This window comes from Candidatus Magnetominusculus xianensis, from assembly GCA_001541255.1.
Taxonomy (GTDB): Bacteria; Nitrospirota; Thermodesulfovibrionia; order Thermodesulfovibrionales; family Magnetobacteriaceae; genus Magnetominusculus; species Magnetominusculus xianensis.
Map to the genome: position 1 here is coordinate 1 of LNQR01000028.1, position 57,671 is coordinate 57,671.

Sequence of the window (57,671 nt, forward strand, 5' to 3'; positions counted from 1 at the left end):
ATAATAATTTTATTATTCAATTATTTTAAAATACCCCAGCTGCCTAGCCGCTACGCCCACCCCTCAAAAGAAAGGGGGGTGCTATTATGATACAGTCTGGAAAGCGGGAATCCATAAGAGGAAATTTATGTTGTACTTTTCTAATGCGTTTGCCCTGCCCCAGCGCTCAACTCCTGGCACGAAAGCGCAGTATTAATGTTATAATCACAGTTAACGATGTTTGAGATTACAAGGACAGAGCAATTTTCACCTTCGACTTTCCTGTGGGAGGTTAGGGCGCCGGAGATTGCGCGGGCAGCTAGGCCGGGTCAGTTTGTCATTGTCCACTGCGATGAAATGTCAGAGCGCATTCCCTTAACCATTGCAGATTTTGACGCAGTCTCAGGTACTGTTACAATAGTCATTCAGGCAGCAGGGAAAAGCACGCTTGATATGATGGCATATAAGGCCGGTGACCGAATACTGGACATCGCCGGGCCGCTTGGTGAGGCATCAGTGATTGAGAACTTCGGGACTACGGTCTTAGTTGGTGGCGGACTGGGCGTTGCACCGGTTTATCCAATACTACGTGCTTTAAAATTAAAGTGTTGCCGCACAATATCTATAATTGGCTTTAGGTCTATGTCCCTAATGTTCTGGGAAGGACGCTTTCGTGAGTACTCCGATGAGACAATTATAGTTACCGACGACGGCTCATACGGGCAGCAGGGTTTAGTTACGCAACCGTTAAAACGCATTATTATGGAGAGGCAAATTGACCGCGTCATTGCAATTGGCCCGCTTGTTATGATGAAGGCGTGTGCCGAAGTTACGCGTCCCCTCAACATAAAAACAATTATCTCGGCAAATCCCATAATGGTTGATGGCACTGGTATGTGTGGAAGCTGCCGGGTGAGCATTGGAGGTGAGGTGAAATTCGCCTGCATCGATGGCCCGGACATGGACGGTCATCTTGTGAACTTCGATGAATTAATCATTCGCCAGAAACGCTTCCATAAATACGAAAAACAGTCCCTGGACTTAAGAGATGCCCAAAAAAGTAATTAAAAGACAGGCGTCCGCACACCTGCCCCCTGAGACGCGGCATACTAATTTCACAGAGGTCGTCTGTGGTTACACAGAGGCAGAGGCTATAACCGAGGCCGGTAGATGTCTGCAGTGCAAGGAGCCGCTGTGTATTACCGGCTGTCCAGTCAGGATAAACATAAAGGGATTCATTAACTTAATATCGATAAGTGATTATAAAAAAGCATATGAGACAATCAGTGAGGCCAACCTGTTTCCCTCAATTTGCGGCAGGGTATGTCCACAGGAGAGGCAGTGTGAGGCAGCCTGTGTACTTGGGAAAAAACAAGAACCCGTATCCATTGGGCTTCTGGAGCGGTTTGTAGGGGACACGGCACGGCAGAACGACTGGCATGATACGCATGAAATTAAGCCAATCGGCAAGAGGGCTGCAATTATTGGCTCAGGCCCGGCTGGGCTTGCATGTGCTTATGATTTAGTAAAGGCCGGAGTCAGCGTTGTAGTGTTTGAAGCACTGCACCTGCCCGGTGGTGTGCTGACCTATGGGATACCTGAGTTCAGGCTGCCCAAGGAAATCGTATTTCGTGAGATTGACAATTTGACAAGGCTTGGCGTGACGATAGAGACAAACATGGTAATCGGCAGGATTCACACAATTGAGGAGTTGATGGGCCAGTTGTCATTCGATGTGGTATTTATAGGAACCGGTGCTGGTTATCCGATGGGACTAGGCGTAAAGGGGGAATCGTTAAACGGTGTGATGTCTGCCAATGAGTTTTTAACAAGGGTAAATCTGATGCACGGGTATGATTTCCCACGATACGGAACTCCTGTAGGGATAGGAAAAAACATTGCAGTAATAGGCTGCGGCAACACGGCAATTGACTCAGCACGAACGGCGCTGCGCCTAAGACCTGACAATGTCTATATCGTATATAGAAAGAGATTAGAAGAAAGCCCGGCCCGTAAAGAGGAACTCCACCACGCAATGGAAGAGGGTGTTCAGTTCATCTGGCTTACAGAGGTGAAAGAAATTATTTCAGACAACGAGGGCTGGGTCAGCGGCATGGACTGCATCAGAGGCGGTGAAACCGGTTTCTTTTTAGACGTAGATACGGTAATCTACGCCCTGGGCACACTAGCAAACCCAATAATTGCCAGAACAACCCCAAAACTAAAAGTCGATAGGGCAGGCTACATCGAAACAGTCGCAGAGACCCTGATGACTTCAATCCCCGGCGTATTTGCCGGAGGTGACATAACCAAAACCCCTGGGACATTTACCACAGTGATTCATGCGATGTCAACGGGAAGACGTGCGGCAAGGGGTATGCTTAAGTATCTGAACGTACTTTAGCCTGAACATACTTTAGCCTGAACATACTTTAGAGAGTGTCTCGGCCTCTATATATACCCTTTTAACTGAAGGAATTTTGTGCCTGATTTCCTTTTTGATTTCATCTATAATTGTCTCAAGGTTTCCTACATTGATATTGTCTTTAAAGTCAACATCGATTGTGGCTATTACTTCTTCAGGCCCCATGTGCATAGTCAGGACTTCGCCTACCTTTTCGACAGAATCCTTTGACCCGGCAATAGTGCGAATCTGCTCAACGGTTTCGTCTGAGGCCGCCTCTCCGATTAGAAGGGTTCTCATTTCGTTAGCAAGAAATATGGCTACGGCTCCTAAAATTAGGCCTATGACGATTGAGGCAATCGAATCGAATACCGACATACCTGTTAAGACCGCCAGCGTCACGCCTATAATGGCCGTTATCATTCCCACAAGCGCTGCCGTGTCTTCAACTAAGACAACGATTAAATTTGAGTCCTTCGACCGCTTTATGTTACGTAAAATACTGCCCTTGTTTGTCTTTTTGAACTCCTTAAACGCGACCAAAAATGAACCGCCCTCAAGCAATATCGAAGTCCCCAGGACGATAAATACATAGAGCGGGTGCTTTATCTCTTCGGGGTGCATTATCTTGTGGACACCTTCGTATAACGAAAACGCTGCCCCCAAAACAAAAAGCACTACCGCAACCAAAAATGCCCAAAAATACTGTTCTTTCCCATAGCCGAAGGGATGGAACTTGTCTGAGGCCTTTGTGCTTCTCTTCATGCCGACAAGCAGGAGGAGTTGATTACCCATATCGGCGCCCGAATGAACGGCCTCAGCAAACATCGCAGAACTTCCTGATATAAAGGCCATAATAGCCTTTATTACCATTATCCCGAAATTTGCGGCACAGGCGGCATAGATTGCCTTTTTTGAACCGTGTTCTTTCATATAATCAATTCCTGTGTTGTGTCATGATGTGCAATTATATCTGATTTTGGCGATGTTTGTCAATGCGGGGTTACACAGGATGGCTGCAAACATATATTTGACATATTCAAATATTTGTGATATAGTACCGAACTTATGGCTGATAATAGGGGGCCAGCGTTAGAAAGCGCGGCAAAAAATGTAGATATTTTATGATTTTGTCAAGAAATGCTGCTAAAATAAAGATATTGTTTAAAAGGGGTTGAATACATGTGCCGTTTAAGTGCTATAACCGCAAAGGACTATTTCTCTCCTGTTGAGAATATCCTGACACTTGAGACAATGAAAGAAGGGCATGACGGCTCAGGCATGGGCCTTATCCTGAAAGATCTCGGCGGAGAGTTCGAGTCTCTTAAGGACAAGCCGGTACTCTCTGGCATCTGCTCTGACGCAGGGCTTGCCGCACTGAATCGTTATATGGACGCGGCGGGTTTTACACTCGTTCACACGTGGACGCCAAAGATTAAACCTGTCAGGGGGATAACAGCCCGCGATAACTACTTCGCACGGGTTTACGACTACCCGAAAGGGATCAATGACCTGAGTTTGGACAAAAAAGAAGCGCTGCTTCTTAAGACACGCCTAACGCTCCGTAAGATGGGCGAGTCAGATGAGTCTATCATCGTGTTCTCGTTTTATCCGGATGTAGTTACTCTGAAAGAGGTGGGCGACCCGCTTGAGCTTTGTGAGTTTTTCGGCCTTGACGACTCAACGCTTAAGGCAAAGATTATATTTGCCCAGGGCAGGCAGAATACAAACTATGCGATTAATCTCTACGCCTGCCATCCATTTTTTATCCAGGGCTTCGGCTCAATGACAAACGGCGAGAACACCGCCTTTGTCCCTATCAGGGAATTTCTGGCAAGCAGGGGATTCCCGGGCTACATAGGCTATAACAGCGACAGCGAGGTCTTCACTCACATACTGCATTACGCAGCCAGGGGGCTGAACTACCCGCTTCATTATTACAAGGACATCATAACACCGCTTAAACCCACTGAGATAGACAAACGCCCGGATAAGGCATTCGTCGGACATCTAAAGAAGAGCCTGAGGCCCCTCTGTATAGACGGCCCAAACTGCGTCATCGGTTTCGCGCCCGATGGGACGTGCTTTATGGTTCAGGATTCAAAGAAACTCAGACCCGGTGTTGTTGGCGGCAAGAAAGGAAAAATTTCACTCGTCTCTGAGGAGTGCGGCCTTAACAGGGCAGTCCCCGACAGAGATGCTAATAAGGATATATTCCCGATGAGGTACGACATGGTCATCGTCTCGCCCGGGGCTGAGGAGGTAAAGGTATGGAACCAGTTGCAAGGTTGGACAACAACCATGAACTGACCTTAAAGGAGTTTCCTTTTCTAATAAAATGGCGTGATGACAGGTGTAAGCGCTGCGGCAGGTGTACTGCTGTCTGCCCGATGTTCTCCATCACACCCGCTGTGATTGCCAAGAGGGTGGTATCATCCTCCGGCGCTACGCCAACTCCACATGTGGAAAGACAGGTCGTCACGGTGATAAAACAATCGACGAATATTGGTAACTACTGCACGGGCTGTGCCACATGCTCACTCGTATGCCCCAATGAGGCCATAGAGCCGGAGTACAATCCAAACAATAAATTTCTGATTCACAAAAATGCTGCCGGAGGTGCATACACCAGAGGCGGCAGGAGAAACGACCCGCTGGTCTCAACGCTTGACAGGCTCAAATTCACAAGAATCTCAATGCTCACAGACCCGGCCCTCGACGCAGGCAGACATGAGTTTCGCATTCGCACGTATCTGGGCAGGATTTTACCGGCTGAGGAGCTGCCGGTTAAATTCGTAAACGGCAGCGGAGAGATGGACGCCTCAGGCGGCAAGTTCATCCCACCGGTCAGAGAGATATATCCCGTAATGATAGGAAGTATGTCCGTAGGGGCGCTGTCACCCACGATGTGGGAAGGTCTTGCTATGGGCATAACATATTTGAATGAAGTCGAGGGTATGCCAGTTGTGATGTGTTCCGGTGAGGGCGGGATGCCTTTGAGACTTCTTAAGTCGCGGTTCGTGAAATATTTCATTCCACAGATTGCCTCCGGGTACTTTGGCTGGGATGAGATAATCAGGGCAATTCCGCATATGGTTGAAGACCCGTGTGCGATAGAGATAAAATACGGTCAGGGGGCAAAGCCCGGTGACGGAGGGCTGCTCATGGCCCATAAAGTCTTAAAACTAATTTCTGAGATACGCGGCGTTCCCCAGGGTGTGGATTTACCATCTCCCCCCACACACCAGACCAAGTACTCAATTGAAGAGGCCGTTGCCAAGATGATTCAGTCGATGTCAATGGCATGGGGTTTTAGAGTGCCGGTGTATCCGAAGATTTCGGGGACGCGCACGGCAAAGGCCGTCCTTAATAATCTCGTCAGAAACCCGTTTGCCGCTGGGCTGTCAATAGACGGCGAGGATGGCGGCACTGGGGCCGCATATAACGTATCTATGGACAAGATGGGGCATCCGATTGCCTCAAATCTGAGGGATTGCTATCTTGATCTGGTAAAGCAGGGCAAACAAAACGAACTCCCGCTGATAGCGGCAGGCGGTGTTGGGAAAAAGGGCAATCTGGCGGCCAACGCAGCGGCCCTGATAATGCTTGGTGCTTCAGCCGTGTCGATAGGAAAATATATTATGCAGGCCGCAGCCGGGTGCCTAGGTGATGAGAACAACCGCTGCAATGTCTGCAACATTGGGCGCTGCCCGCGCGGGATTACCACACAAGACCCGAAGCTCTACCGGCGGCTTGACGTGGATAAGGTAGCGATGCGCGTCGTAGAGGTCTACAAGGCCCTCGATACAGAGTTAAAGAAGATATTTGCCCCGTTGGGAAGGAGCACAGAACTTCCTATTGGGATGTCCGATGCAATCAGCGCAGACGACCCGGCAATCGCAGAGAGATTGAACATCAGCTACGTATGTTAAGCGAGCCAGAAAGAGAGGTTAAAGAAGACTGATATGGCAATTATAGAGATAAGAGGAAACATAGACGGCGGCCGCGTCCCTTCAAGGCTTATGGAGGAAGAGATACAAAAGGCAGTAAGGGCCGGGGCGCAGCAACTGAAGATAGTGGCCGACGGTCAGCACGGCATCGGCGGGCGCATATGGCCGCATGACAACGGCGTAAAGGTTGTCGTGGAAGGGCAGGCAGGGCAGCGTCTAGGCAGCATGGGCATGTTCGGCACAGATATAATACTAAAGGGCAGCGCCTCAGACGATGTGGGCTGGCTAAACTGCGGCGCCAATATCACAGTGCTTGGCGACGTAACAAACGGCGCTCACAATGCGGCAGCCCAGGGCAAGCTCTATGTCCAGGGTGGCGGTGGCGCGCGCTGCGACACTATGACCAAACACAATCCAAAGTTCAATCCACCGGAATCATGGTATTTTAGAGACGTTGGCGACACATTTGCTGAGTTTAAGGCCGGAGGTATAGCCGTTGTCTGCGGCGTCAATCCAAGAAATCCTGAAAATATCCTGGGCTACAGGCCGTGCGTAGGGATGGTCGGTGGGGTGGTATATTTCAGAGGCAAGATTGATTCGTCATACAGTCAGGGCGATGTCAGGCTGCTTGATTTGTCAGACCAGGATTGGCAGTGGCTTAAGGAAAACTTAAAGTTATACCTTAAGGCAATAGACAGAGAAGACCATTATGATGAGCTTTCCTCGTCACACTCAGCGTGGAAAAAACTCCTGCCATACACGGCTCAGGAACGGGCAAAACGCAGTCCAATCAAGAAGACGATGGCAGATTTTCGTAAAAACATCTGGGAAAATACGACAGATAAAGGGGTAGGGAAGGGCGGTATATTTGCCGAGTACGTAACGCATCCACTGACCCCGCTTCCATATATAACCACAGGGCAGGACAGGAGGTTCAGACCGGAGTGGAGAAATAGTAAGTACGCCCCGCCGTGTCAGGCCGCATGTCCCAGCGATATACCGACTCAGCGGCGGGCAGCGCTGCTTCGTGCTGAGAAGACTGAGGAGGCCATAGGGCTTATTCTACAGTATTCACCGCTTCCTGCCACTGTCTGCGGCGAGGTATGCCCGAATCTCTGCATGACTGCATGTACACGCTCACATGTTGACATGCCGTTAAATATCAAAGGTCTGGGTTCGGTAAGCCTGAAGACAGAGGCCCCGAAGCCTGCTCCAAAGACCGGCAAAAAGGCCGCAGTAATAGGCGGCGGCCCGGGCGGGCTTTCATCAGCCTGGCAGCTTGCCTTAAAGGGTCACGATGTAACGCTCTACGAGGCTGAGGAGAAACTTGGCGGCAAACTTGAGCTTTGCATCCCAAGGGAAAGGCTGCCTCAGGAGATTCTCACACACGAACTTGAGAGATTTAAATCAATCGGCGTCACAGTGCATTTGAAAACTAAGATTGACGCTGCTAAATTCACAGAGATACATGCCACGAACGACGCGGTGATTGTTGCTTGCGGGGCGCATAAGCCAAGGTTGTTTCCATTTCACGGCTACGAAGACACGCTAAATGCCTACGATTTTCTGCGCGGTATTAATACTGGCAAAAGGCCTGACTTCAAAGATAAGCACATAGTAATCATAGGCGCGGGAAACGTAGGAATGGACGCGGCGGCACAGGCATTCCACTGTGGCGCATGTACTGTAACGGCCATCGATGTTCAGGAACCGGCGGCCTCCGGTAAGGAACTTGAGATTGCCAAATCGCTTGGCACTAAAATAGTATGGCCAAAGTTTACTGAAAGGTACGTAAAGGCCGAAAGAAAGATATACTTTAAATCAGACGCAGCTTATCCTTATGGCAGCACGTTTGAGGCTGACGAGGTTATTGTATCTATAGGAGATACGCCAATTACGGATTTTCTGCCGCAGTCTGTGCATACAGACAAAAACGGCTGGATTAAATCTGACGAGGCCGGTCATACCTCAGACCCCAAGGTATTCGCAATTGGAGACGCTACAAGTCTTGGCCTTGTTACCCATGCTATAGGTCACGGGAAAAAGGCGGCAGACGCGGCACACGCCCTGCTCTGTGGCCGTTCATACAACAGACCGGCGCCAAAGATGCAGATTGGTTACGCAAAGGTCAAGGACGCCTATTATGAAGAGTGCAGAGACACATCGTTTACGCCGCAGAAGGAGGCCCACAGGTGTATGTCCTGTGCCGTGTGCAGAGACTGTCACATGTGTGAGGCCGTCTGCGCTTACGGGGCAATAAGCCGAAAGGAAACCACTGACGATATAGGCTATGAGTACGTGGTCGATGCCGCCCTCTGCATAGGGTGTGGGTTTTGCGCCGGTGTGTGTCCATGCGGCATATGGGAGATGGCCGAAAATATATAAGGGCCGAAAATATATAAGGGATGACCCAAAGTTGATTTGTCTAAAATCTAAATAAACGGGAGTATAAAACTATGGCAAGTGTGCATAAGGTACCCGGCTCACAGTGGCGGGCGATAATTGAAAGCGCGATGTATGCAAACTCTGTAAAAAAGACCAACATGAGGGAACTCTACGAGTATTCCATCAAACAGCCCGAAGTGATTGTGACAACAGAGCCGATGTATAAACCGGAAGTCTACGGGCTTCCCTCAGAGGCAAAGGTGCTTGTCTCAAACGACGGCTCTATCGTGGGAAGGACGGCAAAGGCCAGACGCCTTGTAAGGCAGATGGGCGCAGAGAAAGATAAGTACATGACAATCCTGCGTGAGGCCGTCTATCACTTCAACAAAAAAGAGACCTTCCTGATGGAAGGCATCGTCGGTGTACATCCAGATTTCATGCTGAGGGCACTCTTGATAAGCCCGCGTACAGATGCCAAGAATATGCTCGACTGGGCGTTTAACTTTGCCCCGTGGATGGCGCCCTGGACAGATACATACGCAAACTCACGCAAACTCGACGAACATGACATCATGGTGCTGGCAGATTCAGACTGGTCGCATCCTGACTTCCCCGACGGCCTGATTATTGTCGATGAGATGCAAAACTGTATCGCCATACTTGGCCTGAGATATTTTGGAGAGCGCAAAAAGGGCACACTAACGCTTGCATGGGCAATCGGTGTGAGGCAGAACATGGTTGCCTGTCACGGCGGTATCAAAAAAGTCGGCAATAACCTGCCTGTTGCAGTCTTTGGCCTTTCAGGAAGCGGCAAATCCTCTATCACCAACAGCCCCGACCACGAAGGCACACTAAGCGCTGACGAACACGTTACTGTCATCCATGACGACGCCTTTCTCATCGATTTAAACAACAACTTCTCTGTCCCGATAGAGCCAAGCCTCTTTGACAAGACAGATGCAGTAACATACGAAGACCCGATAATAAAGTATTTTTATACTGCCCAAAACGTCGCCGTTACAATGGTTCCCGACGGGCAGGTAAAGCTGGTCTGTCAGGATATACGCAACAGAAATGGCCGTTGTATCAAGACCCGCGACATGTTTAATCATACTGATTACTGCGAAAAGCCGGGCAAGGTTGTATGGCTGCAAAAGGACCCGTCGCTGCCGCCCGTGTGTAAGATAAAAAACCCATGGCTTAAGGTGGCAATGGGTGCTTCTCTGAGTACGATGAGGGCAAAGGGCGTAGAAAACGTTGACCCCAAAGAACTGGGCAGATTAGTAATTGAGCCGTTTGCAAATCCATTCCGAGTGCATCCTTTGATGTGGGACTGCCAGCAGTTTAATAAGCTCTTTCAATCAGGTACAGAGTGCTACATCATGAACACCCACGCCTTCGGTACAGCAGATGAGCAGATAGATATTCCCAAGACCCTGTCCCTGAAGATAATGACTGAACTGATTCGCGGCACTATCGAGTGGCGGGAGTGGAAGGCATTTCAGGGGCTGCTAATCCCCAAAAACGGCAAGGAACTCTTCGGCGTGGATTTTGAGAAGAAGTACAAACCGTCGAGAGACAAGCGCTACCTGTCATATCTCAGAGAAAGGATGCAGGATAGAATCACATTCCTTTCCAACAAGAGAGAGGCAAAGGACATGGACAGCGTCATTATAGACCCAATCGTTGCCGCCCGAACGATTATAGACAAGATATTAAGTGAAATCTAACAATTGGATATAGTCAACACACTGAGGAGTTTGACAGTTGCGGCAATTCCTATACTGTTTGCGATAACGTTTCACGAAGTGGCGCATGGGTGGGTCGCTGATAAACTTGGCGACCCGACAGCCCGCTCTATGGGCAGGCTGTCATTTAATCCCCTGGCGCACATTGACCCGGTAAACACTGTAATCCTGCCAATAGTGCTTTTTATTGTCTCTAACGGGATGTTTATATTCGGCTCGGCAAAGCCCGTCCCCGTGGATTACCGAAATCTGAAAAACCCCAGGAGGGACTCTGCCATTGTCTCAGCCGCCGGGCCAGTGATGAATATTATTCTGGCGATTGTGAGCCTGCTTATTCTCGTTCTACTTTATAATGTGCTGCCTCATATGGATTCAGATTTGATTTCGTCTAAGGTTATGCCGCCGGTGTTGCAGATGCTTCAATACGGGGTATCTTTTAATATTTTCATTGCGGCCTTTAATCTCATCCCCATACCGCCTTTGGACGGGGGCAGAATCGCCGTAAGTATGCTGCCACCCAGACAGGCATATGCGTACAGCAGGCTTGAGCCTTACGGGATTTACATCGTTCTCATATTGTGGATGACCGGTTTAGCAAGGATTATAATATACCCAATACAGGCATTTATCAAGTTTCTGATAAGTCTGTTTATGCTGCCATTTGGCGGTTTAATGTGAGGAGTGATATATGAAAGAACGTGTACTGAGCGGGATGCAGCCAAGTGGATACCTGCACTTGGGGAATTTCGCAGGGGCGCTGAAAAACTGGGTGCGCCTTCAGGATATATATGACTGCTTTTACTGTGTGGTCGATTGGCACGCGCTGACGAGCAATTACGCCAATCCATCCCCGATAGCAGATTACAAACACGATATGCTCATCAACTTCATAGCCGCAGGGCTTGACCCCAATAAGTGTACGATATTCTTACAATCTGCGGTAAAACAGCACGCCGAACTGCATCTCTTATTAAGCATGATAACGCCGCTGGGCTGGCTTGAGCGCGTACCGACATATAAAGAAAAACAGACAGAGATAAAGGACAAGGATTTAAATACATACGGGTTCCTTGGCTACCCCGTCCTGCAGGCCGCAGATATATTAATCTACAAGGCGCGGCACGTCCCCGTTGGGGTTGACCAAATCCCACACCTTGAACTGACGCGTGAGATAGCCAGACGGTTTGAATTTCTATATGGAAAGGGCATACTGACAGAGCCGGAGCCTCTTCTTACCGAATCACCAAAGGTCGTCGGACTTGACGGCAGGAAGATGTCAAAGAGCTATGACAATGCCATATATCTCAGTGATACACCTGAGCAAATCGACAAAAAAATCAGGCAGATGATGACCGACCCGGCAAGAAAGAGAAAGACCGACAAGGGTGACCCGGAGCTATCCCCGGTCTATGCACTGCACAAGATATTCTCATCGCCCGATGAGATAGCGCATGTTGCGGCTGCCTGCAAGACGGCAGAGATAGGCTGTATTGACTGCAAACGCATACTAATAAAAAATATCAGCAAAGAACTTGAGCCGCTCTGGAGCAAGCGGGAAGAGCTGACAGGCTCTCCATCGATGCTCAAAGATATTCTAAACGCGGGAAATAGACGAGCCGCGGCTGAGGCCGAAAAGACGATGGAACTTATCAGAGAGGCAATGAATTTATCCTGAACTTTTCAAACATTTTTTGGGGAGGGCTGATTATGCCGATTTTTGAATACAACTGTAATAAGTGCGACTGTGATTTCGAGATGATAGTAAATAAAAACACTGTAGTTGAGTGTGAGAAATGCGGTTCAAAAGAAGTAAAAAAGAAGATGTCCCTGTTTGGCACTGCGGGAACAGATAAGCACGTCCACAGCGGCGGCGATTGCGGCGGCTGCCACAAAAGCTCATGCAGCACGTGCTAGTTCACTGACATGGAGATGCAGCACACCAGCACGTATCTAATTGACGGCACTGCCTATATATACCGGGCATTCCATGCCATTGCTGAACTGAAAAACTCCGCCGGATTTCCCACAAACGCCATATACGGCTTTACGGCCATGATGTTTAAATTCATCAAAGACAAGGCCCCGGATGCCATCGCCGTAGTGCTTGACTCCCCTGAGCCTACCCACAGGCACAAGCTCTACACAGAGTATAAGGCCAACCGTTCAGCGCCCGCAGAGGATTTTATCATGCAGATAGAGCCAATCACGGCGGTGCTTGCGGCGATGAACATTGCAGTAATCGCGCTGCCCGGGTTTGAGTCTGACGACATAATGGCGGTGCTGGCAAAGCGCTATGCCTCTGCCACAAATACGGTATATATCGTCACCGGAGACAAGGACCTGCTTCAGGCCGTAGATACGCATATTAAAATCTATGACCTTGTGAAAAACGTTGTCCTTGATATAGACTCAGTTATCAGCCGTCTGCGCGTCCCACCCGTGAAGGTGCCTGAACTTATGGCGCTGACGGGCGACCAGATAGACAACATACCAGGTGTCAGAGGCATAGGGGAGAAGACCGCCGCTGACCTGCTTAAAGACTACGATACTGTTGAAGAACTCATCGCTCACTGTAATAATATCCCAAACGCCCGCCTTCGAAAGATGATAGAAGACAATGTCCCCGCCATACGCCTGAGCCGCGAGTTGTCAGTTGTAAGCGCTGATGTGCCGCTTGACATACCGCTTTCACAGTTGATGATAAAGGAGCCTCATTACGACGAACTAAAAGCGCTGTTTATAAAATACGAATTCACATCATTATTAAAATACATACCAGATGATTACGAGGATTTTTCATTTAATAGAGCGGCGCTTGCCACTGCTAAAGAATTCAACGAGGCATTTAAAGAACAACCCGCCGCTGTCTCTATTAAGGCCGCGCCAGATGGCGGTGATTCATGTGCCCTGTCAATAGACGCCAATATGGGTTACAGTATAAGGCCGACACAGCTTGCCGCTGATATACTTACAGACAATTCAATTGCAAAAATAGGGCACAATTTAAAATCAGACATCCATGTGTTTCACAGGCACTCGATAGGCGTCAGGGGTAATTTGTATGACACAATGGTGGCCGCAAATCTGATTAACCCAAACCGTCAGGACTATAGCCTTAGGGCGCTTGCCCTTGAGTATCTTTCTTATAAAATCAAAGGAGAAAACAAGGAGCTGGACTTATATTCAGGGCCGCCAGTGGAGGAGGCCGTAACCGCCCTCAGGCTGCAAGTGGCGCTGTCGAAAAAGATTGAGGGCACACCGCTTGCACGGTTGTATGAGAAGGTTGAGGCGCCGCTTATTTATATATTGGCGGAGATGGAGCAATGTGGGATCAGGGTAGATACTGTAAGATTAAAGGCGCTGTCGGATGAGTTGGGCGCACAGGTCTCAGCGCTTGAGAAGCGTATATATTTTCTGGCCGGTGAGGAGTTTAACATCAACTCGCCCAAGCAGCTATCAGAGATACTATTTGACAAGCTCAGGCTTACCTCAGGCAAGAAGACCAAGACGGGGCTTTCGACTGATGTCGGGGTACTTGAGACTCTGGCAGACCATCACCCGCTTCCTGCTGAGATATTACAGTATCGAACGCTGGCAAAACTAAAAAACACATATGCCGACGCCCTGCCCACGTATATAAATCCCGCAACTGGGCGGCTTCATACGACATTTAATCAGGCCGGTACATCGACGGGAAGGCTCTCAAGCAGTAATCCGAATCTTCAAAATATACCCGTGCGAGGGGCGCTTGGCGAGGCATTCAGGCGGGCATTTATAGCAGGAGAGGGGCATTATTTAGTCTCGGCGGATTATTCGCAGATTGAATTGCGGGTGCTGGCGCATTTAAGCGGCGATGAAGGGTTTATTGAGGCGTTTTCAAACGGTGCAGATATTCACACGGAGACGGCGCGCGAGGTTCTTACCGGCGCTGACGGCGTCGTAACCGGCGATATGAGGCGGCAGGCAAAGGCGATAAATTTTGGGATAATATACGGCATGTCGGCCTTTGGCCTTGCCGGGCAGCTTAAGATTCCGCAGTCGCAGACAAAACAGTACATAGAGAGATTCTTTCAGCGTTATGAGGGCGTAAGCCGCTTCATAGATAGTACGATAAAAGAAACAACGACACGCGGCTATGCACAGACCATAATGGGGCGGCGCCGCCCGATAGACGGTCTGAAAAGCGGCAATAAGAACATCAGGCAGCAGGCCGAGCGCCTCGCCATAAACAGCCCGATACAGGGTTCTGCGGCAGACATAATCAAGCTCTCAATGCTCAAAGTCCACGCAGCGTTGAGCAGGTTTAAGACAAAGATGATCTTACAGATTCACGACGAACTCCTGTTTGAAGTACCGGAGGCAGAGCTTGACGATGTCAAGGCATTGGTCAGGCAGGAGATGGAGAATGTCCTAACGCTTGATGTTGCATTAAAGGTTGATATAGGGGCCGGGTTGAATTGGGCAGATACAAAAGTTTAGCAAATACAGGCGTCTGTCATTGCTGCCACCGATTAGAAGTTCTGTCATTATTATAAGTTTCAGACGTAACCATTGATTATTTTGGTTCATTTGGCTACAATTGAATTGTAGTATGGTTCTCTTGAGACAGGATGCAGTTGTGTCGCAGAAAGTAAAAAGGAGTTTTTCTAAGGAAACTCTTTAAACTTTTCAATGTCGGAGCTTGGGAGTAATTCTGCACTTGTGTTTTAATAAGAGAAATGCTAATCTAGTTTTATAATGACATATGCTGGGGGATAGCGTGACTCTTAGAACTGATCATCTTGCACGCTGTATAGGCACTCTTGAGGCGTCGTATACTATGCTCTGCTCTACCGTGCCTGATACTGTCGAGTATGAAGTGTACAGGAATGCTGTGGTCAAGGGGTTTGAACTGACGCTGGAGACATCTGTTAAGCTGCTTCGCAAGGCGCTAAGGGCATACGCGATGCCCCGTGATGTAGACTCGTGGACATTTAAAGATACTCTGCGCCACGCCAGCAAGCATGGACTTCTGACGGTTGACTCCGTAGAGAGATGGTTTAGATATCGTGACAATCGTAACAACACGGCGCATGACTATGGGGTGGGGTTTGCAGAGGGGACACTTGCCCTGCTGCCTGGCTTTATTATTGATGCTGGCTCACTGGAGGCTGGGTTGAGGGAGAGGTTTTATAATGCAGGCGATTGACCAGTGCCCCTGCCGCTCAAACTTGCCGGATTGGTTGAGTACGATTGAGCGCCTGGCCTCAGAACATCTCCCAGCCGCCGACATACTTGTCTACGGCAGCCGCATCAATGGCACGGCACACGAAGGCAGCGATATTGATATCGTGGTGCGTAATCCGTCTGCTGACGGGAAGCCTTTTGATGATTTGTACGCCCTGCGGGAGGCCATATCTGGCAGTGACATCCCTGTACTAGTTGATGTGCTTGACTGGGCAAGAATCCCTGCTGACTTTCGTGAAGAAATACAGAGGTGCCACAAGGTTTTAAAAAGGGGGAATACGGCTGATAAGCAGCTGAAGCGATGACAGATACATTTGAAATTCATAATGCTGCCCTTGATGAGATATTCAGGCACGCGCTGGAGGCATACCCTATACGGTAAACAGGGACACTGAGCAGGTTGAAGACAAAGATGATCATACAGATTCAAGATGAACTCCTGTTTGAAGTACCGGAGTCAGAGCTTGACGAGGTTAAAGCGTTGGTCAGGCAAGAGATGGAGAATGTCCTAACGCTTGATATTACATTGTCTACTGCCAGACAGATAAAGCAGACTTGTGTTTCTTTCCATCTCTTACAAGTTTCAGTATTGTGATAATTGTTGTATGAATTCACTATATTTACTTATATATATTTCATAGACTTTCCGTATGCCTGTAGAAACACCTTTAACACAATAACTGTCAGGAGAGGGGTATTCTATATGTATATCAGGATGAAGAATCTTAGAAAAGAACAATCCTACAGTTTGCATTTTACTTCCTGTGGCAGCACATATTATTCTCTCATAGTTGCCTAATTCTTTATATATTTCATCTATTTCTTTTATAGTATCTCTATAATCGAGAGTACTTGCCGTTCGTTTAAGGAGGCCATTTCCGTCTATGGGATTATTTGAACTATATTCATCAATAAGCTTCTTATGAATTTCCTGTGTTGCCTTCTCACGCCAACTATAATCTTCCCTTGACGGCTTGCGATTAATAAATATTAATCTATGAGGATTGATTGTTCCAAGCATGTGAGCGACTAGTTGTTCGTTAAAAGAAGCAAAAGCAATCAAAGTTACAGGTTGACCTTGCATTCTGATGCTGCTCAGGCAGCTCATTCTGATTATTGTTCCAACTCCGACAGTTGGAAATCTTGCGAACATTTCCATATCCTCTTTAGAGTCCTTATACTCCTGCTCTGAAGGGGAATAATTGTCAGACTCGGAATAAACTATTCTTATAGCACCGCGAAATTCTCTAAGCGTACTTAGACATACAAGAATAGCCAACTTTGTCATCGATGAAATATCTATTATTATTTCTTCTACACTAGTAAAAGAAGAAATGAGGGCACCTTTTAGTGATTCGTGAAAAATATGAGGAGAATTATGGTCATAATTTACTTTTGATATATTACTAGCTCCAGCATTAGACAATGCGTCATATAGTTGCTTAATTTTGTTTCTCCCTTTTGGGTTATTATAATGGATTGGAACAGCACTGGATAAAATATGACCCTGCCCAGATTGGTAGTTAATCCAGCCGAGTGAGCGATCTTCAAACCCATATGCACCTATAAAAAGACGTATTTTTTCGTCGGTCAATTCATCAGCACTCTTAATATCTGGGAACATAATATGTGTATTATCCACTTTAATCACTCCTTAAATAAATCTGGCTCACGTTCATTTTTCTTTCTTTTATGTTTCCAATAATCTGGAAATTTCTTTGGTTCTTTCAATAATTTATTGAACTCATCATTTGTTAGCTGTATATTATCATGACTTGAAAAAGTGAGATTTGAATAAGGAATCAGAATCCTATTTAGATAAAGTCTTGGTGTAATCATGCCACGAGAACTTTTCCCTCGCCAATCCTGCAAAAAAATATGCCAGCGTATCAACCCATCATAAAATTCTAAAACGCTACTCTCTGGTTCAAATTTATCAAGTATTTCGAGGCGGAAGGCCTGTTTTGGTTGGTATGAGTCTTGATTTTTGACATAGTTTCCATATATCATCTCGTATCGTGATACTTTAATAAAAGCTTCCATTATATCTGTAAGATGTGGCCCATAATTGATGACAGTGTCTTTCTTACATAGCTTTTTCTCAAACTCATAAGGGTTTTTTACTAGCTTTGAGTACCCCATAAATTCACCGCCTGCATTTCTATAAATTTTGTTTTGAATGGTATTATCAATAATATAATTAGTATCGTCTAATTTCCCGTTAGCTTCGCGAAGCATATTTGTAAACATTCTTATCATTGTTCTGATATCGCTTGACCACATCCCAGCAAATACATCAATACCTTTATATATGGTCTTTATTTTACCCTTCCCTAGAGCTGTTGTTCGCATCTGCCTAGCAAGCTCATTATTAGATATTTCCATTTTCCCCAAAATATCGATTAATCCAAGTTCTTTACCGTGTAATATTGTGTGACGGTTTATTCTTGGTCTGAAAATCTTATCTATAAAACCCATTCTATCTTTTTCTGATTGCATGAGGCTTACGGTAGATAAATCTATCAGCTCAAAATCGTGACTAAGCTCAAGTGGTTTTTTGTTATGTCCCACTTTCTCAAAACTGTTTGATGCTTCAGTCGATATTTTAAAAAAAAACCCAGACCTGCGTTTAAAGATAATTGAATTCAAAATAGCCTGTACTTCTTTGGTTATAGTTGGAGTAGTATAATCATCAAGGAAAAAAAAGACAGGTTTCTTTTGTATCCATAATATATGTACCATTAGTTCTTTGTGAAGAGAATCAAGAAAATCATATTTTGCAAGAGGCCAGTCATTACTGCTATGTTTTTTGCCAAGTTTTGTTGAACGACACCTTTCCTTTTCATTTTCTATAAAAGATCTGACATGTGTTAGGATATTCACACCTGCTTTTTTAAACAAGTTACCAAATATACGTGATGTAAAGTCCTCTAACCAATGAATTGATTCAGGAGAAGACGGTTCGTCTGTTTCATAAAGTGCTATTGTTTTACAGATCTCGTTAAACCACAACAGGTGAAAAAAGTGTATGATTTGTTGTTCAGCATATTGCGTTATTCGTTTAGGCACCCATGGGAAAGCTTCTATAATATCACGGCAGTTTACATAAAAACCGACGAATTGATCTGCTTCTGTTACAGCTGACGGCGATCCTAAAATTATATCCATTAAACTAGTTAATCGTCTGAATGTCATTGTTTTACCACAACCTCTTGCACCTGTCAATACAGTAATATTCCTACTTAATAATTCTTTAGAAGCTAAGAAATCTGGAACAAATAAGGCCTTCCATTCATCAACGTTATTTCCAAGCGCCTCTGCAACCAAATAGTCACCGGGTCCCTTGATTGTTATTTTATTGGATGCAGCCGATGATTCAAGTTCAGAGGCCTTCTTTAATTCATCCAATACATTTATCATCTCCGCAGGATTTTGTACATAGGAACCTTGTGTTTTATCTGTTTCTAACAGCGTTCTGCTGAATTCATTAGATAGTTTATCATGCATAATTTTATCTCTTGAGCTTAGTTCGTGTTTGTTTAATGTGCGAAGGAGATTCATTAAGATTGAATGAAGCTGCTTATAATCATCCTTCGGGTCTATATCATTGTGAGAACCACCATAGCCAAAGTCTGAGACTACAATCTTTCTCGGACTTCTAGGCAATCGGTCATCAGGTTTGGAGATTAAGATATTACCAGTGTGTAGGTCACCATGCTTAATATCTACAGATTTACATGCGTGTAAGGCACGTAAGATGTTGTCTAAGGCATTTTCTATAAAAGCTATATCTATATGAGAGTTGTTATGAATAAATTCTTTTAAGTTCATACCGTCTATGTACTCCCATAATATCCAGACAAACGTTCTGTGTTGTTTGTCAAGATGAGTTCCATGCGAATAATACTGAATTATATGTGGTATTCCTCGGAGCTGTAAAACTTTTGTTAATTCTCGTTCCCAGCCGTTTTTTAGTTTATCTTGTGGAATGATTTTACATGCTAAGGTATCTCCAAACATACTGCGAAGTGCTTTATAAACAACCCCGATTCTCCCTTCGCCTAACTTCTCTATTAGCTGATAGCCAGCAATATCAAGACCTACGTATGGGTCTTCAGTATTTTTTCTGTCAACCATTCAATATCCTCATTTTTTGCGAAGCACTATAATAGTCTCTGTGTTACTGCCTACACAGTTTCTTCTTACTCTTCTAATGTTAGGTATTGATTCAGTATGTTTCCATTCTAATGAATATCCCTTTACCTCATTGACAGCAATATGTATTAACAATTCATGTAATGACATTTTATATGTTGAGCTGAATGTATCACCAATGACTAAAATACACAAACCATTGTGGACTAAAACGCTTTTCCACCTTTCTAAACAATTTCTACAAAGGATAATAAATTGTTTCTCTGAAGGAGATATCTTGGTATTGAGAGACTTCCAATCGTTAATTCCTAAAAACCACAACCTAAGCCTATTGTCTCTTCCATAATCTAGTTGTTTCATGTATGGAGGACTTGTTATTATTGCATTCACCATTTCTTTTGGAGAAAATTTCACCGCATCCTTTTGGTAACATTTTCGTTTCAATTTAACATCGAGAAATGGCACTCTTTTTAGAGTACGCATAACTTTTTTTTCAATCCTTTCCCGAACTGGTCTATACTCATACATTTCTGGATATTCATTTTGAGGAAATTTTTTATCCCTCAAATATGGTACAGCATGACTGCTGGGGTATGACAAAAAACCAGGTCTTTGGTGATGTAAGATACCGAGCAAACATGATAGTAAAAAAATATCCCTATTCCGTTTTAATACCTTAACCCACGCAATAATTTCTATGAGGGTTTTAGGGTTGAAAAAAGCTCTGACCCATTCGGGTATTTCTTGTAAATCTATTTCATGTAGCGTTGAATTAACAAAATAATCTATATTGGATATTTTTATTAACAATTCTTCTATCGATAATGCAGGAAAAAGTTTTGCTTTTGTAATTAAAGCAGCGTATGGATTCAGGTCACAAGCAATAACATTACGACCGGCAATCCAGCTTTCTAATGCAACATTGCCAGAACCTGAAAATGGATCATAGATAGTATCATTCTTATTTGTGAAAGTGGTTATGAGTGCCTTTGACATCGATGTTTTCATCTTACCTATATAAGGTGATATTTGATGAAGCGTCGATTCACTAGCGTAAGCACTGCCGTGCCATTCCAACGACAATTTATCAGTCCGCAAATCCTCCACTTTATAAAATATATCATATTTAGCAGAAATAATACAATGTTACAAGATGGAATTCCCCTGCATATTGTGAATGGCAAATTAGTTATGGTATTATTACGTTGAATATAACGGCGGTAGTTTGAACGTGAGGTAGGACATGAAGACAAGACAGTTTGGGAATACGGCCCTGTACATAACGCCCATCACATTTGGAGCGTGGGAAATTGGCGGTGAGCCGTTTTATAGTAACCTGCCCGATGATGACTCCATCGCCTTGATTCACGAGGCGTTTGTCCTTGGCATTAATTTCTTTGATACTGCCCCGATATATGGCTTTGGTCATTCGGAGCGTATACTTGGTAAGGCCGTGAAAAAATTTCGGGATAAAATTGTTATTTCAACAAAATGCGGCCTGCGCTGGAAAGAAAACTTGCTCTCTGGTATATATAAAGACTCATCTAAGAAATCAATTCTTGACGAAATCGATGAGACACGCAAAAGACTGGATACAGACGTCATAGACCTCTATCTCGTCCACTGGCCTGATGTTAATACCCCAATAGGGCAGACAATCGAAACCCTTGAAACCATTAAGGCACAGGGAAAAATACGATACTATGGCCTCTCTAATTTTTCAACCGCCCAAATCGCTGAGGCTGCCCGCTATGGCAGTGTATCTGCCCTGCAATCGCAATATAGTATGTTGAACCTTAAACTGGAGAACTCCGAGCTGCCATATTGTATAGAAAATAACATAGGGTTTCAGGCATATTCGCCGCTTCACAGGGGTGTGCTGACAGACAAGACCGTTGAATCGTTAAGAGAATTCGCACAACCGGCGATTAACTGGATATTAGACTCTATGACAGCAGAAAATACACGGCAAGTCCTCGACATAAAGGAAATCATGAATTATGGAGGGTATGGCTGTTCTTTTGCATCATTTGTGACTGCATGGACAATTGCCCAGCCGGGCATTACCACTGCAATTATTGGCACGACAAAACCACAGCATATCAAAGACGTAGCAGGTGCAGCTGAAATAACAATAAGCGCAGAGGACGCCCGAACTATCAGGTCAATATTAGAAAATAATCGGCAGGCATGAAACACTGAAAATCAAGATTGCCGGAGCAGTACCTATAGATAGACTTTGTTGTCAAACCTCCAGCGGCGGTCTCCGCTGTCTGCCCTTATGAGAAGTTCCGACGTTATTACCGAGGATATGCAGATATTCGGCAGCCCGCTTCCAGGGTGAGTGCCCCCGCCTGTTATATAGCAGTTTGACAACTCCTCAGACCTGTTGTGCGGCCTGAAGTAAAACATCTGGTTCAGGTCATGGCTCAGATTAAATACTGCCCCGTTATAAACATTAAAATCTCTTTCCCAGTCTAATGGTGTTACGATTTTCTCTTGTTCGATGCTGCTTTCTATGTCTTTGAGTTCGGTTTTTGCGGAGATAAAGTCAAGAACCTGTCTTCTGAAGTCATGTTTCAGGTCATCCCAGTTTATGGATGCCTTGTTATTGGGAACCGGCACGAGTATATATATTGGGGACTTCCCCTTTGGGGCCAGCGTATGGTCCGTAACTGCGGGGTTATGAATATAGACCAGCGATGCCGCTGACGGCCTCCTTTTCAGTGTTATCTCATCCATGTATTCTTTGAAATCCTCTCCGAAAATCAAATTGTGGTGCGGTATGTCGTACTGCTTGTTAATGCCGAGGTATAACATGAATGTCGAGCAGGAGTATTCACGCTTTTTCAGGTCTGCATCTGTGTACTTTTTTCTATCGTTCAGGAATTTTGACATAGCATAGGAAAAGTCAGCGTTTACTATGACATAGTCAGATTTTATCTCCCTGCCGTTTTCAAGGCAAATGCCCGCTGCCTTTTTTCCCCTTGTCAGAATGCCTTTGACCATAGTGGATGTATGAATTCTGCCGCCGAACTCTTCGATAACCTTTGCCATTGCCAGAGTGAGTCGGTTTAGGCCGCCCGTTACGTGATGAATGCCCCATTGATACTCTATATATGAAATCAACGAATAGGCCGACGGCGCCTGCCACGGTGACATCCCTATGTATTTTGTCTGGAATGTCATTGCAAGCCTCATCTTTTCCTCTGTAAAATATTTTTCAAGCCTGCCTCTAAGACTGCCAGCGGCGTCCATCTGTGGCAGTGCCTCTAAAAAAGATGGCCTGAAAAAATCGAACACGCTGTCATAGGAGGATTTAAAACACCGCTCTATACGGTTAAATCTGTAGTGTTCGTCATGTCTGAATCTCAGATAGTTTTCAAGTTGATCTGGGAACACACGTTTAATTTCAGATAGTGTCTTTTGCATGTCCATTGAGGGATAAAACTCTGTACCATCCTCAAATTTTAATCTGTATAATGGGTCAAGCGGCGTGATTTCAACATAGTCATGGAGGTTTCTGCCGGAGAGCCTGAAGATTTCCTCCATATACTGTGGAAGCATCAGGAAGGTCGGCCCTATGTCAAATATATAATCGCCAAGGAAGAATCTCCCCGTCCTGCCGCCAACTGCCGCCTCCTTTTCATATATGTCAACCTCATAGCCCTTGCTTAACAGCAGCATCGCCGCTGCAAGTCCACCAGGGCCTGCGCCTATTATTGTAATCTTCTTTTTCATATTATTGTTGATGCCTCCCGTATGATTTCTTCAAGCGTTTGAGGTCAACTCTTTTTTCCTGAATTAAAATATCCTGTTATTATTACAACTAAAAAAGAGACCGTTAACCCTATGGACAGCCCGATTATCTCTGCTAATTTCAGATAAATCAGCACGAATATTATCCCCATTACCAGCATCAGCCTTACCATATTGAATATAAGCATGACAGGGGCAACGCCCTCAGCGTTCAACAAGCCGCCTATGCTCTTTGAGAGAGATACGAAATTCAAGAGTCCCACAATCCCGCCTAATGCTATACTCAGCGACATTCTTCCATAGCCCGCTGCAAGCGATATTACTACGGCAACCACTAAGGCCGCCAATGTCTTAACGGTCACACTCCTAATCATCTTTTTTCAACTCCCTGGCCGCAGTTCTGAACAATTCGATAAACCCTGAGATTATCCCAAATATAAGAAATGTAACGGTAAGATATGGCCTCGTATTAAAAAGTATGTCAAGTCCCTTACCTATAAAAAATCCTACAAACGTCGCTACAACAAGATTAACCCCAACCTGGCTGGCAAACAACAGATGCTTAAAGCCCCCTGTACCTTTCTCAGCCATTAATTATACCCAATGGTTATTAACGCCCCCTGTGGGGTATGGAAACCTTCTGTCCCTGTCATATGAGAAATAGGGCAGGGTAGGGCTGGCGTTATCAATGGGCAGGGATTTTCCGTCTCTGTTCCTTAGGAATCAAACTCAGCTCACCCTTATAGATAGGTATAGCTGTTTTAATCATAAGCGTATAGATAAGCGCACCTACTGCCCATATGCCAGCAGTAACAATCAACTCAGTTGCCGAGGGCAGATAGTCATATATTTCCCCCAGTGTGTCAGGAATAAAGCCAGGGACAATTAATCCCATTCCCTTTTCTATGTACACACCTACAAGTATCATTACACACGCCAGATTCATAGTAGTAAATTTATGTCTCATCTTGGGCATTAGAAACAATATAAATGCCGTTACATTACAAAACAGCGCAATCCACGTAAACGGCACAAGGACATTGTGATGCTCCCCGCCCTTTTCCAAACCAAAAAATAGATAGTCCATTGGCGCTAAATGTATGCTGTGCGAATAAAACTCCTTAAATATCTCAGCGGCATATAAGAACAGATTCAAGCCCATTGCATAGGCAATCAGCTCGGCTATCTTTTGAATCGCCTCGTTTGATATATCAACCTCTGAGACCTTTCTGGCAATCTGAAATACAATTATCATAAGTGCCGGGCCGGAACACAGCGCTGAAGCTATAAAGCGCGGCGCCACTATCGACGCGTTCCAAAATGGCCTCGACGAAAGACCATTGTATAAAAATGCTGTCACCGTGTGAATACTAAATGCCCAGGGTATCGACAATAACACTATCGGCCACATGATAGACATCTTGTATTCCTTCCCATGCGCCGCCCTGTAAAGGACATATGTCACAGCCGACATATTTATTATTAAGTAACCATTTAGTACAATAACATCCCATACCAAAAGCGAAGAGGGAAAATTAGGGGTCATCATAATGTGCCACGCGTGAAACGGTTTACCCATGTCCACTACTACTAACAGAATACACATTATCACCGCCATCACCGCTATCATCTCTCCAAACAGCACTATCTCCTTTATCGGCTTAAAATGATATATGTACGACGGTATTACAAGCATCACGGCGGCGGCTGCCACACCGACAAAAAACGTAAAGTTGGAAATGTAAAAACCCCACGACACCTGATCTCTCATATTTGTAACGATAAGGCCCTCATCGAGCTGTCTGAAATAGGCTATTGCACCGGCAGTAATAACTAATACCAAAACTGAAAGCCATGTGTAGTATAGCTTGTTTCCCTTGATTATATGACGTAGTAAGTCTTTGATAAATTCTATCATACCCACTGTCTCTCCTCTATTAACTAAAGAAATAGAAAAAACTAGGATTAGTGTTGAGTTCTTCTTTGAGCCTGAATACCCGCTTTGTCTCAATACAGCGGCTGACTTCGCTCTCAGGGTCAAGGAGATTGCCGAACTTTCTCGCACCTACCGGGCATATCTCTACACAGGCAGGGTATTTGCCAGGATTTTCCCTTGTCCTCTGGATACAAAACGTACATTTCTCCACATGCCCCTTCGCCTTTGGACGATTGCCAAGATAGTGTGTATTGGGATTAAACTGGTCTGGCGGAACCGTTGGTTCAGCCCAGTTAAATTTCCTCGCACCGTATGGGCAGGCTGCCATACAATACCTGCATCCGATGCACCAATCGTAATCTATAGCCACTATGCCGTCCGGTTCTCTCCATGTTGCCTTTGTCGGACATACCTTTACGCAAGGTGGATTGGCACACTGCTGACACTGCACAGGCATATAAAAGTGGCCTGGCTCTGGCACTAATTCGTGATTATAGTACTTGCGCGATTCCTCAAGGTCACTTACCCATTTTTCACCGTTTTTAAACTCTAATACTGTTATATACTGCACTTGTGGTTTGCGTGAAAGGTTGTTCTCGGTAACACAGGCATAAATACACCGTCTGCATCCTATACACCTTGACAGGTCAAGACCATATCCAAATTTTACGCCCGGCTGTGAGTCTGTTGTCCTTACGTTTATTGCCACCCCTGTCTTGTCCTGATAGTCTTTCTCCAGCTTTTTGGCGACAGTCTTTTTCTCTTCAGATGTCATCTCCCTGAAATACTTCTGAAAAAAACGTTCCCACATAGATGCATCACTCTTATCCGCCGGTATAAGCAGGCCGCCCAAACCAATCGCCGCGCTTTTTATGAAATCTCTTCTTCTCATGTCTCGTTCCCTAATCCTTTATTTATGGCTGCTTTTATCTTTTTCATTGGCTTTCTCATTGGCTTTGTCGTTGGCTTTATCATATTCTGGAATATATAACTTCTTTTCTTCGATTACTACCGGCACTGTACTCTTCACTTTCATAATTTCCAAAGGTTTGGCCGGAACTGGCAGCGGTTTTATAGGCTTAAACTTTGGTGAATGAGGATTGTGGCAATTCACACATAGGTAGTATGTCTTATCACCATTCCAGTATCCTGTCCTTTTGCCGTGTATCCCTGTCTTCCAGTCTCTGTAGATATTCCCGTGGCATTGACCGCACATCTGGTATACTTTATCAAACGGGATTAAATCTCCGTTTGCAAGGTGAAGCATATCCCTGTTTGCAGAGTCATGGCAGTCCAGACACCAATTACCGCCATGTTTCAGTTGAATGTCTGGGTGAAACGCAAGCACACGCTTTTCTTTGTTAGGCGGCATAGATGCGTGACACGACGAACACGGGAAAATACCCTCAGTAAACGGCGGTTTTGTTGTCGTCAGCTTGGGTATATCTGTCTCTGCCGCTGCTAAACCTGGCAGGACATAAAACATAATGACCGCTAATATGACAGTTGCAAATAGCTTCTCTTTCATATTATCACTTACCCCTCACCTCTGTTAAAGTTATAATGGGGAATTCTACCATTTCTCTTTAGCATAGGGCAACAACTAGTGTTTTGCATGGTCTTTACCGCTAAGAAGCCCCTCTGTGAATCCGCAATCTTCCTCGTTGAACACCTCGGTAAACACCGGAAGTACCTTGTTAAAGATAAACAGCAGAACAAGCGGCATAATCAACAGCACCGTTATCGGTATCGGGCCTTCTAAGAACGACTCCATATTGTGTGGTATTATTGGCATATCATATGTCAAAAACCCTGCTAAACTCTTCGACATTGACTGTCCGCCGATTACCACGTCCCAACGCATCGTAAATACCCCTATTAGTACCAGCGTTGCCGATATAAACGCCCTGAGCATAGACAGCCGCGGTAACAGCAGCAGGATAAGGGGCAATATCATTCCTATGAGCCACTGGACTACTAGCATCTTAAAGGCAAACCTCTGAAACAACAGCTCGCTCATTATGCTCCAGAATTCCTCAGCCGTATAGGCATGAAATATAATATCAATTCCCTCAAGGACAATTGCCGCTACCAAAAACCAAACCAACACCTTGCACATGCTCCTTATCGAGGCTCCGCAGATGAAGTTTCTTTTTAGAGACATGCCCACTATATATGTTACAATACATCCAGATACGCCGGAGATAATAGCCGACATCAAAAATATAAACGGCATAAGCGGCGTCTTCCAAAGAGGTACCGTCTTGACCGAACCAAAGATAAAACCTACATAACCGTGAAGAAATGCCGCTGCCGGGATACCCACGGCTGCAAGGATTTTAATTATCTTATGGTCGGTTTGGAGCGCCTTTTCGCTTACGTCAAAACTGCCAAGCGTCATTGCGTTATATAAAAGCCCAAGAAGACCTTTTTTCTCCTTTGCCTGCTCCACAATATACGGTCTGAAGACAAACCATATCTCAGCCAGCACTATGGCCATATATGTCAGGTAAACCACTGTAAAGGCTGCAATGGCTGAGTAAAAATGCGGCGTCAAAATCATATTTATCGAATTGAACACTTGTGTCAGGTGCAACATCAGAGGAGAAGTAGCCATTAATAACAGGGCAAAGGAAAAAACCAGAGAAAACTTCGCTACGGGCTTTAACTCCTCTTTCCCAAATACGTGATACATACTCGATAACACAAACGCCCCCGCCACAAGCCCCGTTATATATGGATATACCACAATGTGTATCGTCCAGTAAATATACTCGTTCGGATATGTAAACCCTTCTTTTATAGTCCATAACGCCCCGTGGGCTAAGTGCTCTTCCATTATTTCACCTCATACATTATTTTTAATTCCATTCCGCCGGTCAACGCACTATTGCGTCTAAACCGATGTAAAACACCTGTGGTTCGTTACCGTATTCAGGTTTTAACACAGAGACCCGCTCCGTGCTGATGATCTTAGCTACTTCGCTGTTCGGGTCGTTAAGCATCCCGATTTTTCTGGCCCCAAAGGCACAGGCGTCCATGCAGGCCGTATTCAGTCCTTTTGTTATCCTGTGGTAACAGAATGTACACTTGTCGGCGGTGTTCGTGACCGGGCTGAAAAAACGGGCAAGATATGGACAGTTATTTATACAGTAGCCGCAGCCAATGCACCATCCCTTGTCAACCAGCACTACGCCGTCGCTGGTCTTATACGTAGCCCCTACGGGGCACACCTGAACGCACGATGGTTTTTCGCATTGATTGCAGAGTTTGGGGACAAAGATACCCTTGGCTACCTCGGCTTCATTGATTTCCTTGCCCTGCGGGTCATTTTTTATGTAGCCGTTTCTGGCCCCATGGGGCGAGTCAATTAAAACATCACCGTTTTTAAGCTGTACATATCTCTCTACCCATGTCCTTTGAACATCGATATTGAAAGGGATTTCGTTTTCCAGCTTACAGGCCTTAACGCACATGCCGCAGCCCACGCACTTAGTTGTATCAACGACGAAGGCCCAACGTTTGTGTTCACTGTACGGGCGAATAAGCGAGGCCGCTGCCTCCGGTTTTAGTATCTCCAGGGCGCTCAGCGGGATAACAGTGCCGCAAACGGCTAAAAGGCCCATCTTTAAAAGTTCCCTTCTCGATAGACTCATTACATATTCTCCTTTATTTAGCGGCGGTCTTAAAACCGGCTGAATGAACATCATGGCACATGGCACACTCTATGCCGGGGTTGTGCTTTGTCGGATCGATTTGCTTAAACTTTTCAGTACCTTTTGACGAGGTGTAAGTCTTCGGCCTGTATGAAAGCTCGGCATGGCAACGCTTACACAGCTCACGCGAACGGTCAATGCCTATGTTGAGCAGATAGCCAAAATCCTCTTTCAGGTTAATCGGATGGCTTTTCTTTGCTGGCTCGTACATGACGTGGCAGTTTTCGCACTGAATGTTTTGATGTCCTGAATCCTTCATCTTCTCGATATGATTAGGGTGACACTGCCCACAGAAGTCCCTTCCTCTGTGTTTGACTGTAAAATCTTTGCTGACCTGTTCAGCGCTCAAACGGTGCCATTGGTACTTGTAATCACCGTCTTTAGCGGTGAAATCAGATGGTACCAATATCACCCGCATTACGACAATAGCTGCAACAACAGCTAACACAACGAACACTGGTCTCCAAGCATGGCTCATTTCATCGCACCTTCTTTCTCATAATATAGTTCATACTGTAAATTTACTGGGCTATTATAAACCTTGCCCTATGCGATGTCAATGACTTTTTAAACGAAACTTCAAAAAAAATAATTGTAGTGGGTGGCTGTTTGGCAATAGGGGGTGGATAGCGAACACGGCTATGGCATCGGTTGAGTTAGGCTTTATTCGTCAGCGGCTAAGTCACTTGATGTTAACTGGCGGTAGCCGTCATTGCTGTCATTGCAGCAAATGTGGAATTCTTCGATTTTTTTATTTACTATGATATCTCTTGCTTCATTCTTGGTAACTCCAACTATATTGTGATGGCAATCATCGCCCATCTCGTTCGTTTTTTGATTATATCTTAACTCACGTTTTAATTCACTATTCAATTTTTGGTTATCTATGATAAAAAAAATGGGGGGAGCGCTATAAATACTTATTGCGCAATGCTTCCGAATATGTCCACATATGGTGTTGCCTTTTTCATCAATGCATTCTAAGTTTATGACTGAGATTCCAGAACCATCGCTGGAGTTCTTAAAAGCCAAACTAGTGAATCGCCCTTTTTTTGCATCATAATGTCTTTTGTGGATAGTCCTGATGAATTGCAAAGCATCCTCCCAAATAGCCTTACCTCATTTAGAGCCTCTTCAATATTAATATCTTCTTTATAATCCACTACAACATCTCTCAACTCGTAAACATACGTGATTTTATCATCTGCTTCAATCATAAACTCTAAATAATGGTCATTGTGATAGATACAAAACTGAACCTCTCCGTATAACCCTGGAAAGGCATCCGTTTCAGTAAACCCATAGCTCAACGCTGCATTGTTTATCTTTATAGCATTACGGATTACCTTATCGTCGATTGGCCCGCCTTCTCCATAATGCCATCCTTTCTCAATTTTGCCGAAACCGGCGATTTTTGCCTCGGTAAAATTGGAATAGCTCCTCAACGTCATCAGACATTCATATTTAGGTATTTTAGTCATTTGAGTATGCCTTTCCTATTTCTTCCATAGTCTTTATATCAATGTTTGTTTTTTCTTCTAAATTCTTAATGCACTCAGCTATTTGTATAGATAAAGTTTTCGCAGTTGTGAATGAGGCGTTGACAATAGCAACAGGCGCACCATTTCTCTCAATGGTAATTAATAAATCTGAGGAGCTTAGAGTCACTACGGCATTATTAAAATAAAACTGCGGTACACCGGCCTTAATAGCATCTTCGTGTGACCAACATGTCCTTACCAACCCCCCTGAATTCTTTTCCTCCTCTGCCATGCAAAACCTCCAAACCTACTGACTATACTAGTCAATACTAACGTGATTTTACGCTGAATGTCAAGGAGTGTTTCTTTCTTTTCATATCAACACCATGCCTAAATCCGACTATCCTTCCTGAAAATCATCGCACACATACCTGCAAACACCGTACTTACTATAAATGGAAAAAACTGTACATATACCCCATATCGGGTAAAAAGCAAATCTATCGTTAATTTTACTATTACCAATGTTAGTAAGGTCGCTGGTATGGAGATTTTCATTCTTGTGTAATAAAATGGTATAAACACTACTATCGCCACAAAAAATACACCCAACGATTGGTACTTCTGTCTGAGCGGTGAAATGAACCGCTTATTTATTATCGTATGTATGATATTTGCGTGAACTACGACGCCCGGGGTGTTTCTTGATAAAGGGGTTCGATGACTATCTTCCATAGAATCGGCAGTCACCCCTATGAGAACAATCTTATCTTTAAAAACCGCCGGATTCATATCTGGTACTTTTTCAAACGGCACGGGATTAAACACCTCAAGGCCGCCAACGTAATTGATATACATATACCGCTTATGACAATTCTCTGTGAAGGTTGGAATAGATACGTTGCCTATACTTGCAATGTCATCATCATCTTCGAATGGATATGATTTATAAATAGCGTTGAAATATTTACTTAGGACAACTATTGGAAGTGGATAATAGATCGTCAGGTCGTTATCGAAGTGTGGGGTTAATAAAAGTTTAGTTATGCCCCCATAAGTCGAGTTATCAACGATTCCCTGCACATTCCCAAGTGCAATCATTTTGTTTCCATTAAAATAGCCCTCTGATGTGATATTGTCAATATTTAAGAGAAAGTTTTCTGGTTCATTTTTGTAAATGCCCAATACGATATTGCCGTTAGCATCATTTAGCATATTGATAAAGCACAGATCGTCTTTGATATCCCTTATGCCGTCAAAAAATATATCAACGCCAATTGCTTTTGGGCCTCCTTCGAGAATTTTTGCAAATACTTTGGCAAACATAGAGCGTTTATACTGTAGCCTTCCATTTTTATACATCGTTTCATTGTCGATGGTTACAATTGTAATATTGTCTATTTTGTCACTTTTTGTGGGAAATTGTTTGCTGTAAAAATAATCATCGGCAACAGGGAGTTTGTGCGCGGTGAGAAACCCTATGTCGGTTCCCATATATGCCGACAATAGTATAAGCATCAGCAATCGAAAATATTTCTTTGAAGTCATTCCCGGACAAACAAAAACCTTGCTCTGTATCCATGCCAGTTAGATACCGGCACATCCCATCAATAAGGCATAATTAGTGCTACGAAAAGTAAATAAAATACAAAAAATAATACAAGTATTGCTAAAAAGATAATATCTTTTATGAAGATACTCATCTTTTTTCTGCTCATACACCAGTACCCCCCTTCATATAAATCATCATACAATACTTTTGTTATAGTAGCATACTTAGTACCATCTTTTATAGGTCATCATCTTGAAAAAATTTATTATCAAGCAGCGATTTCCTTTTCTTAAGCCTCTTTTTGAACTCAGAACAACCAAACACCTTTAATTTAAGAAATGACTGTTGAGGTACTTCAACAAAAAAATCCTTTAAAAGCTCCTGTTGACCGTCTACATTCTTCCAACAGATATCTGCCATGCCGCCATTAATACAAGTAACATAACAATAAACATTGTCCCAGTCTGAATCAGACTTTTCACCAAATAGATCGCTGCAAGTTCTCTCTGAAGCTATAAGTGAGCACAACTGCTTTAAAGTACCCATGTTATTATCCCCCTTATATTTATTTTATAAACTACACCTTACGGCTTAACGCAGCTACCTCCGGCTCAAATGACTCTATCTCAATTGGCGCACCGGCGGTGTTTTCTATTGCAAATTGCCAGTATCTGCCCCTCATGCCTTTGCCTAGTTTTATTCGTCTGGGGGCAGTGCGCTCAGACCTTGCTGCCTCTTTGAACTCCGGCAGATAGACGTTTTCTGCGCCATTGTCTGTTATGGCCTTAAAAACAAACGGTGACGGGGTTCTTACAACAGCGTTGGCCGCAGGTACCCGCTTCACTGCCGATTCATCATTCTTGTCTTTGGGGCCTTTCAACTCTGTTTTCGACGTTTTTATCGAACAGCTTATGGGTACGCCGTCATCGGTGTCTGCCCCAAGTATGTATATCCCGCTGTCTCCTTCTGCGAAATACTCTGCCCCCCATTGGCAAAAACCGTTAAATTCATACGATGTATACTCTGTAAGCGCCCCAGTGTTTATGTTTAATACGATGACCTGGGTTCTGGCGCTTTCAGAGATGCTCATCAGGGAATCGATTACAAAGACCGGGACAGCAACCGATGCGTTACCCTTGTACTCGCCATATCCCGATGTTGACACGATAAATGCTTTCATTGCCGCTGCCGCTGCGCACACCCCTCCCGCATATGCATTGACATACGGCAGAGACGGCATCTTCATGGCTGACAGTGTCACATCGCATTTACAACCACCACCGGTAAGCACCCCGGCAGAGACCTTAACAACCGGAAACCCAGCACTGCCGTGAATTATAGGGAGATTATAGACAAGCGTATCTATCTGAAAGCGCGGCAGTTTCAGTGGTCGTGTGTCGGCTGTCCTGCCGGTTAAATATTCAATGTCAGTCTGAAAGCATGGCAGCTCAAGCGTACCCTTTGCCGCCGTCTGTGAATTAACTGTAAACGCTGGAAACACAGCTTTTCCCGCCCCCCACGTGCCAACTACTACGCCGCCATTGCTGAACATCGATAACCCGTAGAGCACCCCGTATGACACATTAGTGCTGACAACGCTGCCGTCTATTGTAAGTACGGACAAATCTAACGCGGCATTGGCCACAGCCGCAAAGTCAGCGTTTAATTTAATCATCGGCAGTGCATTATTGCAGAAGTTCCCTGACTGTGTGACTGCCCCGGAGGTAATAAGGTGTGGCAGCGTGATTGTCCCCGCAGTTGATTGTATGACTTCGCTGAGTGCCGAAGAGGTGGAGCCTGAGTTGTTAGAGTCTCCGCCGTAGACCGCCGTTATAGAGTGAGTGCCTGCTGAAAGTGATGACGTTGAGTATGTGGCCTCGTAACTGCCATCGAGACTATCTGTTCCAAGTGTGGTCGCACCGTCCTTAAACGTAACAGTGCCGGTTGGCGATGAGCCGGTAACGGTTGCCGTAAATGTTACGTTGACCCCTGCCATTGCCGGATTCATATCAGAGACAAGGGCAGTTGTAGTTGCCCCAGCGTCCGTATATGTGCCATTAAAATATGTGAATTGAACGTATACACCAGCATGACCAGAACTCCCATATCCAAACAGGCCAACGTAAACTGTTGATGAAAAATCATTTCTTGTCCACTGAGCGTCTTGTGTCCACGAGCTGCCATTAGAACTATGATATAGCGTAAAGACATTCCCTGTACGATTTATTCGTAAGTATTGGCCTGATGACCCTGATCCTGAATTTGTTACAGCGTCATTTGTTTGGTTAAACCATGACAGGTTTGAGTTTGCATCTTCACGAATATCAATAGAGTCCTTATGCCCAGGATGTATGGTTTCATCCTTAACCATTAAGCCGCCATACGCCCATGAAAGACATGACTGTACTCTTGTGTTTACATCGAAATCACCAGTTAGTTTTCTATACGCAAACGGATGGTTCGCTTCCGTGTATACTTGGCTTGGGAATGTCATCTGGAGACAGTTTGGCGTTCCACTTCCAGAGGTATTGTTTATATCAAAGACCGTTGTGCCAGACGTATTTTCAGCAAACCATCCGTACTGTTTAGCCCCATCCCCGCCGCTTAGTAGATTCTGTTGTGTACCCGTTCCGAACTGATCACCCATTTTTTTCTCTCCTTAATGTTCGTTAATTAAGGGGGGCGTATGCCCCCCTAATTTACAGGTGTGTGTTATTCAGACGGCATGGTGATGGTGAATGTGGAGATTGTCTGCACGGCACCGCTGGTTATCGATGTTGAGGACATGTTGAGCTGTGAGCCGCTTGTGGCTACAGACCCGTCTATTCTTTCCTCTGTTGTCGATAGTGCGCCGCTGTCGCCAGGGGCTGTGAGCCTGAACCATCCTGCCGTTGCTGTTGCCGCTGCCGTACCTGACCATGTCTCTGCCGCTGCCTTTGCAATTGTCCCAGAGGCAGCATCATCAAAACTCAAACCCGCTGATGTGCCATCCGAGTATATAGTACACAGCAGCGTACCCGAAGGAACGCTGTCTGGAGACGCAGGCTGTGAGCCGGAGAATATCTGAATAAAACCCTTATAAAATATCTCCTGAAGACTTGCCGCGGCGTCTGTGAGGCTTATCTGGTCAAACCAGCACTTGTCTGAGGCAACTGCCGTGTTCGTCTGAAACGATAGATAGAGCGCAGTCTGAGATGCCCCGGTCCTGAACGTGTACTCCTTCTTTACCCATGATCCCGCCGTGTCGTTGTGGACTACGGAGATTACCTCTGTCCCGCCTGATGTTGAACCTACTGAAACCATGCCAGCAACACCGCTTGATGTGGGTTTCTGGTAGTAATAGGTGAGCTTGTAGAGACGGTTAGATTTCACAGTGACAGCCGGGCTATTTGTGAACTTGGCCGATGCAGAACCTGCGTTTACGCACTCGGCATAGCCCGTGCCCGAGACCGCGCCCGTTGATGCAACGCGCTGAGTTGTGCCGGTCAACTGTGTCCAGCCGCTGAAGTCTATGCCGAAGTCCCCGTTTGTTAAGAGATTTGTGTTGATTCCCAGAATCTTGTTTCTCAGGCCTGTCGAAAGTCTTAGTGCCATGTTGCTGCCTCCTTTTGGGGCTGGTTAGCCCTGTGTTTGTTATGAAGGGTCACTGACCCTGCCTGTTATATAAATGTGTGGATATGCTTTTTTATGATGCAGTTATTGAGCAATTGGGCAGAGCTGGGGCGCCGCTGCCGTAAACTTTTTCCATATAACGGTTTTCCTTCTGAAGGGCTGAGTTTATGCCTTTTTTCATTACACTTATATAGAGGTTCATCCCGTCTCGGCGCTCTACAATGCCCGCCCCTATGAGACCGCATTCGTATGAATATATACCATCAGCCGCGTAGTTTATCTCTGAGCCGCCCTCTAACGAGACGCTGCACATGCCTTGGCGCGATTCCCACAACAGCATACGTTTCACCGAGTTGATGCCGTTGTCTGAGCGGTGCACTATACCAGTAGTCTGCGACTCAGAGACAGCGCCGCAGTTAGAGAGCAGATGTATGGTGAATTTGTCGGGTGTGGCGCCTCTCAGCATGTAGAGTTCGTCTTTTGTCCCTATGAATATGCCCTCATCTGCGGCGGCAAGCAGGGCTATCATACCGTTAAACGGTATCCAGTTTGTGGCCATGTTATACAGTTCAGGTGCGAATGGCTCAGAGTAATAGAGTACATCGTGGGCGGCTGTGTATATGCGCCCTCTATAGTAGGTCAGGAGGTGTCCACCTGGGGGCGGCTTTAACCCCTCTGTCAGTGCTATAAGTATAGGGGCGGGTTCGTCTTGCAGGACGACATCAGCGGTTTGGTTTGGAAGTCTCATTGCAAGGTATAGGGCCTCTCCATATACTGCCGTTATATAAAGGTTTATTCCTACTACATCGGGGTCGCATGAGGCTGTGACAGCGGCGGTTATTCCGCCTGTCATGGTCTCTATGTGTGAAAGATTTGATGTGCCGCTCTCCTGCCCGCCGCTTGGTGAGTATGCCCCGCCGCGGCGCACATAGCTCAGGGCTATGGCGTATCTTCCCGGGCGAAGGCTGCCAGTTGTGGCAGACAATATTGGCACAGGCGGCGGCATCATCCCCCATGTTCGTGCCACAGGGCGTTCGCCGCGTGTATCAACAGCCCCTGTTATGACTCCGTCTGAATAGTACACCGTGCCGTTGAGTGAAAGGTATGCCATGCGTCTGCCGCTTGTAAGCCCCTGTCTCAGTGAACGAACTCCATATGGGGCACCAGGCACATCTGGCCTTACCAGTTCCTTTAGCTGCCCATCCTCACAAAACAGGCACACCCGGCCGTCACTCCACAGCGAATGCGGAGTGCCTTCATATATCTTCTTGTAACCTGACCTGCGCCTTATCATCCCTGAGTCGTCGATATCTACATTTACTGCTGAACTCAGATATGAAAATCCCATACGCTCAGGCGGCAGTACATTTGAAACCCCCTTAAATTCCTTATAGGCGTTTCCCACTATATCACCCCCATCAGGTCATTGATGGAGTAGGAGGCGCTGCCGTTTACCAGAGCCTCTCTTTTTATCTCATCGATGCCTTTTTGCCATAACTCACGGTAAGTCTTTGCTGATTCTGTGTTTAGCGTCTCTGAGCCGGACTTCTCGTAGGCCAGGGCCAGGATGCCGTTAATCAGGGTGCGGCTGTAGCGGCGGGGTATCTCTGGTTCTGCCCCTGGAGTCGAGGTTGACATTTCACTAAGAGGGAGGCGATAGACGGTAAGATTAATCGTATCGCTTGCAGCCGGAACAGGATGGAGTGTGATATGAGCGCTTTGTACGTCAAGCAGATAATACGCCGGAGTCCCCTCGAAGTTTTGCCACAATCCATACCATCTGAACAGTGAGTCCTGTGTAGTCTTAAAAAGTGGAGCTCCGGTACTCTGAAGTGCTGCGCGTTTGATTGCTATAATGCGGCTGTCCAGTGCATAACTTGCCAACCCCTTGGTCAAAGTTACCGTACATATCTGCGGAGTAGTTGAATCGGTTATGCAAAGCGTCTCTGCGCACATGACATTGAGCCTGTCGTTGAGGCAGACAACCAATTCCTCGTCCGGCCATAGGTATGGCGTGGCGGTGTCATCAAGCATACTTCTTGTTGCTGCAACTATTTCGGTTAGTGTCATAGGCGTTTCTCCATTTAGGGGGGGGCCGGTCTCCCGATAGGAGACCGGCCAGCCCGTGGGTTTTAGTTGAGGTCCTGGCAGACCACCATGATATCCACTACGGCATTGGAGAGGTTGTGAGCGGGGATGAGTAATATGTCGGTCTCCGATGTATAGATACGTCCGTTGGCATATGCGTCAGTTATGGTGTTATGTGTGATTGTCCCTGCCGCTGCGTTCAGATTCGCAGAGGCAATTAAACCATCTGCATCACCGGAGTCGCCTATGGTGCATGTTGCGGTTGAACCCTCAGGGGTTATCAGCTTTACATATACCTGCTTGACGTGGGTATTAGCCTTTACAGTTGCAGTGTGTACTACGTCAGAGGCGCTGACATTGTTCTGTGAGAAATCTATCCTGTTTTTGATGCGGTACAGTTTGTTCAGACCGTCAAATGGAATGGCGGACTGTCCGCCGGTTAAATTTACTACTGCCATGTGTTATACCTCCCTGAGTTTGTTGAGGGGGCCGACGGCCCCATTCTTAAGGGAGGGCATGATATACCCTCCCTGTATCTCGTGTATCAGACTATCTCTTAGCGTAAAGCACGCCAAGCGCCTCGGGCTTTATCACCTTATAACCGTAGACCAGAAGTCCCCTTACCAGGTCTCCGAAAGTGCTCTCAGAGCGCAGCGTCTCGGTCTTTAATATCTGAGAGGCGAACGTCAGGGCAGAGTTATGACCAAACATCACGTTGTAGGCCAGGCTGCCGCTGTCGGTGACGTTGGAGATGTAGTTGCTGCTGTAGACGGTGAAACGGTCTATCATACCAATCATGCCGTTTCTTATCGATGACTCTTCATCTCCGGTTCTGGCAACGTTGCTGAGGTCGGATTTCTTTATCATTGCCGCAATCCACGCCGGTATGACGAGCCATCTGTCGGTCTCAGGCACGTTGCGTTCGTCGAGAATCGTAGCGCAGTCGATGATGTAATCCAGCACGTTGCTCTTTGTTATCTGCACGGGGGTGCCGCTGCCGCCCAGGTCGATGTTCATGGAGATTGCCCCTGCCGCAGTGCCTTTGTTTGCAGCGTCGGCGCTTGCCGGTATTGACGAAAGTATGTCCGAGTCCACGACGAGCTTTAACTGAATAGATGCGTCATTACTCCACAGCTCAAGCAAGTCTAAATCGGACTGCCACTTGTCAACATCGTCACAGGCAAAGGCAAAGTACTTTCCCTTGTCAATAACCAGGTCAAGGGCCGGGCCGGTTTCTGGCCTCTCGTACTCGATCTTTTGCCCCTTTACATAATCCCTTATGGTTATATCCGGTACTGCGCGGATATAGATAAGGTCACCCTGTTCCTGTATCTCGCCCTCATAGTCTATATTTGCTATGCATGGAATGACGCTTGTTCTGTAGAACTTCTTGATGAGCTTGCCAGACCACAGTCCCCGATCGAACTTCATTGTCCCTGTGCTGCTGTAATCTGGGTGTCCTGCTGTGCGTGGAAATGCCATGTTTTGTCCTCCTGTTTTCGGGGGATTATGCCCCCATTGAATGTGTTGATTCCGGCGTCGAAAACGCCGTTTACAAATACGCTGTGTTTCCTAAGCGGTTACCCTGCCTTCTTTGACTGCACGAAAGATGCGGGACTCAAGTGCATCTGCCTCTTTTTCTCTGCCTTTGTAGCGGCCTCTGACTACATCCTTGTAGAAGTTGTGAATTTCAGAGGCAGTAAATGTATCATCGCTGCCAGTGGGTCTGGCTGCATTACTGACGGTACGCGGTGGTACGGCGTAACGGTCTATGTTTTGCACCTGGGGCGGTGTGAGCTTCGCAGTGGGAGTAACCTGTACGCTGGGTACGCCGACTGTTTGGCCCGGTTCGGCCTGTGTCTCAGTGGATGCCTGAGTATCACCGGTCTTGTCATTGACATCATCCTCTTCATTGACGATAATCTCGGGGACGATGACTTCAGGACTTTTGTTGTTGTCTGTGGTGTTGTCGGTCTCGAGTTCGCTTAAGACAATGCTCAACATCTTTTTTACCGCGTTGTATGTGTTGGGGTTTTCATCGCGGAAAGCGGCAAGCTCCTCGTCCTCATCGATAGACTTACAGATGCTGCAAACGTACTTCGGGTGCGTGTTTTCTTCCTGTGGGTCTGCCAGTGTATCGCTATCCTGATGTACAAGGGTAGTCTGACTTGGCAGACTTGAATCAGCGGCAGGTAAGTCTGTCTCTGGTGCTTCCAGCTTTACGTTTGTTTCCATATTTGTCCTCCTTATGTTTTATTGAGGGGGCACTGCCCCCCCTGGGTTTTTATTCGCCGACCGATTGAAGTGCGGCGACCTTGGCAAGCTTCCTGAGTATCTCCTTTACGTCTTCCATATTCTTAACCGCGTCTATTTGCTGGCTGATTGTGGCGTAGTCAGTGATTTCCGCCTTTATATCCTGCTTGCGCTGGTGTTTTTGCATGACGACTGCCTGCTGGTCTGCGCTTATTACACGCTTAGGCTCTGCATACGCAAGCGTCAGACCCAATATCAGGCAAACCATTATCAGCGTTGAAACTATCATTACCGTTATCCATGTATCCTCTTTTACCATCATCTTCACCTCCTTATTGCACCAATAATGCGGCTGCGCGAACAGCAGTGCCCTTATTGGTGACATTGTCGTTGTTGAACGTCATAAGTCTCCACCTCATCTGATTGTTGCTGCCTTCAAGAGTTGCATCACCGCTCAGCAGATTCCACGCCGGTGTGCTTGAAGTCCCCGCCTGTATAACGTCGTCCTTTGCAAGTGTTACCTGTGTCCATGATGTCCCGTTGTCTGATGACACATATGCCTTCAGGTCAGTATTAAGAGTTATTCCCTGCGTGGTATTGTCCTGCTGTACAAATATCAGCCTGGCCTTTGTTGGATTGAACGGGGCTGTATACGGCACTGATGTTAATAGCATGTTGCGGTATGTTGCTAATACATCCCCTGCTAATAAGTGCATTTCACCAAGCTGCGCATAACCACCTTGCCCGGCTGTAACATCGAACTTCCAAAATTGATATGTCGCAAGACCTCCCGAAAACATATATGTATTGGTTTTTCCATATGTAAGTGTTATACCACTCTGACTATCAAGCAAAGTCCATGACGAGTTATCATTTGAACCATAAAAACCCCATGCAGTGGGGGCATAATTATGATTAAACAAAATATTGTACCCCTGAAGAACTATCGGAGCACTAAACTCGAACTCAATAGTCGGCAAACCTGCGGCACTCCAAACACCACCTAATACTGTAGAGTTGTCGCAAAGATTTGTTACTATCCAGTCGCCCCCCTGACTAGGCCCGTATATTCTCGGATACCCTGGATAATCAGGCGCGGAGCATAAATTAGTTCCGGCTACACCACCGCTTGCAGGGACACTAACATACGTATGGTCAGACACAAGGTATGTAACATTATCACTCCATGCCACTGTCCGGTTATCTATCCCAGCTTGATTTTCAAATTTGTCAAATACACCATCCACCATATTGAAAACACTGAGTGCTGCATGGATTGCCAACTTAAAGAACGCCAGAATAATATTGTCAATTACCCAGTTTGCTACCTGTGCCTGACCGCTCTGGTTAGTTGTCAATGTAAAATTGTCTATGCCGCCAATGCTTCCACCGCCGCCACCGGTTGCCGTTATAACACCGGTGGTATTGTCATAACTTATACCAGTACCAGCCGATAACGCCGTCCGTGCCGCTGAGTTCGTAAACCATAGGTTTGTCCCCTGCGTTATATTGTCTGTATAAAGAGTGAACCAGTTTTTAGTTCCGTTGTACCAGTCGCCGCTTGTTCCGGTGGCAACAGTCGCTTCTTTTGAGTTGAGCGCAGTTTGTAAGTCGCTTTGAGCAGACAGCGTGCCGGTTATGCCGCCCCATGTTCCCCCGCCGCCTCCCCCGCTTGCCGCGATGGTTATCGAGTTGTTATCGTTTGTGATTGTTATGTTTGAACCAGCGGTTAAGGTGTTTAACCCGAACGTCCCGTTGTCATTGCCGATTAATAGCTGCCCTTTAACCGGCGTACTTGTGACACCGGCAATTGAGATCGCGCCGGTTGTGCTGTTATATGACAGGGGCGCAACTGCCGAGACCGCTGCTCTTGCCAGGCTGTCCGAATAGAATTTGTTCATAACGCCCTCGGTGATGTTGTCGGTATTGCCTGCGGCAACACTGCCTCCCGAGGCAGTCAGGACACCTGTTAAGCTGCCAATCTTCAGCCCCCCTGAGATTGTTGTATTGCCGGTTAGCCTGTCTATTTGATATGTCTTAACCCCATTGTTTTCGGTGAGATACAGACCATTTGGGTCAACCCTGAAGTAATAACCAGGCAATTCAGAGTTTGTTGCCTTAAGGGAATACAACCCGAACCGGTCGTTTTTCACTCGGGCATATGACAAATCACTGGATGTCATAGTGTCGCCCTGCAAATTAGGGCCATAGACGATAATGCCCTGAGATGATACATTTGTAGCGTCGCCATCACCCTGAGATGCCCCAAGCCGCAAAACTGAATTTGGCATGTAGTTCCATATCTGATAGCGTGAGAATGCGTCCATCGTTCCGATTTTTACGATGTTATTAATGCTTAAAACATTGCTTACTGTCAGGTTGTCATAGGTAGGTGCTTGTGGACTGACATACGAGATTATCCCTGTAGTATTGTCATATGTAATACTGCCTGCACCGGACAGTGCTGCACGTGCCGCCGAGTTGGTAAAGTATAGGTTGCCGGTACCCTGAGACAGGTTATCAGTAGTCATGCCGGAGAATGCCGTGTTGAAGCGCGACTGGCTCCAGTAGAGCTTACCTCCCTCTGTAACGTTGTCTGAGTAAAGAAAAAAATAATTGCCCGTGCCGTCAAGCCACTTGTTTGTGGTAGTGCCAGTTAGAGATATAGCCCCTGTGCCGGAGTTGTAGTCTATCAACCCGAGACCTGTCAGGGCAGCCCTTGCCCTTGCATTTGTGTAGTACAGGTTGGTTGTCCCTTCAGTTGCGTTGTCCGAATAAAAGGTAAACCAGTTCTTAGTGCCGTTGTACCACCTGGTATTTGTTCCGGCTGCAACCGTTGGCTCTTTTGTGTTTAGTGTAGTTTGTAAGTCGCCTTGTGCAGACAGCGTGCCTGTTATGTTTCCCCATAGGGGGGAGCTGCCCGTGCTTGCAGCTATAGTTACGGAACCGTTATCATTTGTGATAGTAACGTTTGAGCCAGCGTTAAGCGTATTCAGCCTGAATGTCCCGTTGTCATTGCCGATGAACATCTGGCCTTTTACTGGTGTAGTTGCCAGGCCAGTGCCGCCGGATGTTATAGGCACTGTAGTCAGGGAAAACACACCTGTTGATGTGTTATATGAAAGAGGAAGTGATGCAGACAGCGCTGCCCTTGCCCTTGCGTCCATGTAATACTTATTAAATGTCCCTTCAGTTATGTTGTCAGTTGTGATACTGCTGAGGTCGCCGTTATAACTCGTACCACCACCACCAACGTTAATTGTCCGGCTGAAGCCAGACCAGCCATAACACGGCACACCATGTATTAAAAGCAAGGCGGTAATCAGTGAGACAGCTATACCCCTTGTCATATTCATTATTTCACCCCCGTGCATCTGACAGTCACATATGGATTTGTCCCGCCCGTAAGCGTAACCAGACTGGCGCGTATCCTCTGAACCGGTGTGTCAACAATTGAAAATGACGCAAATCCGGCAGCAAGCTCAGAAGGAGACAAGTGGTATAGTGCAATTGCCGTTGGGCTAAACTTGTTCAACCTCGAAGGGTTGCATTGTGCCGGAGTACATTGATTTCCATTGATGACCACGCTTACGGCGGTTGTCGTGTTTTGGGATACATCTACATCGCATGACCATGTCCTGAACTCAGCGTACGATACATCTTGTACTTCCCCATCGCCTGTTTTGTTGTCATTGTATAAGACGTACATGTCGGCATTGGCAGCCTGTAAACATATCAGCATAGAAACTGTACTTAGCAGTGTCAGTAGTAACTTTTTCATTGTCCTGGCCTCCCTGGATTTTAAGATTCAGTTATATGTGCGGGCTGATATGCCCGTTTTAGCGCCCCCACTTTTTCAGATACTCTAAGAACAGATTTGCTATAAGGGTAATCAACACCGAGCCAATCAGCATGTAGAGTTTTCCAAACATGCTGTTTATAGATTCCTTGAACTGCTTTATCTCTTTTTGAAAGTCCTTCAGTTCATTCCAGAAATCCTTCAGGTCGCCGTTGAGTTCGTCGAGGGAGTTGTCGAAATGCACATGTCTTTCATCCTGGCGCTTCTGGCACTCCCTGCATGCCTCCATAGATACGTGTGTATCAGTCATTGTACCTCCCTCTCAGGGTATGTCTCAGGCGTAAAGCCATGCAACCTTTTGCGGTTTATCCTTGTCGATATCCAGATGCACTAAAGTCGTGCCAATGCCAAGTCTTTCGACCCCTGCGTCGATGGCGGCCTTTGACACCAGATATCGCTCATGGCTGCTTGCTATGGAAATGTCGGTAGCAAGTCCCTTTAAATGAGCCGAATCTGACTTCCCACCTATGGCCTTGTTGTGCGTCTTGCAGCGGCAGCCGGAGGTTATCTTAAGTGCGATACCTGCCGATTCCCTTATCTTGTCAAGGGTTGCTACAAGTGCTGCTGATATGTTGTTTAACCCACACCCGCAGCGGCAGGTAAAGTCCTCTGTTTGCCCTGTGGCACTTGGTGTCTGTCTTTCCATGGCTTTTTCCTCCCTGCTGGTTTTAGTAAAATGCTGTGCATCGCAGTGTTTCATCGCACGGGGAGCTGTTTTGCGCCTTAAGTGTATCCAGCCTCCTTGCTGCGACCTCTGGCGTAAGGAGTTTGGTAAGTTCACAGAGGCACTGGGCCATGCCTTGCCCCATCCTTAAAAGTACGTCCTCACGCTGGGTATCGTTTCTGGATGACTGCAGTGTGTGCTGCCTTTGCAGCCACTGCCTTACGGCGTCCCACTCTGGTTGACGGCTTAATGTGATGACTGCCGTTAAGAACTCCTCTGTTGGTATTAACATGGTGTCGTCTCCTGTGTTGGGCTATTCATCCTGGTATTCCTCGTCTTGTGTCTCAGTGTCAGTAGTATCAGTGCAGGTTATAAAGTTGTCCTCGCCCCTGATTCTGCGAAGGCGCTCCTCGTAGGTTTCCATCTGGATGGTCTCTTCTGGAGCGGCGGCTTTCTTTTTTTCGTAAATGTACTGGGCCAGCTCCATGTAAATCTTGGCACGGGTCTTTGAATCCACATCCGGGTCACGCGCAAGTTCAGCCATTCCAATTAACGGGTCAACGGCCATTCCCTCTAAAACACGGCGGGCGTCAACTGACCTGCAATAAAGTGCAGGGGTAGCTGCCTCCTGCTGAGTTGGCTTGAGTGCCTCATTGACATCTGATGGTGTAGTGTTCTTTCCCATATGCCTCCTATGCGTATTACTGTTAGTTATTTACTAACTCTATATGTAATATATAAATTCGCATAAATGCCTTATAAAGCCAATGAACACGCCATTCTCCTATTCGCATGGTGCTTGAAAAGAGTAAAAAAGGGCAAAAAAAGCTACAATATTGTATGTAAGCTACAATATTGTAGTATAGGGGTAGATGTCATAGGCTGTAAGTAGCTGATAAAACGATACAAAAATAGTTGGTGCTATAATGCTGATTTTATAGTCATTTATTAACTATGTACTATATTACATAATAAATAGTAGTATAATATATCATAATAGCTTGATAATACATGATATATATGATACTATATTATAATTATATGATGATAAATAATGGTACAGCAGATATGCAGCGATTTGTCCGTATTTTAGCTGATTTTTCAGGCTTGAAGGTAAATTACGGCAGCATTACCTCAGCATGTCCTTTGCATAGGTCAGGTAATCGTCGTCTTTCTCCAGCTTGTCATACCATCTGGCGAAAAAGCGGACTGATTTCTTCCACTGTCCTGTGTGGTATCTTAAGTCAGGAATTGGCATAAAGTTGGGATACTTATAGACCAGCATCATTCCATCTTTTGCGAATGACACCTTATGTCCCTTGCTTTGGGCGGCAAGGCACGCATCCACAATAAAATACTCTACGTTTTCGTCAAACCCGCCTATGGACTCTATGACAGTGCGTGTAATTGCACAGAAGGCGCTGCTTACATACTTAGGCGGCTTACCCTGTGTGGTGATATTATATGGTGTGCAATTGAAGTCTGTTCCAACGCCCAGATTATAGGGTGTTAAGTCAGGGTTTCTCAACTCAATCCCGGCAATCCCGCCGCTCAACACCTCTGTTAAGCCATCGTCCTTGTAATAGTAGATGCCGGGAAGCATAAACACTATATGCTCACCGGTTGAGACCTCTACGCCGCGATTGTACAAAACGGCAATGCTGTCGTCTTTGCAGTCAACTATTGTTATGCCGCTTGTGGAGCTAAGTACGACCTCTTTTATGCTGTCGTCGTTTGCAACGATAATTATCTCGATGTCCTCGTGGCGGCAGTTCCATGATATAGAGTTTAATGTTGCCATTAATGGCAGTGCGTCTTTGCCAGATGGGATTATGATGCTTAACCTGTTTTTTATTGCGGTATTTTTTAAGCAGACAGAGGTGTTGCGCCCGTTTATGCCGACATCTTTTGTTTCAAAGATAAACGATATGATGTCTAATGCCCTGTCTATTGATTTACCGTCGAGGCGGTAGAAGACCCTGTCCACAAAATTAGCTGCCGCTTCTTTTATTGCATCGGGGATGCCCTTTTCCATTGTCTGAAACAGTGCCTCCCAGTTACCGGCAGGGGAGACGGGCTGTGCCACGCCGATGTCTTTATAGTACTCTTCGCCGTTTAGGATATTGTAGAGATCAAAGAGCGGCTTTCTGAATGCGAGGGCCTCAACGCCCAGCGTTGTCTTCCCCATTACGATGCAGTAGTCTGAGATGGCAAGTATCTTGTAAGGGTCATAGCTGAACACGACAACTGCGCCTGGGAGCAGCTCTTCAATAGTTTTTTTGATTTCAAGAAATGTTGGATACATTACCTGAGGGTGCCACTTAAATACGCATACTAAGTCAGGGCGTTTAAGCGCCTGAAGCAGCTCGCCCCACATCGAGCGCTCTGTTACAGCGCCCCAGTGTGTGTTGGGCATGAAGGCAACAACTTTTTTGTCGTTTGGAATGGATAGTTCTTTTTTGATACTTTTTATCATAGAGGGAAGCGTGAATTTTTTGATAGCGTCGTCGATATGCGTATTTCCGACTATCATCAGTTTGTGGAATGAGCATTTATGTTCCAGAAGGGTATCTCTGGTCTGAACGCCCCAGATGAGGTTGAGCATTGAGTATTCGGCATGGGTTGAAAAATTAAGCATAGGGTTATAGTAGTCCCCTTCCTGAAGGGTGATATAGGGTATGTCATGTTTTTTAGCTAAGTGGCCGATTTGCTTACCCCAGGGGTTCATCTCGTGGAGGGTTAGAAACATATCCGGCTTTTCCTGTGTTATCAGGGCTTCAAGGCAAAAGTAGTCCTCGACATTTCTGTTGAGAGACCTGTGCTGCTGAAACAGCGACCAATGCCTGAAACCATGCCATGAGAAGTTCACGCCTGTCCACTGGTCAAGCAGTTTATTGGTTGCAGCCTTGATGTTTGCATTGGTCTCATGGTTAGCGTATTCGATAAGGAATTTGCATTTAAACCCGTTTCGTAATACATCGCCTTCGTAAGGATAGTCCACGAGGGTGGTAAAAAACAGAATCTCGGCCCCTTGTTTACGGGCTTCCCCAGCGATGGGAAATAGGAACCTGCCGTGATGGGGCAGGGCATTAAATATGGCGATCTTTTTACCTTTAAGTTTCATAGCTCTCCAAAATGGTCTGATGTCAGTCTGGACATCTGCACAACGCCAGTCAGCTATTATACACGATTATTTTACAAGTTCACAATCTCCCCCAAAATCCTCTCTTTAATATATCTTTTTCTTAAAAGCAATAAATACTTTTTTATCTGACGGTGTAACATATTCATATAAATCTGGCTCCGGAACACTTCCCACCGGGCTTGAGTTATATACTTCTATTTTAAGCATATCATAGTTTGTTTTCAAAAACTCAGAAATAGATAGCATATCAATAGAAAAACTTTTTCTCATAAAATATTCATTTATACCGGAGACAGTTTGCGGGAAAATCCAATCCGGCATCTCTACAGATGTCTCCATTGCCTCTTCAACCCTGATAACTTTTAATTTTGTATAAAATATAACAGGAAAGTCTGAACCTAATCCTGATACAAGCAGAGACTGCCCAGGCCGCGTGTTTTCATTCAAAAAGGCAATTATCTCCTCAGAGCGGTTAACATATGGCGTGATTCTCTCCATAAACATGTTCATGATAGTGATTACAGGTCTCTGGTACTCAAGATTTACTGGTTTGGTCTTAAATAGTTTAAATAAAGGAAGCCCGGCGTATCCAATGAGGTTTGAAACACACAGTACTGCCAAAATCGTATAACGCAGTATCAGGGGAGTCTTTCTCAGGGTTAATGACAATAGGACAATAAAGACCGGAGCAAGTGCGATCACATAGCGAACATAAAACGATTTATAGTTTACAATAAATACGAGTTGAAGCGGTATCATGACAAGGAGAAAGAATATCATATCCCTGGAAATCCTATTGACGACAAAATCGCCTCTTCTCCAGAAATAAACAGGCAGCGGAAGCACTAACAGGGGAAACATCGTCATATTGATTTGCATAATGTAAAAAAGCAGCCTCTTATAGTAAAATGCGCTCCCCACATACCCTGACTGAATCCAAAGGCGCGCGTATATAACCCAGACAAGGGCAACGGCAAATAATATAGTGGCAGCAATTATCAGGTCGTAGAAAATCCCAGGGTATTTTTTCCTGAATATTAAGCCAGCAACCAGCATCAATATCACATTGCCCGGCACAAACAGATAATTACTGTAAAACTGGCAGGTAAGGGCTGTTGCAATAAGGGCAATACCCAGCCGCTTTCTCTGTAACAGCAGATAAAATCCATATATAAACAATACCTGCATGAAAACAGATATAGAGTAGTACCTGCACTGGCGGCTATGCAGAATCAATGCCTCGTTTGTTACAAGCAGAAGCAGTGTTATCAGCGCCATCTGCCTGTCTTTGAAACAAACCAAGACTATGTAAAACAAAAAAATGACAGATAAAAATCCCAAAAGGGCAAAGGGTAATCGCGCTGCAAACTCGTTTTTCCCAAGTAACGCAAAAGAAACGGCCGTTATATACTCACTAAGCCAGGGCGAAAACACCCACACAGAGTCCTTATTGAGGTCATCGGGAGTAGAGAAAATCAGCCGGTTTGTCCCGTCATCCCCCAAAGGGATTCCGTATTTAAGTATGTTGACGGCAAGATTAGTCGTAACAGTCTCATCTTCCCATAAAATCCTGCCATTAAGTCCATATAAATAAAAAAACATGCCTATGAGTAAGGTTATACATAGAACTACTGCCGTTTTTCTATCTAATTGGCTCATTGCTGCTTGACTCAAGAGATACACACCCCCAAGGCACACCGTGTCTGATTAGAACGTATATTATGTTTTTGCATAGAGAATGTCAATATCCCGAATTGCCTCACCCGTTTGGTGGTATAGATAATTTTGTATTTTCTATGTTATTATTTCACTCGTAGTAAATTGGTATTCGGATGATGCAGCACAAGGGGGTCGCATGTTAAGTAAATTAAAGATCAGCCATAGGTTATGGTTAATCGTGTCTATTGCCATTGCCGGGTTTGCCGTAAACATAGTAATAAGCGGGTATTTTTTTAAAGAAACTCTGATGTCTGACAGGCAGTTGAAGACGAAACATCTTGTGGAGACGGCCTATGGCGTAGTAGATAACTATTACAAACAGTTCAGGGAAGGTAAAATATCCGAAGCCGATGCGAAGTCACAAGCAATGGGTGTAATTAAGTCTCTCAGATATGACGAGAAAGAGTATTTTTGGATCAACGACATGCACCCAAATATGATTATGCACCCGTATAAGCCCGAACTTGACGGCAAAGACCTATCAGATTTTAAAGACCCTAACGGCAAACGCCTGTTCGTGGAGTTTACCGATATGGTAAGAAAGAACAAAGAGGGTTTTGTATATTACTTATGGGCAAAGCCCGGGTTTAGCAGTCCTGTAGAAAAGCTGTCTTTTGTGAAAGGTTTTGAGCCGTGGGGCTGGATAATCGGAAGCGGTATATATCTGGATGACGTTAGCGCTGCCCTGAAACAGGAGGCCGCCAAGGGTGTGGGCGTCACGCTTGTAATAGTTGTTATATTAGGGATTTTGTCGTTGTTCATAACAAGGAGTATATGCGTACCACTGTCTGAGATAGTCGGTCAGGTCAATTTAATGGCCGAAGGGGACTTAACTGGAGAGATTGCATGTGAAGGAAATAGTGAAATTACTGTACTTGCAAAAAATATGAAGGTCATGCACGATACCCTGAGAGGTATCATCGGCCAAATTTACGCCTCCTCAGAGCATTTCTTTTCAAAAGTCGGGGCGCTGACAGATAAGGCCGCTCTAATGTCCGACGGTGCTTCAAACCAGTCCGAGCAGGCAATGACCATTGCAACCGCCGCCGAGGAAATGAGTGCCACCATAGTTGACATAGCAAGAAATGCCTCCATTGCCTCAGAGACAAGCATTGCCTCTAAGCAAACGGCCGCCAAAGGTAAAGATGCCGCTGATATAGCCGTTGGGATTTTTAATGAGGTATATGAATCCACAATAGAACTGTCCGGTATGGTGGGAAGCCTCAACAACAGTGTCTTTGAGATCAGCAACATCTTAGTGGTTATTAAGGACATAGCCGACCAGACAAATCTCCTGGCCCTGAATGCCGCAATCGAGGCCGCAAGGGCAGGGGAACAAGGACGAGGGTTTGCCGTTGTTGCCGACGAGGTGAGAAAACTTGCCGAGAGGACAATCAAGGCAACAGATGAGATTTCACAGAAGATTTCCACAGTCAAACAGGACTCTGACAAGACCACCAAGTCCATGTCCGAGGCCTCAGCAAAGGTCACCCATGCTACCGGCTCCATAAAAGAAGTTGGTGAAATCCTGCATCAGATGGTCTTGTCAGTTCAAAGCGTGGCAGACCAAATCACCCAGATAGCTGCATCGGTGGAAGAACAATCTGCCGCATCCGGGGAGGTTGCTGAAAATATTGATAAATCGTCAAACATTTCAAGAGATATTCTGCGTATGTCTGAGGATGTTATGACTGAAGTTACTGCCATCAATGAAATATCCGGAGAGCTAAACTCTGCCGTATCTGGGTTCAAGACAGGAAACGAAGTCCGCGCTATCGGCCATAAGCCCATGCACGGCAAGAGGTCTGCAAAAAGACTGCTATAGCGCCTGCGCAGTCCGAGGCTCAGGCATATTGCCAGATAGACATGATGTATTTCTACATAAACTATTGATTTATCGTGGTTATGCGTAGTATCATATTGAAGTTGAGCCTCTCTGCTTTCTGCGCGTGAATCTGAATTCGCAGTAAAAATGTTTTGATGTATAAAAAAAACTTGCAAAATTATGAAGTGTGTGTTATATTATTAGCAATCACTCGGTGTGAGTGCTAATAACAACGAAGGGAGCGTGACTCTATGAAGTTTAAACCGTTAAAAGAGCGTGTATTTGTCAGCTACAAAGAAGAGTTGGAGAGGACTGCCGGCGGCTTGTATGTGCCGGACACGGCCAAAGAGAAGCCGCAACGCGGTAAGGTTGAGGCCATTGGTTCAGAGGTCAAGGAGCTGAAGGTTGGAGACGAGGTATTTTTCGATAAGTATTCCGGCTCGAAGGTTCAGATTGACAGTGTTGATTATTTAATAATCAAAGAAGAAGACGTCTTAGGAATAATCGCATAGGAGGGTATAAATGGCAGCTAAACAGTTACTTTTTGATGAAGCGGCAAGAAGGGAAATCCTTGAGGGTATAACCGTACTTGCCACTGCCGTAAAGGCAACGCTTGGCCCGAAGGGCAGAAACGCAATTATTGACAAGAAATACGGTTCTCCGACAATCACCAAAGACGGCGTAACGGTCGCAAAGGAGATAGAGCTGAAGGAACCGTTTCAGAACATGGGCGCACAGCTTTTAAAAGAGGTTGCCTCAAAGACCTCTGATACCGCTGGCGACGGCACAACTACAGCTACAGTGCTGGCACATGCCATCTACAAAGAGGGCGTAAAGAACGTAGTAGCAGGCGCACATGCGATGGACCTAAAGCGCGGCATGGAGAAGGCCGTAACAGCGGTTATCGATAAACTCAAGGCGATGACCAAGAAAGTAGCGGACAAGAAAGAGATAGCACAGGTTGGTACTATCTCTGCCAACAATGACCCCTCAGTTGGGGACCTCATCGCAGAGGCGATGGACAAAGTCGGCAAAGACGGCGTAATCACCGTAGAAGAGGCCAAGTCCATGGCAACCGCCCTCGAGGTAGTCGAAGGTATGCAGTTTGACCGCGGCTATATCTCACCGTATTTTGTTACAGACTCCGAGAGGATGGAGGTCGTATTAGAAAACGCACACATCCTTCTTTATGACAAGAAAATCTCCTCGATGAAGGACCTGATTCCGCTGCTTGAGCAGATTGCAAAGATGGGCAGGCCGCTTCTCATTCTGTCTGAGGACGTAGAGGGTGAGGCGCTTGCTACATTAGTCGTAAATAAGCTGCGCGGTACGCTTCAGGTATGCGGTGTAAAGGCCCCAGGCTTTGGCGAAAGGCGTAAGGCCATGCTTGAGGATATCGCAATCCTGACCGGCGGCACGGTAATATCTGACGACCTTGGCATGAAGCTCGAAAACGTAAAGATGACCGACCTCGGACGCGCCAAGAAGATAACCGTAGACAAGGACAACACGACCATAGTAGAAGGCGAGGGCAAGCAGGATGCGATTAAGGGCCGTGTAAAGCAGATAAAGGCTCAAATCGAAGAGACCACCTCTGACTACGACAGGGAGAAACTCCAGGAGAGGCTTGCAAAAATCGTAGGCGGTGTTGCAGTAATCAACGTCGGTGCGGCTACTGAGACAGAGATGAAGGAGAAGAAGGCTCGAGTTGAAGATGCCCTTCACGCCACCCGCGCAGCCGTAGAAGAGGGCATAGTGCCCGGCGGTGGAGTTGCCCTTCTCAGGTGTATCGCAACGATAGATGACCTGAAGTTAACCGGCGACGAGAAAATTGGCGCCAGCATAATTAAAAAGGCGCTTGAGGAGCCAATCAGACAGATTATCAACAATGCCGGTCTGGAAAGCGCAATAATAATCGAGAAGGTAAAGGCGTCAAAGGACGTGAACTACGGCTTTGACGCCCAGAACGAAAAGTTCTGCGATATGATGCAAGAGGGTATTATCGACCCGACCAAGGTAACGCGCTGTGCACTGCAAAACGCGGCCTCAGTGTCGTCGTTGATGCTGACCACCTCGGTGATGATAACAGACCTGCCCGACAAGGATGAGAAGATGCCAATGGGCGGCGGCGGTCACCCGGGTATGGGCGGTATGGGAGATATGTACTAGGATAAAAGTTTCAGGGGGAGGCTCAGGCTTTCCCCTGAAAATATATTTTGCATCTCACATATTGTTATATCAATGTGTTAGTCTGTTGTTGTTGAAGTGATACTTGATGTACAATATGAGGCATTGTTAAATCATTTAAAGTATATGTATAATATTAGGTTAATTACATAGATTGACACTATGGACACGAGAACGAGAAAGATATTATTCGCCGTGATAGAGAGCTATATTGGGATAGCCGCTCCGGTGGGTTCCCGGTATATCAGCAAGCGGTATGGCTTTGGGCTGTCATCGGCGACGATTCGTAATACGATGAGCGACCTTGAGGAGCTGGGGTTTTTGAGCCAGCCATATGCCTCATCGGGGCGTGTCCCTACGGGTATGGCCTATAGGTTTTTTGTTGAATCGCTGCTTGAGTGCGGTATGTCTCAAAACAACAATCTCCTTTCAATGCTTTCAGACAAGGCCACAGATACAAAGGCTAGTATCGATGATTTTCTTGCCATTATCTCACGGCTGATGTCCGACTGCTCCCACTACATGGGCGTTGTCCTGTCACGAACGACAGAGAGCAGCATCCTGCGTAAGATTGAATTTTATTCATACAAAAAAGACATGATTGTGGCAATCCTGCTTACGGAGTACGGCGTTGTGCGCCACATGATAGTGGAGTCCTCTGGCCGGTTGACTCAGGCAGATATGAACGAGATAAGCCGTTACCTGAACGATGAGTACGCAGGCTCAACCTTGCGGGATATTAAAAAGGCATTGTTAGAGGATGTGGCCGAAGAAAGAGTACAGTGCGATACGCTTAAAGAAAAGGCAAAGTGTCTGTGTAAGACCGTCTTTTCGTCTATAAATGCTGATATATTTATCTCCGGCATGAGCGAGTTGATCAATCTTCCCGATTTCGACGACATTCACAAGATAAAGGAGCTGTCCAAGGCTATTGACGACAAGAGCCTGATGATAAATCTGCTGGATAAGATATTGCAAAGCGAAGGGGTACAGGTGATTGTCGGCAGCGACCCGCTGCTTGATGAAAAGGCACTGAGCCTGGTGGCCTCGACATTTTACGAAAAGGGCAGACCGTTTGGCGTACTTGGCCTGATAGGGCCGCAGAGGATGGACTACGCCAATGCCATATCTATTGTAAGCACGTCTGCGAATTTTCTGTCCAAACAGCTTGGGTTTATATAGCGCGCAGGAGGTACATTTGGAAGAGAAAAAGATTGATATAACCGTCGGTGAAAACGCAGCAGGCACTAATGAACCTGCAGCACAGCCCGATGACAGCGACATCATTTTGGAAATCAAGCCTGACGAACCAGACCCTATAGAAAGGCTCAGGCTGGAAAACGCCGAACTTCAGGATAAGTACATGCGCATGTACGCGGAGTTTGACAACTACCGCAAGCGTGTACAGAAAGAGAAAGATGAGATATATAAGTATGGGACAGAGTCTCTGGTGTCAAGTCTGCTTGTCCTTGCAGATAACCTCGATGCTGCACTCTCACACGTTAAACCTGGGGCAGCGGATGCCTTAGCGCAGGGTGTGGATATGACACGTAAGGAACTCAGGAAGATTCTGGCCTCTAACGGGGTCACAGAGGTAGAGACAAAGGGAAAAACCTTTGACCCTGCCTTCCACCACGCGATGGCAGAGGTAGAGCGCGACGACCTCGCAGATAAGACAGTAGTAGAGGAATTTAGAAAGGGATACGTATTTAAGGACAGACTAATCAGGGCTGCGCTGGTGTCGGTATCAAAAAAGGCGTCAGAGCCAAAAACTGATAAAAATAATGATGAAATAAATAAGGAGGCAGACAATGGCTAGGGCAATAGGGATAGATTTAGGGACGACGAACTCGTGCGTTGCGGTGGTGCAGGCCGGTGAGCCTGTTGTGATACCAAACCAGGAAGGCAACAGGACGACACCCTCAGTGGTTGCGTTTACTGACAAGGACGAGAGACTCGTAGGGCAGATAGCAAAGAGGCAGGCGATAACTAATCCTGAGAATACGATATTCTCTGTTAAGCGTCTGATGGGCAGAAAGTACAATTCCCCGGAGGTGCTTGACGCAATAAAGCGGCTGCCATATAAGATAGTAGAGGCACCAAACGGCGACGCCCATGTGGAAATCCGAGGGAAACGTTACGCCCCGCCGCAGATTTCGGCAATGATACTGCAAAAACTCAAGCAGGCCGCCGAGGATTTTCTTGGTGAGACGGTAACAGATGCCGTTATCACAGTCCCCGCGTACTTTGACGACAACCAGAGACAGGCCACAAAAGAGGCGGGTAAGATTGCCGGACTGAATGTCCTCAGAATAATAAACGAACCAACCGCGGCATCGCTTGCCTATGGCATTGACAAGAAAAAAGAGGAGAAGATTTCGGTCTATGACCTCGGCGGCGGTACGTTTGACATATCGATACTGGAGATAGGCGAGGGCGTCATTGAGGTCAAATCGACAAACGGTGATACGTATCTTGGCGGCGATGATTTCGATATACGCATAATGGACTGGCTGGTGGATGAGTTTAAAAAAGAACAGGGCATTGATTTAAAGAAAGATAAAATGGCGCTGCAACGCCTCAAGGAAGCGGCAGAGAGGGCAAAGGTAGAGCTGTCAAGCGCTGCTGAGACGGAGATAAACCTACCGTTTGTAACGGCTGACGCATCCGGGCCAAAACACCTGCTGCTTAAGCTCTCAAGGGCGAAGTGTGAGCAGCTCGTCGATAATTTAATAACACGCTCCATAGAGCCATGCAAGAAGGCGCTGAAAGACGCTGGTCTGTCAACCTCTGAGATAAACGAGGTACTCCTTGTTGGAGGCTCAACGAGAATGCCCAAGGTTATTCAGACCGTACAGAGTTTCTTTAACAAAGAACCCAACAGAACTGTGAATCCTGATGAGGTCGTAGCGGTAGGGGCGGCAATCCAGTCTGCGGTATTAAAAGGAGACGTAAAAGAAGTCCTGCTCCTTGACGTAACCCCGTTGTCGCTGGGCATTGAGACACTTGGCGGGGTATTTACAAAACTCATCGAGAGAAACACGACAATTCCGACGAAAAAGAGCCAGACATTCTCAACCGCAACGGACAATCAGCCGGCGGTTACGATAAAGGTATTTCAGGGCGAGAGGGAGATGGCAGGGGACAACAAGCTGCTTGGCAATTTTGAGCTTCTTGGCATTCCACCGGCCCCGCGCGGCGTCCCTCAGATTGAGGTGACATTTGACATAGACGCTAACGGCATACTCCATGTCTCGGCCAAAGATTTGGGCACGGGCAAAGAACAGTCGATTAAGATAACCGCCTCAAGCGGCCTTTCCGATGATGAGATAAAAAAGATGGTCAAGGATGCTGAGGCACATGCCGACGAAGACAAGAGGAAGAAAGAACTGGCAACCGTCAGAAACGAGGCAGACACGCTCGTGTATGCGGTTGAGAAATCACTGAAAGAATATGGTGATAAGCTCACACCGGCTGAAAAGGCAGAGGCAGAGGAGAAACTTAAGCGCCTGAAAGACATTAAGGACACATCCACTAACCCTGAGGAGCTTAAAAAGGCGGTAGAGGAACTAACAACAGTATCTCATAAATTTGCCGAGCAAATGTATAAAGATGCAGCGGCAAAGCAAGCATCTGAACAGGGGCAGCAGCAAGGCGCTGGCGGGCAGAAGGCAGGAGGCCCTGAAGAGGAAGTAGTAGAGGCAGAATTTGAAGATGTTGACAAGAACAAGAAATAACAATGAAAGACTACTATAATATATTAGAGGTTGACAGAGGGGCATCGCCCGATGAGCTGAAAAAGGCCTACAGGAAGATGGCCTTAAAGTATCACCCGGACCGTAACTCAGGTGATAAAGAGGCCGAGGAGAAGTTTAAGGAAGTAAACGAGGCATATTCGTGCCTGTCTGATGCCAATAAACGAGCCCATTATGACAGATTTGGCACGATGGCTGGAATGAATGGAGTGGGCGGCGGCGGTGGCGCGGCTGATTTTGGATTTGGCGCTTTTACCGACATCTTTGATGATT

At 46.0% G+C, this 57,671-nt stretch carries 55 protein-coding genes (1 of these 55 running past the window's edge); 21 read left to right on the forward strand and 34 right to left on the reverse strand.

From position 1 onward, the window contains the following. Positions 1-216: 216 nt before the first annotated feature. Together ASN18_RS03505 and gltA are read left to right on the forward strand one after the other, a co-directional pair. Entirely contained in the window at positions 217-1,047 is an 831-nt protein-coding gene (locus ASN18_RS03505) for a sulfide/dihydroorotate dehydrogenase-like FAD/NAD-binding protein (protein ID WP_085051225.1), read from the forward strand. Then, positions 1,028-2,383, forward strand: coding sequence for an NADPH-dependent glutamate synthase (gene gltA / locus ASN18_RS03510; RefSeq protein ID WP_085051226.1), 1,356 nt, complete (start codon positions 1,028-1,030; stop codon positions 2,381-2,383). Before ASN18_RS03505 ends, gltA begins: the two co-directional genes overlap by 20 nt. Before the next feature lie 12 nt (positions 2,384-2,395). Here gltA and ASN18_RS03515 read toward each other — a convergent pair whose 3' ends face one another. Further along, the gene (locus ASN18_RS03515; protein ID WP_085051227.1) at positions 2,396-3,316 is read right to left on the reverse strand and encodes a cation diffusion facilitator family transporter; all 921 of its coding nucleotides are present in this window, start codon (positions 3,314-3,316) and stop codon (positions 2,396-2,398) included. A 249-nt stretch (positions 3,317-3,565) separates the two neighbouring features. Here ASN18_RS03515 and ASN18_RS03520 point away from each other — a divergent pair, with 249 nt between their 5' ends. From ASN18_RS03520 to ASN18_RS03570, 11 genes are all read left to right on the forward strand, one after another. Continuing rightward, positions 3,566-4,693 (forward strand): class II glutamine amidotransferase domain-containing protein, encoded by a 1,128-nt coding sequence (locus ASN18_RS03520; RefSeq protein WP_085051228.1) that lies wholly within the window; start codon positions 3,566-3,568, stop codon positions 4,691-4,693. Next, positions 4,654-6,315: a glutamate synthase-related protein gene (locus tag ASN18_RS03525; RefSeq protein WP_085051229.1), complete on the forward strand. Its 1,662-nt coding sequence runs from the start codon at positions 4,654-4,656 to the stop codon at positions 6,313-6,315. The genes ASN18_RS03520 and ASN18_RS03525 overlap by 40 nt, the downstream gene beginning before the upstream one ends. A gap of 33 nt (positions 6,316-6,348) precedes the next feature. Further along, entirely contained in the window at positions 6,349-8,718 is a 2,370-nt protein-coding gene (locus tag ASN18_RS03530; protein WP_085051230.1) for an FAD-dependent oxidoreductase, read from the forward strand. Positions 8,719-8,789: 71 nt separating this feature from the next. Further along, positions 8,790-10,448, forward strand: a complete 1,659-nt coding sequence (locus ASN18_RS03535; RefSeq protein WP_085051231.1) for a phosphoenolpyruvate carboxykinase (ATP) — start codon at positions 8,790-8,792, stop codon at positions 10,446-10,448. 30 nt (positions 10,449-10,478) lie between these two features. After that, positions 10,479-11,144, forward strand: coding sequence for a site-2 protease family protein (locus ASN18_RS03540; RefSeq protein WP_236861484.1), 666 nt, complete (start codon positions 10,479-10,481; stop codon positions 11,142-11,144). Positions 11,145-11,154: 10 nt separating this feature from the next. Further along, positions 11,155-12,141 carry a tryptophan--tRNA ligase gene (gene trpS / locus ASN18_RS03545; protein ID WP_085051232.1) on the forward strand — a complete coding sequence of 329 codons (987 nt, stop codon included), beginning with the start codon at positions 11,155-11,157 and terminating at the stop codon, positions 12,139-12,141. A gap of 32 nt (positions 12,142-12,173) precedes the next feature. Beyond that, positions 12,174-12,380: an FmdB family zinc ribbon protein gene (locus ASN18_RS03550; RefSeq protein ID WP_085051233.1), complete on the forward strand. Its 207-nt coding sequence runs from the start codon at positions 12,174-12,176 to the stop codon at positions 12,378-12,380. 9 nt (positions 12,381-12,389) lie between these two features. Continuing rightward, positions 12,390-14,945: a DNA polymerase I gene (gene polA, locus ASN18_RS03555; RefSeq protein WP_085051234.1), complete on the forward strand. Its 2,556-nt coding sequence runs from the start codon at positions 12,390-12,392 to the stop codon at positions 14,943-14,945. Between the two features lie 280 nt (positions 14,946-15,225). Then, positions 15,226-15,654 (forward strand): nucleotidyltransferase substrate binding protein, encoded by a 429-nt coding sequence (locus tag ASN18_RS03560; protein ID WP_085051235.1) that lies wholly within the window; start codon positions 15,226-15,228, stop codon positions 15,652-15,654. Then, on the forward strand, positions 15,641-15,997 hold the full coding sequence (locus ASN18_RS03565; RefSeq protein ID WP_085051236.1) for a nucleotidyltransferase family protein: 357 nt from the start codon (positions 15,641-15,643) through the stop codon (positions 15,995-15,997). The genes ASN18_RS03560 and ASN18_RS03565 overlap by 14 nt, the downstream gene beginning before the upstream one ends. Before the next feature lie 95 nt (positions 15,998-16,092). Beyond that, positions 16,093-16,287: a DNA polymerase gene (locus tag ASN18_RS03570; RefSeq protein ID WP_306688580.1), complete on the forward strand. Its 195-nt coding sequence runs from the start codon at positions 16,093-16,095 to the stop codon at positions 16,285-16,287. Here the strand turns inward: ASN18_RS03570 and ASN18_RS03575 are convergent. The 3 genes from ASN18_RS03575 to ASN18_RS03585 are packed head-to-tail and all read right to left on the reverse strand — an operon-like array spanning position 16,276 to position 20,843. Further along, entirely contained in the window at positions 16,276-17,334 is a 1,059-nt protein-coding gene (locus tag ASN18_RS03575) for a hypothetical protein (protein WP_085051238.1), read from the reverse strand. The genes ASN18_RS03570 and ASN18_RS03575 overlap by 12 nt on opposite strands. A gap of 5 nt (positions 17,335-17,339) precedes the next feature. Continuing rightward, complete coding sequence (locus ASN18_RS03580) at positions 17,340-19,829, reverse strand: ORC-CDC6 family AAA ATPase (RefSeq protein ID WP_085051239.1); 2,490 nt, start codon at positions 19,827-19,829, stop codon at positions 17,340-17,342. Positions 19,830-19,838: 9 nt separating this feature from the next. Further along, positions 19,839-20,843, reverse strand: a complete 1,005-nt coding sequence (locus tag ASN18_RS03585; RefSeq protein ID WP_236861485.1) for a DNA methyltransferase — start codon at positions 20,841-20,843, stop codon at positions 19,839-19,841. Positions 20,844-21,090: 247 nt separating this feature from the next. Between ASN18_RS03585 and ASN18_RS03590 the strand changes: the two genes are divergently transcribed. Then, a complete protein-coding gene (locus ASN18_RS03590) occupies positions 21,091-22,041 on the forward strand; it encodes an aldo/keto reductase (protein ID WP_085051241.1) in 951 nt (316 codons plus the stop codon). 32 nt (positions 22,042-22,073) lie between these two features. On the opposite strand, the gene ASN18_RS03595 is transcribed toward ASN18_RS03590, so the two are convergent. The 30 genes from ASN18_RS03595 to ASN18_RS03735 all read right to left on the reverse strand — a co-directional run bounded on the left by ASN18_RS03595 (position 22,074) and on the right by ASN18_RS03735 (position 49,571). After that, a complete protein-coding gene (locus ASN18_RS03595; protein WP_085051242.1) occupies positions 22,074-23,588 on the reverse strand; it encodes a phytoene desaturase family protein in 1,515 nt (504 codons plus the stop codon). A gap of 44 nt (positions 23,589-23,632) precedes the next feature. Continuing rightward, on the reverse strand, positions 23,633-23,980 hold the full coding sequence (locus ASN18_RS03600; RefSeq protein ID WP_085051243.1) for an ATP synthase subunit I: 348 nt from the start codon (positions 23,978-23,980) through the stop codon (positions 23,633-23,635). Beyond that, the gene (locus ASN18_RS03605; protein ID WP_085051244.1) at positions 23,973-24,197 is read right to left on the reverse strand and encodes an AtpZ/AtpI family protein; all 225 of its coding nucleotides are present in this window, start codon (positions 24,195-24,197) and stop codon (positions 23,973-23,975) included. The genes ASN18_RS03600 and ASN18_RS03605 overlap by 8 nt, the downstream gene beginning before the upstream one ends. Positions 24,198-24,291: 94 nt before the next feature. Further along, positions 24,292-25,524 carry a sulfate reduction electron transfer complex DsrMKJOP subunit DsrP gene (gene dsrP, locus ASN18_RS03610; RefSeq protein WP_085051245.1) on the reverse strand — a complete coding sequence of 411 codons (1,233 nt, stop codon included), beginning with the start codon at positions 25,522-25,524 and terminating at the stop codon, positions 24,292-24,294. Between the two features lie 19 nt (positions 25,525-25,543). Beyond that, positions 25,544-26,434, reverse strand: coding sequence for a 4Fe-4S dicluster domain-containing protein (locus tag ASN18_RS03615; protein ID WP_085051246.1), 891 nt, complete (start codon positions 26,432-26,434; stop codon positions 25,544-25,546). Positions 26,435-26,452: 18 nt separating this feature from the next. Beyond that, positions 26,453-27,070, reverse strand: coding sequence for a cytochrome c3 family protein (locus ASN18_RS03620; protein WP_085051247.1), 618 nt, complete (start codon positions 27,068-27,070; stop codon positions 26,453-26,455). Positions 27,071-27,145: 75 nt separating this feature from the next. After that, positions 27,146-28,381, reverse strand: coding sequence for an NrfD/PsrC family molybdoenzyme membrane anchor subunit (nrfD, locus tag ASN18_RS03625; RefSeq protein ID WP_085051248.1), 1,236 nt, complete (start codon positions 28,379-28,381; stop codon positions 27,146-27,148). A 40-nt stretch (positions 28,382-28,421) separates the two neighbouring features. Next, positions 28,422-29,198, reverse strand: a complete 777-nt coding sequence (locus ASN18_RS03630) for a 4Fe-4S dicluster domain-containing protein (protein WP_085051249.1) — start codon at positions 29,196-29,198, stop codon at positions 28,422-28,424. Positions 29,199-29,211: 13 nt separating this feature from the next. Further along, positions 29,212-29,736, reverse strand: a complete 525-nt coding sequence (locus tag ASN18_RS03635) for a cytochrome c3 family protein (protein WP_085051250.1) — start codon at positions 29,734-29,736, stop codon at positions 29,212-29,214. Positions 29,737-29,921: 185 nt separating this feature from the next. Beyond that, complete coding sequence (locus ASN18_RS17050) at positions 29,922-30,290, reverse strand: hypothetical protein (protein ID WP_157072814.1); 369 nt, start codon at positions 30,288-30,290, stop codon at positions 29,922-29,924. Then, the gene (locus tag ASN18_RS03640; RefSeq protein ID WP_085051251.1) at positions 30,245-30,739 is read right to left on the reverse strand and encodes a hypothetical protein; all 495 of its coding nucleotides are present in this window, start codon (positions 30,737-30,739) and stop codon (positions 30,245-30,247) included. The genes ASN18_RS17050 and ASN18_RS03640 overlap by 46 nt, the downstream gene beginning before the upstream one ends. Beyond that, positions 30,732-31,031 carry a hypothetical protein gene (locus ASN18_RS03645; protein WP_085051252.1) on the reverse strand — a complete coding sequence of 100 codons (300 nt, stop codon included), beginning with the start codon at positions 31,029-31,031 and terminating at the stop codon, positions 30,732-30,734. The genes ASN18_RS03640 and ASN18_RS03645 overlap by 8 nt, the downstream gene beginning before the upstream one ends. A 98-nt stretch (positions 31,032-31,129) precedes the next feature. After that, a complete protein-coding gene (locus tag ASN18_RS03650; protein ID WP_236861486.1) occupies positions 31,130-32,233 on the reverse strand; it encodes a CHASE2 domain-containing protein in 1,104 nt (367 codons plus the stop codon). Positions 32,234-32,528: 295 nt separating this feature from the next. Continuing rightward, the gene (locus ASN18_RS03655) at positions 32,529-32,837 is read right to left on the reverse strand and encodes a hypothetical protein (RefSeq protein WP_085051254.1); all 309 of its coding nucleotides are present in this window, start codon (positions 32,835-32,837) and stop codon (positions 32,529-32,531) included. A gap of 31 nt (positions 32,838-32,868) precedes the next feature. Then, a complete protein-coding gene (locus ASN18_RS03660) occupies positions 32,869-34,938 on the reverse strand; it encodes an Ig-like domain-containing protein (RefSeq protein ID WP_085051255.1) in 2,070 nt (689 codons plus the stop codon). A gap of 65 nt (positions 34,939-35,003) precedes the next feature. Then, entirely contained in the window at positions 35,004-35,885 is an 882-nt protein-coding gene (locus ASN18_RS17450; protein WP_236861487.1) for a hypothetical protein, read from the reverse strand. Positions 35,886-35,976: 91 nt separating this feature from the next. Beyond that, positions 35,977-37,308, reverse strand: a complete 1,332-nt coding sequence (locus ASN18_RS03670) for a hypothetical protein (protein ID WP_085051256.1) — start codon at positions 37,306-37,308, stop codon at positions 35,977-35,979. Next, positions 37,308-37,973 (reverse strand): phage adaptor protein, encoded by a 666-nt coding sequence (locus ASN18_RS03675; RefSeq protein WP_085051257.1) that lies wholly within the window; start codon positions 37,971-37,973, stop codon positions 37,308-37,310. The genes ASN18_RS03670 and ASN18_RS03675 overlap by 1 nt, the downstream gene beginning before the upstream one ends. Before the next feature lie 62 nt (positions 37,974-38,035). After that, positions 38,036-38,449, reverse strand: coding sequence for a hypothetical protein (locus tag ASN18_RS03680; RefSeq protein ID WP_085051258.1), 414 nt, complete (start codon positions 38,447-38,449; stop codon positions 38,036-38,038). Positions 38,450-38,540: 91 nt separating this feature from the next. After that, positions 38,541-39,473, reverse strand: coding sequence for a phage major capsid protein (locus tag ASN18_RS03685; RefSeq protein ID WP_085051259.1), 933 nt, complete (start codon positions 39,471-39,473; stop codon positions 38,541-38,543). Between the two features lie 90 nt (positions 39,474-39,563). After that, positions 39,564-40,226, reverse strand: coding sequence for a hypothetical protein (locus ASN18_RS03690; protein WP_085051260.1), 663 nt, complete (start codon positions 40,224-40,226; stop codon positions 39,564-39,566). Between the two features lie 49 nt (positions 40,227-40,275). Then, positions 40,276-40,566, reverse strand: a complete 291-nt coding sequence (locus ASN18_RS03695; RefSeq protein ID WP_085051261.1) for a hypothetical protein — start codon at positions 40,564-40,566, stop codon at positions 40,276-40,278. A gap of 10 nt (positions 40,567-40,576) precedes the next feature. Beyond that, entirely contained in the window at positions 40,577-43,600 is a 3,024-nt protein-coding gene (locus tag ASN18_RS03700; RefSeq protein ID WP_085051262.1) for a beta strand repeat-containing protein, read from the reverse strand. Further along, on the reverse strand, positions 43,600-44,025 hold the full coding sequence (locus tag ASN18_RS03705; protein WP_085051263.1) for a hypothetical protein: 426 nt from the start codon (positions 44,023-44,025) through the stop codon (positions 43,600-43,602). Before ASN18_RS03705 ends, ASN18_RS03700 begins: the two co-directional genes overlap by 1 nt. A 58-nt stretch (positions 44,026-44,083) precedes the next feature. Then, on the reverse strand, positions 44,084-44,353 hold the full coding sequence (locus ASN18_RS03710; protein ID WP_085051264.1) for a hypothetical protein: 270 nt from the start codon (positions 44,351-44,353) through the stop codon (positions 44,084-44,086). A 24-nt stretch (positions 44,354-44,377) separates the two neighbouring features. Beyond that, the gene (locus tag ASN18_RS03715) at positions 44,378-44,749 is read right to left on the reverse strand and encodes a D-Ala-D-Ala carboxypeptidase family metallohydrolase (protein ID WP_085051265.1); all 372 of its coding nucleotides are present in this window, start codon (positions 44,747-44,749) and stop codon (positions 44,378-44,380) included. Between the two features lie 22 nt (positions 44,750-44,771). Then, the gene (locus ASN18_RS03720) at positions 44,772-45,059 is read right to left on the reverse strand and encodes a hypothetical protein (RefSeq protein ID WP_085051266.1); all 288 of its coding nucleotides are present in this window, start codon (positions 45,057-45,059) and stop codon (positions 44,772-44,774) included. Positions 45,060-45,080: 21 nt separating this feature from the next. Then, positions 45,081-45,452 carry a hypothetical protein gene (locus ASN18_RS03725; RefSeq protein WP_085051267.1) on the reverse strand — a complete coding sequence of 124 codons (372 nt, stop codon included), beginning with the start codon at positions 45,450-45,452 and terminating at the stop codon, positions 45,081-45,083. 444 nt (positions 45,453-45,896) lie between these two features. After that, positions 45,897-47,891: a glycosyltransferase family 2 protein gene (locus ASN18_RS03730; protein ID WP_085051268.1), complete on the reverse strand. Its 1,995-nt coding sequence runs from the start codon at positions 47,889-47,891 to the stop codon at positions 45,897-45,899. A gap of 105 nt (positions 47,892-47,996) precedes the next feature. Beyond that, positions 47,997-49,571 (reverse strand): glycosyltransferase family 39 protein, encoded by a 1,575-nt coding sequence (locus ASN18_RS03735; RefSeq protein ID WP_085051269.1) that lies wholly within the window; start codon positions 49,569-49,571, stop codon positions 47,997-47,999. 196 nt (positions 49,572-49,767) lie between these two features. Between ASN18_RS03735 and ASN18_RS03740 the strand changes: the two genes are divergently transcribed. The 7 genes from ASN18_RS03740 to dnaJ form a co-directional block, all read left to right on the forward strand. Then, positions 49,768-51,456 carry a methyl-accepting chemotaxis protein gene (locus ASN18_RS03740; protein ID WP_085051270.1) on the forward strand — a complete coding sequence of 563 codons (1,689 nt, stop codon included), beginning with the start codon at positions 49,768-49,770 and terminating at the stop codon, positions 51,454-51,456. A 251-nt stretch (positions 51,457-51,707) separates the two neighbouring features. Continuing rightward, the gene (locus tag ASN18_RS03745; RefSeq protein ID WP_085051271.1) at positions 51,708-51,968 is read left to right on the forward strand and encodes a co-chaperone GroES; all 261 of its coding nucleotides are present in this window, start codon (positions 51,708-51,710) and stop codon (positions 51,966-51,968) included. 10 nt (positions 51,969-51,978) lie between these two features. Further along, on the forward strand, positions 51,979-53,625 hold the full coding sequence (gene groL, locus ASN18_RS03750) for a chaperonin GroEL (protein WP_085051272.1): 1,647 nt from the start codon (positions 51,979-51,981) through the stop codon (positions 53,623-53,625). A 180-nt stretch (positions 53,626-53,805) separates the two neighbouring features. Beyond that, the gene (gene hrcA / locus ASN18_RS03755) at positions 53,806-54,825 is read left to right on the forward strand and encodes a heat-inducible transcriptional repressor HrcA (RefSeq protein ID WP_085051273.1); all 1,020 of its coding nucleotides are present in this window, start codon (positions 53,806-53,808) and stop codon (positions 54,823-54,825) included. A gap of 16 nt (positions 54,826-54,841) precedes the next feature. Beyond that, positions 54,842-55,462, forward strand: a complete 621-nt coding sequence (grpE, locus tag ASN18_RS03760; protein WP_236861488.1) for a nucleotide exchange factor GrpE — start codon at positions 54,842-54,844, stop codon at positions 55,460-55,462. Further along, positions 55,455-57,380, forward strand: a complete 1,926-nt coding sequence (gene dnaK, locus ASN18_RS03765) for a molecular chaperone DnaK (protein ID WP_085051275.1) — start codon at positions 55,455-55,457, stop codon at positions 57,378-57,380. The genes grpE and dnaK overlap by 8 nt, the downstream gene beginning before the upstream one ends. Positions 57,381-57,382: 2 nt before the next feature. Then, positions 57,383-57,671: the 5' end (the start) of a molecular chaperone DnaJ gene (dnaJ, locus tag ASN18_RS03770; RefSeq protein ID WP_085051276.1), read on the forward strand. The gene runs 818 nt beyond the window's last position; only the first 289 of its 1,107 coding nucleotides appear in the window; its start codon is at positions 57,383-57,385; its stop codon lies off the right edge, out of view.

Bases quoted from the DNA above. Each gene is read 5' to 3' on its own strand.
- ASN18_RS03505 (WP_085051225.1), top strand. From the start codon at position 217: ATGTTTGAGATTACAAGGACAGAGCAATTTTCACCTTCGACTTTCCTG.
- gltA (WP_085051226.1), top strand. From the start codon at position 1,028: ATGCCCAAAAAAGTAATTAAAAGACAGGCGTCCGCACACCTGCCCCCT.
- ASN18_RS03515 (WP_085051227.1), bottom strand. From the start codon at position 3,316: ATGAAAGAACACGGTTCAAAAAAGGCAATCTATGCCGCCTGTGCCGCA.
- ASN18_RS03520 (WP_085051228.1), top strand. From the start codon at position 3,566: ATGTGCCGTTTAAGTGCTATAACCGCAAAGGACTATTTCTCTCCTGTT.
- ASN18_RS03525 (WP_085051229.1), top strand. From the start codon at position 4,654: ATGGAACCAGTTGCAAGGTTGGACAACAACCATGAACTGACCTTAAAG.
- ASN18_RS03530 (WP_085051230.1), top strand. From the start codon at position 6,349: ATGGCAATTATAGAGATAAGAGGAAACATAGACGGCGGCCGCGTCCCT.
- ASN18_RS03535 (WP_085051231.1), top strand. From the start codon at position 8,790: ATGGCAAGTGTGCATAAGGTACCCGGCTCACAGTGGCGGGCGATAATT.
- trpS (WP_085051232.1), top strand. From the start codon at position 11,155: ATGAAAGAACGTGTACTGAGCGGGATGCAGCCAAGTGGATACCTGCAC.
- ASN18_RS03550 (WP_085051233.1), top strand. From the start codon at position 12,174: ATGCCGATTTTTGAATACAACTGTAATAAGTGCGACTGTGATTTCGAG.
- polA (WP_085051234.1), top strand. From the start codon at position 12,390: ATGGAGATGCAGCACACCAGCACGTATCTAATTGACGGCACTGCCTAT.
- ASN18_RS03565 (WP_085051236.1), top strand. From the start codon at position 15,641: ATGCAGGCGATTGACCAGTGCCCCTGCCGCTCAAACTTGCCGGATTGG.
- ASN18_RS03580 (WP_085051239.1), bottom strand. From the start codon at position 19,829: ATGGTTGACAGAAAAAATACTGAAGACCCATACGTAGGTCTTGATATT.
- ASN18_RS03585 (WP_236861485.1), bottom strand. From the start codon at position 20,843: ATGTCAAAGGCACTCATAACCACTTTCACAAATAAGAATGATACTATC.
- ASN18_RS03590 (WP_085051241.1), top strand. From the start codon at position 21,091: ATGAAGACAAGACAGTTTGGGAATACGGCCCTGTACATAACGCCCATC.
- ASN18_RS03595 (WP_085051242.1), bottom strand. From the start codon at position 23,588: ATGAAAAAGAAGATTACAATAATAGGCGCAGGCCCTGGTGGACTTGCA.
- ASN18_RS03600 (WP_085051243.1), bottom strand. From the start codon at position 23,980: ATGATTAGGAGTGTGACCGTTAAGACATTGGCGGCCTTAGTGGTTGCC.
- ASN18_RS03605 (WP_085051244.1), bottom strand. From the start codon at position 24,197: ATGGCTGAGAAAGGTACAGGGGGCTTTAAGCATCTGTTGTTTGCCAGC.
- dsrP (WP_085051245.1), bottom strand. From the start codon at position 25,524: ATGATAGAATTTATCAAAGACTTACTACGTCATATAATCAAGGGAAAC.
- ASN18_RS03615 (WP_085051246.1), bottom strand. From the start codon at position 26,434: ATGAGAAGAAGAGATTTCATAAAAAGCGCGGCGATTGGTTTGGGCGGC.
- ASN18_RS03620 (WP_085051247.1), bottom strand. From the start codon at position 27,070: ATGAAAGAGAAGCTATTTGCAACTGTCATATTAGCGGTCATTATGTTT.
- nrfD (WP_085051248.1), bottom strand. From the start codon at position 28,381: ATGGAAGAGCACTTAGCCCACGGGGCGTTATGGACTATAAAAGAAGGG.
- ASN18_RS03630 (WP_085051249.1), bottom strand. From the start codon at position 29,198: ATGAGTCTATCGAGAAGGGAACTTTTAAAGATGGGCCTTTTAGCCGTT.
- ASN18_RS03635 (WP_085051250.1), bottom strand. From the start codon at position 29,736: ATGAGCCATGCTTGGAGACCAGTGTTCGTTGTGTTAGCTGTTGTTGCA.
- ASN18_RS03640 (WP_085051251.1), bottom strand. From the start codon at position 30,739: ATGACTAAAATACCTAAATATGAATGTCTGATGACGTTGAGGAGCTAT.
- ASN18_RS03645 (WP_085051252.1), bottom strand. From the start codon at position 31,031: ATGGCAGAGGAGGAAAAGAATTCAGGGGGGTTGGTAAGGACATGTTGG.
- ASN18_RS03650 (WP_236861486.1), bottom strand. From the start codon at position 32,233: ATGGGAACCGACATAGGGTTTCTCACCGCGCACAAACTCCCTGTTGCC.
- ASN18_RS03655 (WP_085051254.1), bottom strand. From the start codon at position 32,837: ATGGGTACTTTAAAGCAGTTGTGCTCACTTATAGCTTCAGAGAGAACT.
- ASN18_RS03660 (WP_085051255.1), bottom strand. From the start codon at position 34,938: ATGGGTGATCAGTTCGGAACGGGTACACAACAGAATCTACTAAGCGGC.
- ASN18_RS17450 (WP_236861487.1), bottom strand. From the start codon at position 35,885: ATGGCACTAAGACTTTCGACAGGCCTGAGAAACAAGATTCTGGGAATC.
- ASN18_RS03675 (WP_085051257.1), bottom strand. From the start codon at position 37,973: ATGACACTAACCGAAATAGTTGCAGCAACAAGAAGTATGCTTGATGAC.
- ASN18_RS03680 (WP_085051258.1), bottom strand. From the start codon at position 38,449: ATGGCAGTAGTAAATTTAACCGGCGGACAGTCCGCCATTCCATTTGAC.
- ASN18_RS03685 (WP_085051259.1), bottom strand. From the start codon at position 39,473: ATGGCATTTCCACGCACAGCAGGACACCCAGATTACAGCAGCACAGGG.
- ASN18_RS03690 (WP_085051260.1), bottom strand. From the start codon at position 40,226: ATGGAAACAAACGTAAAGCTGGAAGCACCAGAGACAGACTTACCTGCC.
- ASN18_RS03695 (WP_085051261.1), bottom strand. From the start codon at position 40,566: ATGATGGTAAAAGAGGATACATGGATAACGGTAATGATAGTTTCAACG.
- ASN18_RS03700 (WP_085051262.1), bottom strand. From the start codon at position 43,600: ATGAATATGACAAGGGGTATAGCTGTCTCACTGATTACCGCCTTGCTT.
- ASN18_RS03705 (WP_085051263.1), bottom strand. From the start codon at position 44,025: ATGAAAAAGTTACTACTGACACTGCTAAGTACAGTTTCTATGCTGATA.
- ASN18_RS03710 (WP_085051264.1), bottom strand. From the start codon at position 44,353: ATGACTGATACACACGTATCTATGGAGGCATGCAGGGAGTGCCAGAAG.
- ASN18_RS03715 (WP_085051265.1), bottom strand. From the start codon at position 44,749: ATGGAAAGACAGACACCAAGTGCCACAGGGCAAACAGAGGACTTTACC.
- ASN18_RS03720 (WP_085051266.1), bottom strand. From the start codon at position 45,059: ATGTTAATACCAACAGAGGAGTTCTTAACGGCAGTCATCACATTAAGC.
- ASN18_RS03725 (WP_085051267.1), bottom strand. From the start codon at position 45,452: ATGGGAAAGAACACTACACCATCAGATGTCAATGAGGCACTCAAGCCA.
- ASN18_RS03730 (WP_085051268.1), bottom strand. From the start codon at position 47,891: ATGAAACTTAAAGGTAAAAAGATCGCCATATTTAATGCCCTGCCCCAT.
- ASN18_RS03735 (WP_085051269.1), bottom strand. From the start codon at position 49,571: ATGAGCCAATTAGATAGAAAAACGGCAGTAGTTCTATGTATAACCTTA.
- ASN18_RS03740 (WP_085051270.1), top strand. From the start codon at position 49,768: ATGTTAAGTAAATTAAAGATCAGCCATAGGTTATGGTTAATCGTGTCT.
- ASN18_RS03745 (WP_085051271.1), top strand. From the start codon at position 51,708: ATGAAGTTTAAACCGTTAAAAGAGCGTGTATTTGTCAGCTACAAAGAA.
- groL (WP_085051272.1), top strand. From the start codon at position 51,979: ATGGCAGCTAAACAGTTACTTTTTGATGAAGCGGCAAGAAGGGAAATC.
- hrcA (WP_085051273.1), top strand. From the start codon at position 53,806: ATGGACACGAGAACGAGAAAGATATTATTCGCCGTGATAGAGAGCTAT.
- dnaK (WP_085051275.1), top strand. From the start codon at position 55,455: ATGGCTAGGGCAATAGGGATAGATTTAGGGACGACGAACTCGTGCGTT.